Origin of the sequence: Muribacter muris (assembly GCF_001038205.1) — a bacterium.
GTDB lineage: Bacteria > Pseudomonadota > Gammaproteobacteria > Enterobacterales > Pasteurellaceae > Muribacter > Muribacter muris.
Genome location: NZ_JWIZ01000008.1, coordinates 1 through 57,671, shown reverse-complemented (window position 1 = coordinate 57,671; position 57,671 = coordinate 1). Strand labels below are relative to the sequence as shown.

Here is a 57,671-nt window from a genome sequence, read left to right as displayed (position 1 = left end):
AAGCCAGCGAGGTACTGGGCTACGATTTATGGGATTTAGTCCAAAACGGCACAGCGGAAGCGCTAGGGCAAACGGAACGCACACAACCGGCATTATTGGCGGCATCAGTTGCGTTGTTCCGCATTTGGCAGCAAAAATTCCCGGCTCAGCAACCGTCCGTAATGGCGGGGCATAGTTTAGGCGAATATTCCGCCTTGGTTTGTGCTGGCGTGTTGGATTTTCAGCAGGCGATCAAATTGGTCGAACTGCGAGGGCAGTTGATGCAACAAGCCGTGCCGGCGGGAACAGGGGCAATGTATGCGATTATCGGCTTGGATAATCAGCCGATTATTGATGCCTGTGCCAACGCAGCGGCGGAAACGGGCGAAGTAGTATCGGCAGTAAACTTCAACTCACCGGGGCAAGTGGTGATTGCCGGTACAAAAAACGCGGCGGAACGTGCGGCGGCATTGTGTAAAGAAGCCGGGGCAAAACGGGCATTACCGCTGGCGGTGAGTGTGCCGTCTCACTGTGCGTTGATGAAACCGGCGGCAGAAAAACTTGCTGCCGTGTTGCAAAAAATCAGCCTCAACCCACCGCTTGTCAATGTGATCAACAATGTTGACGTGGCGGTTGAAAAGGATCTGGAAGCGATCCGTGATGCGTTGGTGCGTCAGCTTTATAGCCCGGTTCGTTGGACGGAAACGGTGGAAAAAATGGCTGAACAAGGTATCACAATGTTATATGAAATCGGGCCGAATAAAGTGCTGACGGGCTTAACCAAACGCATTGTGGCGGATTTATCCGCTCAAGCGGTCAATGATGTGCCGTCTTTTGAAGCCGTTTCATTCTAATTTCAAAATTAAGGAGAAAAAATGCAAAAAATCGCACTGGTTACGGGCGCAACCCGTGGCATTGGTAAAGCTATCGCACAAGAGCTGGTTGAAAAAGGCGTTTTCGTGATCGGAACAGCCACTTCGGAAAAAGGCGCAGAGGCAATCAGCGCTTATTTAGGCGAAAAGGGCAAAGGGTTGGTGTTGAACGTTACTGATGCCGATTCCATTGATGCCACCCTTGCCCAAATCAAAGCGGAAGTGGGTGAAATTGATATTTTGGTGAACAATGCCGGCATTACCCGTGATAATTTGTTAATGCGAATGAAAGATGAGGAGTGGTTCGACATTATGCAAACCAACCTCACGTCCGTTTACCGTCTATCCAAAGCAATGCTGCGCGCAATGATGAAAAAACGCTTCGGGCGGATCATCACTATCGGGTCAGTGGTCGGTTCAATGGGTAATCCGGGGCAGACTAACTATTGTGCGGCAAAAGCGGGGGTAATCGGTTTTTCCAAATCGTTGGCAAAAGAAGTGGCGTCCCGTGGCATTACCGTGAACGTGGTCGCACCGGGCTTTATTGCAACGGATATGACCGACGAATTATCGGACGAACAAAAACAAGCGATTTTAAGCCAAATTCCGGCGGGGCAGTTAGGGCAGCCGAAAGACATTGCCAAAGCAGTTGCATTCTTAGCCTCCGACGATGCCGCTTACATTAACGGCGAAACCTTGCACGTCAACGGTGGCTTATATATGCAATAATCTCAACAAAAGTTTGTTGGCGACCGAATTTTACTCGTGTAGAATTCGGTTTTTTCTTTCTCGGTTTTTTGCCAAATCGTATTATTTGGCTATTGACGATTTTTTAATGGATAGTGTTCTTCTCTTAGAAGAATAAATGTTTAACTTACCTTTAGGAATGTGTATGAATAAAAATACGCTTGTTATCGGCTTTATGCTCTTTGCCATCTTTTTTGGCGCAGGTAACCTGATTTTCCCACCGAAGCTCGGCTTGGAAAGCGGGTTGGATTTTTGGTCTTCCATCAGCGGTTTTGTAATTACCGGTGTCGGTTTGCCTCTATTGGGTATTATTGTCAGTGCCTTTTATGAAGGCGGCTATAAAGCCGTGCTGAACAAAGTTCACCCACTGTTTTCTCTGTTATTTTTAATGGCGATTTACTTGGCGATCGGTCCATTCTTTGCTATTCCCCGCACTGCCGCCACTTCCTATGAATTTGCGGTATTACCCTTTGTGAGTGAAGGCAGCTCAACTTACCTGTTTGTTTTCACCGTGATTTACTTCGCCATTGCGCTTTGGTTGAGCCTTAACCCGTCTAAAATGGTCGAACGTATCGGGGCGATCTTAACACCTGCCTTACTACTTTCTATCTTCGCCTTGATTATTGTGTCCGTTTTCGCTTACGCCAACAATACGCCGTTAGCGGTTGATAAAGATAGCAGCGAAGCGCTATTCGGCGGAATGGTTGAAGGGTATCAAACAATGGACGCTCTCGCTTCCGTTGCCTTTGCCGTTATTGTTCTCTCGGCAATCAAAGCGAAAGGCGTTTCCGGCAAAGCGATGATCAGCCAAACCATTATGGCGGGCTTAATTGCTTCCGTAGCACTCGGCATTATCTATATCGCATTAGGCTGGATCGGTAACCACATTGCCATCGACCAAAGTACCTTAACCCAACTTGCCACAGAAGGTAAAAACATCGGCGCATTTATTTTAAACAAAGCGGCATCTGATAATTTCGGCATCTTCGGCAGTGCGCTACTCGGTTTAATCGTAACACTGGCGTGTTTAACTACCACGATCGGTTTGATCGTGTCCGTATCTGAATATTTCTACGAAGTATTCCCGAAAATCAGCTATAAAATTTATGCAATTTTATTTACCCTAATCGGTTTTATCATTGCTAACCAAGGCTTAAATGTAGTAATCAGCAAATCCGTACCGGTACTGCTCGTGCTTTACCCAATCACAATGACGGTGATTTTATTACTGTTAGTGAATATTTTCGTCAAGATCCCGCTGCTTGCCCAACGTATCTCCCTTGGCTTAGTCACGATTACCTCCATTTTATCTGTTGCAGGGGTAGAATTTATCAGCCAACTGCCGCTGAAAAACTACTCAATGGAATGGCTACTACCGGCAGTCATCGGTTGTGTTGCAGGTTATCTGCTTAACCCTGTGATTGGCGAAAAAGCCTAATCGCCAAGCGGTCGGTTATCCTTCACATTTTGCAAAAAAAGCAAGTAAACTGACCGCTTACCGTTCAATTTAAGGATTTAAAATGCCGGAATTACCTGAAGTTGAAACCAGCCTGAGAGGGATTGAACCCTATCTGCACGGCGAAACGATCAAACAGATTATCTCCCGCACGGAACGACTGCGCTGGGCGATTTCACCGCAACTGGCGCAAATGCAAGGGGCAAAAATCCAGCGTCTTTCACGTCGTGCCAAATACCTGATTATTCACACCGACCGAGGCGATATTCTCGTTCATCTTGGAATGTCCGGCTCGCTCGGTATTCTGTCCGAGCAACAGCCGAAAGCTATCGGCAAACACGATCACGTGGATTTAATCACTGAAAGCGGCACGATTTTACGTTATAACGACCCACGCAAATTCGGTGCGTGGCTATGGGTAGAAAAGGCAGAAAATGCCGAATTGCTGGCAAAATTAGGCCCTGAACCGCTCTCTGATGCTTTTACAAGCGGTTACTTATACGAGAAAAGCCGCAAAAAAACCGTCGCAGTGAAAAATTTCATTATGAATAATGAGGTGGTGGTGGGCGTGGGCAATATCTACGCCTGTGAATCACTGTTTATGGCGGGTATTCACCCCGACATCGCCGCCCAAAATTTAAGCCAAGCCCAATGCGAAAAATTGACTGACGTAATCAAATCGGTATTGCGTAAGGCGATCATTCAAGGCGGCACAACCCTCAAGGATTTTATTCAACCGGACGGCAAACCCGGCTACTTTGCTCAAGTTCTGCAAGTGTACGGTCGCAAAGGCGAAGAGTGCAACGACTGCGGCAATATTATCCAAGCGAAAGTTATCGGCCAACGCAACAGCTACTTCTGCCCGCATTGCCAGCCGTTACCGAAATGATTTTTTATTGATGAAAATGAACATTTGGCAATCTCGCTCGCTGATTACTTGGCTACTCTCGCCGTTTTCGTTGCTGTTTTGGTTGGTTAGCCAACTTCGGCGGCAGCTTTATCGTAAAAAAATCCTGCCAACCTACCGCTCGCCTGTGCCGGTGCTGGTGGTCGGTAATCTTTCTGTCGGCGGAAACGGCAAAACGCCGGTGGTGGTGTGGCTGGTGGAACAATTACAGCAACGCGGGCTGAAAGTCGGCGTGATTTCACGGGGCTATGGCGGGGAAAATCGTGTATTTCCCCAGTTAGTGAGAGCGGACAGTTCACCGCAGCAAATGGGCGATGAGCCGGTGTTGATCGCCCAGCGTACCCAAGCTCCCGTGGCAATTTCTCCCGACCGCCGACAAAGCATTGAATTACTGTTAAGCCGATATAACTTGGACATCATCATCACCGATGACGGCTTGCAACATTATCGTTTAGAACGAGATATCGAATGGGTGGTGGTGGACGGCGAACGCCGCTTCGGCAACGGTTTTGTGCTACCCGCCGGCAGTTTGCGTGAGCTGCCGAGCCGTTTGGCAGCGGTACAAGCGGTGATTTGCAACGGCAAATCTGCAAAAGCCGGAGAACATCAAATGACCCTTACCCCAAGCTATGCCGTCAATCTTAAAACGGGTGAAAAACGCACGCTTACGGCATTTCGGCAAATGCCTTGTGTCGCAATGGCGGGCATCGGCTATCCGCCCCGTTTTTTTACGATGTTAAGTCATTTAGGTATTTCGCTGCAAGCCTGCCACGCCTTTGCCGATCATCAAGCCTACTTACCTGAACAACTTTCTGCATTGGCAACAAGCGCAATACCGCTATTGATGACGGAAAAAGATGCGGTAAAATGCCAAGCGTTTGCGGAAGATCATTGGTGGTATGTGCCGGTTTCTGCCACATTTAGCCCCGAATCGACCGCTTGTCTGATTGATCCGATTTTAACGTTAGTGAGAACACGAAATGAACGAAAAACTGCTTGATACCTTGGCTTGCCCGATTTCCCATCAAAAATTAGAGTGGGATAAAGCCAATAATCGCCTGATAAGCCCTGCCGCCCAAGTTGCCTATCCGATTGAAAACGGCATTCCGGTACTGCTGCCGGAAAAAGCGGAAGCACTATAAAACAATGAGGGACGCCAATGCGTCCCTCTTGTGTTCTACGGCAGATTATCTTGCACGGAAAATAATGCGACCTTTGCTTAAATCGTACGGGGTCATTTCAACGGTTACTTTATCACCGGTTAAAATGCGAATGTAGTTTTTACGCATTTTTCCTGAAATGTGAGCGGTTACAACGTGTCCGTTTTCTAATTCCACACGGAACATTGTGTTCGGTAAGGTTTCTAAAATTGTACCTTGCATTTCAATGCAATCTTCTTTAGCCATTTATTCCTCTTTGTCTGATGAATGTCATTTATTACAGCCGTTTTCGGCAAAACGGGAGATATTATACTCTCACACGGGCGAATTTCAATCATTTACGGCGAAAAGCGCGTCGGCGAGAGTGAAAACGCTGGCTTGGCGGGCGATTTTCCGTTGAAACCGCTTTTAACGGTAAATGTGCAGCCAAATGCGATTTGCGTTTAAACAGGTAAAAGCAACTGACAAACAGCCCGCCGGCTAAAAATAAGATAATCAACTCACCGTAGAGCAGGTGAAATAATTCATTGACTTTACTTTGCGTGGTTTGTCCGTATTGCATATCGAAGGTAACTCGCAAAAAACCGACCAAATTTTGCTGGGCGAAAATCGGCTCGACTATTTGCTGGGTGGACTGGTTAGGGCTATCGAATGTGGCTTGCGGCACAAACGGGCGGGCATTTTCACTTTGGGCAATCAACTGACCGTTTGCCGAGTAGAGATTGGCATCAATCACAAAATCTTCTTTGGCAAAGGTGTCTAAGGCTTCCGTCAATTCATCATTCTTGGCTTTTCTCACCAGCAGTAACGAAAATAATTTGGCTTGCTGACGAACCAGTAAATGCGAAAGGTTAGAGACTTGGTTAATGCCGGCAAGTTGTGAGCTGAGTTTAAATTGCCCGATGCCGTTTAAGATCAGCCCGACAATTGCCACGCAGACTACCAAAATCACCGCCATTAAGTTGCTTTTTATCGCTTTTTCACGGGTTATATACATAAATTTCCTCTCTTTTAGGCGATGAATTTTAGCCTGTAAATGCGTTGGAGTATAGCCCCGCTTTTTTGGCGACAATCTAGACAGTCGCAGATTATTTTTTTATTATGCGTGCTTTGATTTTTTAACCGATAACGACTATGCCTCAGCCTTTTTTTATCTACGCCAAAACCTTATCCGATGACCAAATTCACGCCTTTGCTACTCAAATTGAGCGGGCTTGTTTAGGCACAACCGCCTATTTGGATTATCGTCTTGCTTTTTTTGAGGGTGAACTGACCGCTTGCATTCGCCAAGCCGCCCACGCCATTGCCGCTGATGTGAGTAAATTAGCCCTTACCCCGCAATTAGACCAAGCGGGATTGCTGGTAATGGATATGGACTCCACCGCTATTAAAATCGAATGTATTGATGAGATTGCCAAACTTGCCGGCACGGGTGAGTTGGTGTCCGCCATTACCGCCAGTGCAATGCGTGGTGAGTTGGATTTCGAGCAAAGCCTGCGTAAACGGGTCAGTACCCTTGAGAATGCCCCCGCCGCCATTTTGCAACAAGTGCGGGCAGCACTGCCGTTAATGGACGGCTTTGAACAACTGGTCGCGATGCTCAAACAACACGGTTGGAAAGTGGCGATCGCCTCCGGCGGTTTTGATTATTTTGCCGATTATTTGAAAGAAAAATACGGTTTAGATGCCGCAGTCGCCAATCAGTTAGAAATCCAAGACGGCAAACTCACCGGTGCCGTGCTAGGCAAGGTGGTTGATGCGCAACATAAAGCCGACACTTTACAAGCCTTAGCCGCCGAGTTCAACATTGCACCAACGCAGTGGGTGGCAGTGGGAGACGGCGCAAACGATTTGCCGATGCTCAAAACGGCACGTTTAGGCGTGGCACTGCACGCCAAACCGGCGGTGCAGGCGCAAGCCAACACGGTGGTTAATTTCGGTGATCTCACCGCTTTACTGGTACTGCTGAATGCGGCAGCACTGTTTCAAGCGATGAAAAGCACGGCGCTTGATAATTAGGTATTCCTACCCCGCTATCATACCTAATTGATTTTTTCAGGGATGATTTAGTCCCAAGCCTTTTAGGAATAATAACGGTTAATATGATTTTTAAATTGGAGCAAATTGATGTTAAGTTCTCAACAATTTCAAACCTTATTTGATGCAACACTCAACCGCTATTGCGAAGCACGTTTTTTAACCCCTTCGCAGCTATCGGATACCCAATGGTATCAATTCCTCGCCACCCTTTCTCACCAAACGGTTTTGCAACATTTTCCCGCTAACGCCCCGCTTGCGAATACCCGCAAGGTCAATTATTTATCAATGGAATTTTTGATCGGGCGTTTATTGGGCAATAATTTGTTGAGCCTAGGTTTATACGATGAAACCAATCAACAATTAGCCAAATACGGTAAAAATCTGGTCGATATTTTAGAACAAGAGCGTGATCCGTCATTGGGTAACGGCGGGTTAGGACGGCTGGCTGCTTGTTATTTAGACTCAATGGCAAGCCTCTCCCAACCGGCGATTGGCTACGGCTTGCACTATCAATACGGCTTATTCAAGCAAGCCTTTGGTGATGAAGGTCAGCAACTGGAATCCGGCGACGGCTGGGAGCGTGATTTTTATCCGCAACAATATCATCGGGCGGATTTCCGCCAAACAGTCGGCTTCGGCGGTAAAGTGAGTCTTATCAGCGGCGATAAATATGCGTGGCAGCCGGAATGGACAATCTTCGGCGAAGCCTTTGATTTGCCGGTGGTCGGCTACAAAGGCGTGCAACAACCGCTCCGCTTGTGGCAGGGCTACAGCGAATCCGCCTTTGATTTGGCAACATTTAACGACGGCGACTACCTTGATGCCGAAAGCCGTGTGGTCGATGCCGCCAAGCTCACCAAAGTATTGTACCCGAACGACAATCACGCCGAAGGTAAAGCCTTACGCCTAATGCAGCAGTATTTCCACTGTGCCTGCTCGGTGGCGGATATTCTGAAAAATCATCTAGCGCAAGGCAGAACCCTTGAGCAACTGCCTGAATTTGAGGTAATTCAGCTCAACGACACTCACCCAGCGATTGCGATTCCGGAATTACTCCGCCTGTTACTCGACCAATACGATCTCAGTTGGGAACAAGCGTGGGCAATTGCAAGCAAAACCTTTGCTTACACCAACCACACCTTATTGCCGGAAGCCTTAGAGCAGTGGGATCAAAAATTACTCACCCAACTATTACCACGTCATATTTTAATCATCGAACGGATTAACGATCAACTGCGTCAGCAAGTAGAAGCGGCGTTCGACAAAGCGGAATTTGATGCGGCGTGGCAAGAAACCGCTGTCTTGTTCGATCAACGTGTGCGTATGGCAAACTTATGTGTGGTCGGCTCGTTTGCGGTAAACGGCGTGGCGCAAATTCACTCGGATTTAGTCGTCAGCGATCTCTTCCCTGCCTATGCCCGCTTATTTGAAGGACGCTTCCACAATGTTACCAACGGCATTACCCCTCGCCGTTGGATTCGCCAAGCCAACCCGAAATTAAGCGCCTTATTGGATCAACATATTCAAGGCGACTGGACGCAGGATCTCTCGCTTCTCAACCAAATTGAACCGCTTGCAAAAAATCCGGCATTTCAGACCGCTTACCGTGCGATCAAACAGCAAAATAAACAGGCATTGGCGGCGGAAATCGAGCAAACCCTCGGCTTAAAGGTGAACTGTGAGGCGATTTTTGACGTGCAGATCAAACGTTTCCACGAATATAAACGTCAGCATCTCAATTTGCTCAATATTATTGCGACTTACCAATCGCTCAAAGCGAACCCGCAGCAAGATTTCGTGCCGCGTGTGTTTATCTTTGCCGGCAAAGCTGCACCGGGCTATTTTATGGCGAAGCAAATTATCCAAGCCATCAACGGCGTGGCGAACGTGATTAACCAAGATCCGGATATGCAGGGCAAATTGCAAGTGGCATTCCTGCCGGATTATCGTGTCAGTTTAGCGGAAAAAATTATTCCGGCGGCAGATGTTTCCGAGCAAATTTCCCTTGCCGGTAAAGAAGCGTCCGGCACAGGCAATATGAAATTAGCGTTAAACGGGGCGATTACCCTCGGTACGCTAGACGGTGCGAACGTCGAAATTGCCGAGTTTGCCGGTAATGAAAATGTGGTGATCTTTGGGCATACGGTGGACTCCGTGCGGGAATTACGGGAGCAAGGCTATGTTTCCAAAACCTACTATGAGCAAGATGCAGTATTAAAACAGGCGATTGATACCTTGGCAGACGGCACCTTCTCAAACGGCGATACCGAACGTTTTGAAGCACTGGTAAACGATATGCTTAACCACGATTACTTCTGTGTGCTTGCCGATTTCGCCAGCTACCGTGAGGCGCAGGACATCGTTGCAAAACGTTATCAGGATCAGACCGCTTGGGTGGAATCCACCATTCTGAATACCGCCCGTTTAGGCGCATTCAGCTCCGACCGCTCAATACGTGATTACCAAACCCGTATTTGGAAAAAATAATCCGAGGATTGACAATAAAAAGGGACGCTAATGCGTCCCTTTTTAGTTAATGTTAGTGATACCCCATCATTCTTAACAGACTTCTGGTATATTCAATCGCTTCGGCACGGTTAGATACCCCGATCTTTTGGTAAATATTCCGAATATGCGTTTTGATTGTCGTCATCGCCACGAATAATTCTTGGCAGATCTGCTCGTTGCTGTAACCGGAATAGATTAACCCAAGAACCTGCCATTCCCGTTGCGTAAGCGGGCTGATTTTCAGCATTTCCGGAATGTGCGGATTTTTCAATAAATTTGCGACAAATTCTTCGTCAAAATGAGCAGTTTTGTGGCGGTTGTGCTGGTTAATGCTGCGTAAAATAAATTGCGCTTTGTGAACCGTCAGTTCTTCCAATACATTCAGTTGTAATAATTGGCGGATCTGCTGGGCGATTAAATCGCCCTCAATCACGAAAGCACTGATAAAATTGGTTTGGCGGCTGAGGTTGAGGGCTTGGATCAGATCCCGCTGTGCTAAATCCGGTCGGTTTTGCAACGTATAAACCCGATTGCGTAAAATCAGCGCGCGTTGGCTGTCGCTCACCAAATTAAACACGCCGCTGGTACGCAGTAAGCTATTCAGAATGTTTAACGCTTGATCGTAATCTTGCTGTAACAAATAGCAGCGGGCGATATTCCGCCATTGTCGTTGCGTAAAATGATTATGCTCTTGCGCCGGAAAATTGGCTTGTGCCAACCAGCTTTCCGACTGTTCGGTCTGATTACACATTTGCCAGTAAATCAGTTGAACTTCGTCCACAGCGGTAACCCAATCCTTATGGGGTGAACAACGGGAGAGCAGCTGGCGGCACTGTTCAATTAACCGTTCGGCATTGTTGAGATCACCTTTCGTGAGCGAGATTTTTGCCAACAAAGTCAAACATTGAATATGTTCTTCTTCGTTTTCCAACACCTCAATCCCTGCATTTGCCATTGCTTCGGCTTGATCAAGATGATGCCACTCCCATAAAATTTGCCCCTTGAGACGTAACAGAAATTCATTCATCGGAATTTGATGAAATTCGGTGGTTTGTTGGGTGGTTTCTTTCAACAGATCGTAGGCGGATTGCCAAAAACCTTGGGCGGATAGGATCTCCGATTGTTGTAGTTTCGACCAGAGCCAGTGGTGATAGGCACGGCGACCGGTCGCCATTTTCTCCACTTGCTGCATCAAGGCAAGGGCTTCTTTCAAATAGCCTCGGCAGTGCTGCGCCTCGCCGATAACGGAGGTCGCCACAATTTGAGCGTAACCAAATTCGGACGATAAATTACTCAATGCTTGGCTGGCAATTAGATAGGCTTGTTCTTCATTGCCCGCATTGATTTCCACCTGTGCCCGCAGTGCATCAAAACGCCCTTGTAGGCTGGCGGTAAGCGGTGCTTTCGGCTGGCATTTTTGCAAAATGCCAGACACCTCTTGATGCCGGTGCTGGCTTTGCGCTAGCCACGCTTTCAGCAATACCAGATTTTCATCTTGCCAAAGTTGCTCTGTTGGCAAGCGGTTAAGGCAGTCCTCCAGTAATTTGAGCTGCCCCTGATGAAACAGCGCCCAGCCGTGCTGCCGTAAAATTTGGTAGAGTGTATCGGGGTCATCAAGCATTTGGGCGTGATAAAGGGCTTCAGAGCTGTAACCGAGTTTTATCCACATCAGCGCGGCGGTTCGATGGAGTGATTGCCATTCGTTCGGCAGCTCTACCCGACAACTTTGGGCGAGATAAGACGCTAAAATAGGGTGAAATTTCCACCAAACTTCCCCGTTATCATTGTTGATACGGGTGAGAAATAAGCCGAGTTTTTCAAGCTCGTCCAAGGTTTTAATGCCGTTTTCGTCTTGAGTGAGGGCAACGATCAGCTTTTCGTTCATTGAACGTAAAATCGCACAACGCTGCATAAACCGCTTCATTGTCGGATCGACATAGTAAAACACTTCTTCGTTCAAATAATCGGCAATATGCTGCTGGTTTAATTTATGCAGTAATTTTTCGGGGAAATGGACTAATTCCGCATTTTGTTTGAGAGCAAACACCATCAGTTGCAACGCTGTCGCCCAGCCCTCGACCCGCTCGCACAGGGTAAAAATCTCACTATCCGTTAAGGCGGTATGCAGCTTCAACTCAAAGAATTGACGGGCTTCCGTAGGGCTGAATGCCAGTTGGTGTACATCAATTTCCAAGACTTTTTCCCGAATCCGCAAATTCGTAATACTCAGCGGCGGGGTTAAACGGGAGATTAAAATCAGGCTCATCGCATCGGGCTGATGTTTGAGCCAAAAACGCAACGCATCGTGAATTTCACTGTTTTCAATCAAGTGATAATCGTCAAGGATCACATAAAAAGGCTTGGACACTTCGGCAAGCTGCACCAATAACTGCCCGAAATAATCGATCAGGTTATTCTGATAGTTAATACCTTGCAAAGAAATATCGGTAATACTGGCAAGGGCGGCGGCAAAATAGTGGGAAAATTGCTCGGCTTTATTGTCGCTTTCGTCCAATGCAAACCACACAACCGATTGATTTTGTTTAAGTAATTGTGTTTTCCATTGTGAAACCAACGTGGTTTTGCCATAGCCTGCCGGTGCAGTTACCAACGTCAGCGGATAGGATTTTGCCGCTGCTAAACGAACTAAAAGTTCACTACGTTCAACGCTCTGTTCAATTTTGTGCATTGGGGCAGATTTGCCAGCGATTAGCTTAGTCGGAATCAATTTTGTGGTTTGCATTGCGATCCTTTGTTATTTTTATGAAGCGCCTTAGAGGGAGTCTATTCTAGCAAAATTTCACTCGAAATAGAGGGCGTGAGATCAACAAGCGGTCGGTTTTAGTAAAATGTTTGATCCGATATTGCGGTTGCACAACATTACATTTTGGCTTATTGGTAAACCATTGTAGTGTTCCGAGTTTACCCTACCATATTGCAAAAATAGTTCCAAAACGCACCGCTTGTCCCTTACATCTTGAAAAAATAAAAAGTTCCCCCATTTTATTTCGCACTATTTTCAACAGAGTGGCTAAGATGACACATCACAATCCCGATAATGACGGGGTACGCTTAGATAAATGGCTGTGGGCAGCACGCTTTTATAAAACCCGTAGTATCGCTAAAGCGATGATTGAAGGCGGCAAAGTCCATTATAACGGGCAACGGGCGAAAACCAGCAAGCTGGTGGAAATCGGAGCATTGATTAAACTTCGCCAAGGCAATGAGGAAAAAGAAGTGGCGGTGCTGGCGTTAAGCGATCAACGCCGTGGCGCACCGGAGGCACAACGGCTTTATCAAGAGACCGAGCAGAGCCTTGAAACGCGGGAGAAACTTGCCTTTGCCCGCAAAGCAAATGCCCTGTCAATGCCGCATCCAGATCGGCGACCCAATAAAAAGGAACGCCGTGATCTGATCAAATTTAAACATATCAACTCGGATACACTATGACTTATACACAAGACAACGACAAACTTTACCGTTTTTTATTTCAAAACCGTGCCGTCAGGGGCGAATGGGTGCGTTTAAACAGCACGTTTACGGAAACCCTTAATACGCATCAATACCCGAAAGCCGTCCAAAATTTACTCGGTGAAATGTTAGTGGCAACCAGTTTGCTGACGGCAACCTTGAAATTTGAAGGGACGATCACCGTCCAAATTCAAGGGGACGGTGCATTAAAATTGGCGGTGGTTAATGGCAATCAGCATCAACAACTGCGGGCATTAGCACGGGTAGAAGGCGAGATTGCCGATAACGCCACATTAACGGAGATGATCGGTAACGGGGTATTGGTGATTTCCATTATTCCGGAAAAAGGAGAACGCTATCAAGGGGTAATCAGCCTCGATAAGCCGACCGTCAGCGAATGTTTGGAGGCGTATTTCGCCCGTTCCGAACAGTTAGCGACACAACTGGTGATTAGAGTCGGCGAGTTTGACGGTAAAGCCGTTGCCGGCGGAACGCTCTTACAAATTGTGCCGGACGGTACAGGCACGCCGCAGGATTTTGAGCATTTAGCCACGCTGGCTTCAACAATTAAAGACGAGGAATTATTTGGTTTAACCGCCGAAGCATTGCTCTATCGTTTATTCCACGAGGAAACCGTGGAAGTGTATCCGCCACAGGCTACCGAATTTAAGTGCGGCTGCTCACGGGAACGTTCCGGCGCAGCAATTATGCTTCTGCCTGAAGAGGAAATTAGCGAAATGCTGGCAGAAAAACAAGGCGTGATTGATATGCAATGTGAATGCTGCGGCACGCAATATTTCTTTGATAAGAATGCGATTGATGAACTGAAAGCACAGGCTTAACCTTCTAATATAAAAAGGGTTGGCATACGCCAACCTTTTTTATCGCTAATAATCCAATTCGTGTTTGTAAAGTTGATAGTCGGCTTTAAGCGCTTCAATTAGCTCGACAAAATCTTCAGGCAACGGTGCGTGCCATTCCATTAGTTCATTAGTAATCGGGTGATGCAACCTTAACATTGCGGCGTGCAACGCTTGGCGTTTGAAATTTCTCAACACCTCTAAAAATTCCGCACTTGCACCTTTAGGCGGGCGAGGTCGTCCACCGTAAAGTTGATCGCCCAGTAACGGGTGGGCAATATGTGCCATATGCACCCGAATTTGATGGGTTCTGCCGGTTTCAAGGCGTAAACGTAACCGAGTATAGTTACGGAAACGCTCCATAATGCGATAGTGAGTAACCGCCGGTTTTCCCATCGGGTGAACCGCCATTGCCGTCCGTTTGGTCGGGTGGCGTGCCATCGGCTCGTCCACCTTGCCCCCTTGGGTCATAATACCGCTCGCCACCGCTTCATACTCGCGGGTAATTTCCCGTTTTTGCAGTGCCGTTACCAAGTGAGTTTGTGCCGGCACGGTTTTTGCCACGACCATTAAACCGGTGGTGTCTTTATCCAGCCGATGCACAATCCCCGCTCTCGGTACTTCGGCAATTTGCGGATAGTGATGTAACAAGGCATTTAAAACCGTACCGTCCGGATTGCCCGCACCGGGGTGAACCACCAACTCTTTCGGTTTGTTGATCACTAAAATATCATCGTCTTCATATACAATATTGAGCGGGATCGCTTGCGGCTCAAAGCGGATTTCCTCTTCCAACTCGGCTTGAATTTCAATTTGTTCGCCCCCAAAAACTTTTTCTCTCGCTTTATTGACGATCGCTCCGTTTACTTTGACCCGATCGTCTTCAATCCATACTTTTAAGCGGGAGCGGGAGTAGTCGGGAAAGAGCTGCGCTAAAGCCTGATCCAGCCTCGCGCCTAATAAATCTGCACTGACCTCGGCAGATAAGATAATTTGCTGCGACATTGATAATAAAATTCCAAATTCTGATTTGCTTATTGAGTGTTGTCCTATAAAATAGTGCCGTTTTTCCGTCTGAACTTTACGAAAGACGGCAAGTCAAACGGCATTGTACATTAAACTTTTCCCGCAAGCACTTTTTATAGGTAGAAATCATTATGCGTAAATTCAGCTCTTTTGTTTCCATTATTCTTGCCGGTCTGGTAATGGCAGGTTGCTCAAATTCAAACAAGAACGAATTTGACGGTGTACCGGCTCAGGATCTTTACAACAAAGGTCAAACCTACTTACAAGACGGCGATTATAACAATGCTATCCGCCACTTAGAAGCGGTCGATTTACGAGCACACGGCGGGGCTTACGGGGAACAAACCCAGCTCAGCATTATCTACGCGCAATACAAAGTCGGCGAATATTATAAAGCACTGGATGCGGCAGAACGTTTTGCCCGCAGTTATCCTAACAGCGCCAGTATGGATTATGTGTACTATCTCGCCGGTTTAAGCAATGCCCGTTTAGGCGATAACTGGATTCAGGATTTCTTCGGCGTAAACCGCTCTTCCCGCTCTATTGAAAATATCCGCAATGCCTACGGCAATTTCCAAATGATCGTGAAACAATATCCGAACAGCCAATATGCGCAAGATGCTCAACGCTGGATGGCATATTTGCTTAACCGTTTAGCCGAACACGAGTTAAAAATTGCACAATACTATATGAAACGGGATGCTTATGTGGCGGTGGCAAACCGAGTGGAAGAAATGATGCGTTTTTATCCGGACAGCAAACCGACAGCAGATGCACTCCCGCTGCTGCAAAAATCCTTTGAAGCAATGGGCATTAACGACTCCGCTCAAAAAGTAGCGGCGTTAATCGAAGCGAATAAGGCGAAAACCTTTCCGGATACTACCAAGCCAGAATATGCCGCCCAATTCTGACAAGCGGTCGTTTTCAAACGAAAATATGCAAAAATCTCAAGGGGCGGCTTCGCCCCTTTCCCATTTTAACCTGAGTAGAACCAATGAAAATTTTAGGCATTGAAACCTCCTGTGATGAAACGGGAGTGGCAATTTACGATGACGAAAAAGGGCTGATCGCCAATCAACTTTACAGCCAAATTGAGATGCACGCCGATTACGGCGGCGTTGTACCGGAGCTTGCCTCACGGGATCATATCCGCAAAACGCTCCCGCTGATTCAGGCGGCATTAAAAGAGGCAAATCTCACCGCTTGCGAGATTGACGGCGTGGCTTATACGGCAGGACCAGGGCTGGTCGGGGCATTATTAGTCGGTTCAACCATTGCTCGCTCGCTCGCTTATGCGTGGCGAGTGCCGGCGTTGGGCGTACATCATATGGAAGGGCATCTGCTCGCCCCAATGCTAGAAGAAAACGCCCCTGACTTTCCGTTTGTCGCTCTATTGGTATCCGGCGGGCATACCCAGTTAGTCGATGTCAAAAATGTCGGCGAATATGAGCTTTTGGGCGAATCCATTGATGATGCCGCCGGCGAAGCCTTCGACAAAACTGCCAAACTGCTCGGTTTAGATTACCCCGGTGGTGCAGCCTTGGCAAAATTAGCCGAAAAAGGTACGCCAAACCGTTTTCAATTCCCACGTCCGATGACGGACAGACCGGGGCTGGATTTTAGCTTTTCCGGCTTAAAAACCTTTGCCGCCAATACCATTCATACCCATTTAGATGCACAAGGCAAACTGGACGAACAAACCCGCTGCGATATTGCCCACGCCTTTCAGCAGGCGGTGATTGACACGCTAATCATTAAAGTTCGCCGAGCCTTACAACAAACCGGGCGTAAACGGTTGGTGATTGCCGGCGGTGTGAGTGCTAACCAGCAATTACGCCGTGATCTTGCCGATACAATGGCACAACTGGGCGGCGAAGTGTTCTACCCCCGCCCCGCTTTCTGCACCGATAACGGTGCAATGATTGCCTATGCCGGCTATCTGCGTTTAAAACACGGCGAACAAACGGATTTAGCCGTGAGTGTCAAACCCCGCTGGGCGATGACCGAGCTGGCAAAACTTACCTAACCCAAACAAGCGGTCGGTTATGCCGATTTTATTGCAAATATTCAATGGTGCAAAAACTCAAAACGGACGCGGTTGCGTCCGTTTTTTAATCGGTTAATGTAGCTTCATTGACGGGCGGATAAAGCGGTTAATGCGTCCGACTAACAAAATCAAGCCCGTTTTAAAGCAACCGTGCAACGCCATTTGGTGCATCCGGTAGAGGGAAAGGTAAGCAAGGCGGGCGATTTTGCCCTCAATAAACATTGATCCTTGGGTTAAATTCCCCATTAGGCTGCCGATCGTGCCGAAACGGGAGAACGAGACTAACGATCCTTTATCGTTGAATACAAAGGCTTTAAGCGGTTTATGTTCCAGTTGCGCCACAATGTTTTTACCGCATACCGTTGCCATTTGATGCGCCGCCTGCGCCCGTGGCGGAACAGGTTTGCCGTCCGCTTGCAATAAAAAGGCACAATCGCCGATCACATACACATCGTCATCGCCGACTGCTTGCAGCGTATCTCTAATGGCAATTTGGTTTAAGCGATTGATCTCAAAACCGAATTGTTGCGTAATTTCCGGCGCTTTCACACCCGCTGCCCAGACCATTAAATCCGCTTCGATTTTATCGCCCGCCTTTGTGATCAGCCCGTCTGCCTGCGCTTCGGTTACCGCAGTATTGAGCAGGACATTCACCCCCAACTCTTTCAACTCTTTTAAAGCCGATGCCGATACCCGCTCCGGCAAGGCAGGCAGCAATCTTTCGCCCGCTTCCAATAAGGTAACTTTCAGGCTGGTATTATCCAACTTACCAAAGCCGTAAGAGTTGAGGTGCTTCACTGTGTTATAAAGTTCGGCGGACAACTCAATGCCCGTTGCGCCACCGCCGACAACCGCAATATGCACCTCTTTGTCGTTATTATTGGAAAATTTGAGAAACAGCTCCATCATTCGCTGATGAAAACGCTTTGCCTGCTCCGAGCTATCCAAGAAAATGCAGTGCTCCGCCACCCCCAGTGTGCCGAAATCGTTTGAACGGCTACCAATCGCCAGCACTAATTTATCGTAATGCAGCGTGCGTTGTGCCACCAATAACTCGTTGTTTTCATTGTAAATCGGTGCAAGGGTGATGTATTTCTCCGCCTTATTGACACTGGTGAGCTTACCTTGCTGAAATTGGAAAGCGTGATTTTTGGCGTGTGCCCGATAGCTCAACGCATCTGTCCCGTCATCTAACGCCCCCGTTGCCACTTCGTGCAGCAACGGCTTCCATAAATGGCTGATATTTTTATCCACCAACACAACGTTCGCTTTCTGCTTTTTACCTAATTTATTGCCTAAATAAGTGGCAAGTTCTAACCCGCCGGCACCGCCGCCGACCACAATAATTGTTTCCATCAGGATCTCCGAGTAAATGAAAATGATGTGAAATTTTAATGGCTTGCGTGTTAAAGTCTAGCGATTTTCTCGGGGATTTTTAATAAAAAAACGGCTAATCAAAATAAGTTTTACACAGGCTGATGTTGTCAAGTCAAAAAACCGTGAAAAAACTAAATTTTTTTGAAGTTGATCTCTAGCCAAAATGTAACTAATTGATTTTAAATAATAAGTTATTTTGTGGTCGATTAAGTGCAGTTGAGCCAAAGCCTATGAAATATCAAGGATTAAGGCATTTTGAAAAAAGTAATCCACAACGTTATCCACAGGCAGTGTGGATAGAAAATCCCTTAATTTTTGACTGATTTTATGAACAGTAACGGTGGGCGGTGGCGCAGATCTTTAAACTCGGCGTGCCAATTCGGTTGATCCGCCAACATTGGTTCTTCCACTTGCACAATACGAAAACCGGCTTGAATGAGCTGATTTATGATCGTTGCCATTGTACGATGATAGGTCTGAAAAGATTGCCGAAACCAATTGCGTTCCCGTAGCCCTTCTTCACGATAATGATTGAGCCGATACGCCGTCTGTTGCTTATGAGCATCTTTCTCCCAACGATCACCCTCACGGTGAGCGGTAACAATCGGGTGCTCTTGAGAAAAAATTAACTCGCCTTTCGGTTTTAATTTGGCGTGAATATGCCGTAGCAACGCCGAAAAATCTTCAACATAATGGAATGCAAAGGAACTGGTGATCAGGTCGAAATCCGTCTCCTCAATCTCGGCAAGCCGCTCCATCGGCAAACAGTAGAAACGGCAAGCGGTCTGATCCACCCCGTTTTTTGCAAGATCCTGCTGCGCCTGCATCAGCATTGCCGACGACAAATCCAGTCCGACCAACTGTACCGCCCCGCATTGCCAATAGTGTCGCAAATGCCCGCCTGCCCCGCAACCGAGATCCAGCACCCGCTTCCCCCTCAATTCTGGGAGCAGAGAAAACATTGTCGGCTTCTCCACCACTTCGTTCAAGCTGATCGGATTTTCCCGCAGTTTTAGATAACGCTCGAAAAAAAGCGGGCTGTCGTAAATACTCTGTTTCATTTGCACATTTTCCGCCAGAACCGACCGCTTGTTAGCGGCGGTAAATATCTTGCCCGTCCCGACGGGTTTTGAGCAGCCGCAAAATCCAAACATACTGCTCGGGCTGCTTGCTGACAAAGTATTCAATCACTCTGTTCATTTCCGCTGCAGACTGCTCCGGTGTGCCGTTAAATTCAATTTGCGGCAGGATTTCGATCTGATAACGCCCTTTTTCCGCATTGTAAATCGGGAACATCGGGATCACGACCGCATTAGCCACCCGTGCCATTTTATTCAAACCGGGCAGCGTCGCTTTTTCCGTCGCAAAAAACGGCGCATATACACTTAATGCTTCGCCGTAGTCTTCATCGGGCAGAAAATAGCCCAGTTCGCCTTTGTGGACATCCGCCAAGAAAGGTTTAATCCCGTTTTGGCGCGCGTGCATTTTACCGCCAAACCGTTCCCTCACCGCATTCCACAGCCAATCGACTAACGGGTTATGGTGCGGGTGATACATTGAGGTCATCGGCATTCCGTAGGTGTGCATCACAATGCCGGAGGCATCAATCGCCCAAGTATGCGGCACGAGCAAAATAACGTTTTTGCCGCTTTCACGGGCTTGGCGGACAATCTCCAACCCGCTAAATTCACTGCGTTGCTGAATATGGCGAACGGAACGCAGGGCGATTTCCCCAATACCGAACATTGTTTGCGCAACGGTAATAAACATTTTTTCGATCACCTCCGCCCGCTGCGCTGCCGACCAATCGGGGAAGCAGTAACGTAAATTAACATCGGCACGATGATGGGGCTTTTTGCCTTTCAGATATTTTGCCGCAAGTTTGCCGACAAACGCTGCCAGCCTATCCCGCCATTGATACGGCAGGTATGCCAATAAACCTAAGGCAAGCACCCCGAGCCAAACGCCCCAATATTTCGGGTGTAAAAAGGCTTTTTGGAAGCGGTGTTGATAGCCGATACGGTAGGTAAAACGTTCTTCACTCATTATTTCTTTATCCGATGATCAATGATATTTTTGAGCGCCAAAATGATGCCCAAGCCGATGAAAGCCCCCGGCGGTAAAATCGCAAGCAAAATGCCGGAATCAAGGTGTAACAGGTCGATTTTCAGGGCTTTCGCCCAATCACCCAGCAGCAAATCCAAGCCGTCAAACAAAGTGCCGTTACCGACAATTTCCCGCAGGCTGCCGAGCAAAACAAGGCTGAAGGTCATTCCCAACCCCATTGCAAAGCCGTCAAAGGCGGAATGCGCCAAGCTGTTTTTTGAGGCAAACGCCTCTGCCCGCCCAATTACGATACAGTTGGTTACAATCAGTGGGATAAAGATCCCCAACGATTGATAAACCGGATAAGCAAACGCATTCATCAGCAACTGAATCGTGGTAACGGCAGTGGCGATAATCATCACATAAATCGGAATGCGAATATCGTGCGGGATCGCCTTGCGAAACAGCGAAACTACCGAATTGGTGATGATCAATACCAGCAAGGTTGCCAGCCCCAATCCTAACGCATTAGTAACATTATTGGAGACGGCAAGCAACGGGCATAGCCCCAACAGTTGCACCAATGCGCCGTTGTTTGTCCATAACCCTTGCCTAAACAACGTTTTCCAGACGGACGGAGCTTTCGGTTGCTCGTCTATTTGCTGAACCGGAATAGATGTCTGTGCCATTTTTCCTCCCAAAAATCAACGGCATACGCCAAATTGTGCCAACCATTCAGGGTGGTGGTTAAGTTGAGTTACCACCCATTTTGCCGTTTGGCGGACATTATTCACCACTGCCCGTGGCGTAATGGTCGCCCCCGTAAATTGATCGAACTGCCCGCCGTCTTTTTTCACTGCCCACTGCGCTTCGCTTTCCACGCTGAAAGTCCGTTGGTTAAAGCTCAAAATCCAATCGGAAATGCGGGTTTCGATTTTATCGCCCAGCCCCGGTGTTTCCTTATGTTCTAAGGTACGCACGCCTAGCACCGTGCCGTCAGGCTGAATGCCAATCAGCAGGCGAATATCGCCGGAATAGCCATCTGGTGCGGTAGCTTGAATGGCGTAAGCGGTCAGATTCTCCCCTTTTTTTGCCACGTAAAGCTGATTTAAAAACGGCGCTTCGGGCAGTGTAATTTGGCGGCAGGTCGCCAAGACATCATTGTCAAAAGAGTGATGCGGGATAACTTCGCCTAATAATTGGCGTTGTTGCGTGGCAATCACATCGTCAATCCGCCCTTTTGTGAGCTGATACACTAAGGTTGAAACAGCACTACAAAGTAGTGCAATCAGCCCCAGCAATAACGCATAATGTGTTGTAATCACGGAGGTTTTCATTCTTTTTCCTTATCGTGTGCCGTATAAACGGGGCTGGGTGTAGTGGTCAATCAAGGGCACGCAAATATTTGCCAGTAACACGGCAAACGCTACGCCGTCAGGGTAGTTGCCGTAATAGCGGATTAAATAGACCAATAAGCCGATCAAGCCGCCAAAAATCAGTTTGCCTTTTGGGGTGATGGCGGCGGAAACGGGATCGGTCGCAATAAAAAATGCACCGAACATCATCGCCCCGCTCAACAGTTGGCTGGCAAGCCCTAAATGGCGTGCATTGTCCAGTAGTTCTGTCAGCCCGCTCAAGAGGCTGAACATTGCCAGCATTGCAAAGGGAATTTGCCAGTGAATAATTTTCTTATAGATCAACAACAGCCCGCCAACGAGGAAAGCCAAATTCACCTGCCACCAGCCCGTTGCAAAGTGTCCGCTGAAAATGACCGCTTGCAATACACCGTCTAAGCCTTGCTTGGCGATATTGGTTTTGGCACTGTCAAGCGGGGTGGCTTGGGTGATACCGTCAATGCCATGCAGTAACTGATGTACCCCGAAGCCGTCTGTCGTTACTCCTCGAAAGACTAATGAGAGGCTGTCTGCAAAGGTCGGCGGTTCATTTAAAAGAGAAATCGGCGGCAACCAAGCGGTCATTTCCAGCGGGAAAGAAACCAACAATAACGCATAGCCAATCATCGCCGGATTAAAAATATTCTGCCCCAACCCGCCGTAAACGTGCTTCGCCAGCAATAATGACGCCAGCACGCCAATGCTGATTAACCAATAAGGCGCGTAAGGCGGAATGGCAACCGCCAAAATGAAAGCGGTTAGTATCCCCGATAAATCGCTTAAATAGAACGTCAATAGTTTACGGCGCATCTTCGCCACCGTTAGCTCGATCACTATTGCCAAGCCCAACGCGATTGATACTTGGATCAACACGCCATAGCCGAAAAAATACCCCTGAACGCACAACGCCGGCAGCATTGCCGCAATCACCCATAACATCACGTTCGCCGTTAAACGCTGTGAATGGGTATGCGGGGAACTCATCATCTTAAACATTGCTCTTTCCTAAACTCAAATCTTCGGCAAATGCAGGTTAAATCGGATCGTCAGCATACGGATTGCAATCACGGTGCTGACCGTTGCCACATCGATCCAATTACTTTCAAAGCCTGCCTCACGAAATAAAATAAAGATAATACCGCCAACCAAACTGGCGGTAACATACACTTCCCTTTGCAAAATAATCGGCACTTCGTTACGCAAAATATCCCGAATTAACCCGCCAAAGCAGCCGGTTACGCCACCGAGGGCAATGGAAATAAGCGGGTGTAAGCCAAAATCCAGCCCTTTTTGTACCCCAATAACGGTAAACACGCCTAAACCAATTGCATCGAAGATCAGCAAGCCGGTTTTCCAGTAGGCTTTGTCGATCGCATTCTTCGCCAATGCCACAATCACCACTGCCACCGAAATCATCAGCACATAAATCGGCTGTTTCATCCAAAAGACCGGCGTACTGCCGATCATCACATCGCGCAATGTACCGCCGCCGACCCCGGTAACAAACGCCAGCACAAACATACCGAAAATATCCATTCGATGTTGGCGGGCGGCAATAGCGCCGGAAATGGCAAATACAACCGTGCCAATCAAGTCTTGTATAAACAGAAATGACCAAGGAAATTCAGGAATGAGGCTTGCGATCATTTTCTCTCCGTTCTCAAGTTATGGGTGAATTTGGTTTTGCATTCGCCGCTTGCTGTGCCGCTTTTTTCGCTTTGGCACGGGCAAGGGCGGCGGCAACGGCGGCTTTGCGGGGATCGGTATCTTGCACGCTCGTGTCCGCCGTTATGCTATTTTTCGGCATATCCGCCGCTGCGGGATTTTCCGCTGTCTCCGCCGATATTGCAGAATTTGGCACAGAACCCACCGCTTGCTGTGCCGCTTTTTTCGCTTTAGCTCGGGCCAGTGCGGCGGCTACGGCGGCTTTGCGGGGATCAGTGTCTTGCACTCTCGTGTCCGCCGTTACGCTATTTTTCGGCATATCCGCTGCTGCGGGATTTTCCGCTATCTCCGCCGATATGGCAGAATTTGACGCAGAACTCGCCGCTTGCTGTGCCGCTTTTTTCGCTTTCGCACGGGCAAGGGCGGCGGCAACAGCGGCTTTGCGGGGATCGGCATCTTGCACGTTCGTGTCCGCCGTTACGCTATTTTTCGGCATATCCGCCGTTACAGAATTTTCCTCTAACTCCGCCGATATTGCAGAATTTGGCGCAGAACTCACCGCTTGCTGTGCCGCTTTTTTCGCTTTAGCACGGGCAAGAGCGGCGGCAACGGCGGCTTTGCGGGGATCGGTATTTGGCACGCTCGTGTCCGCCGTTATGCTATTTTCCGTAATATCCGCAGCTGCGGGATTTTCCACTAACTCCGCCGATATTGCAGAATTTAGCGCAGAACTCACCGCTTGCTGTGCCGCTTTTTTCGCTTTCGCACGGGCAAGGGCGGCGGCAACGGCAGCTTTGCGGGGATCGGCATCTTGCACGCTCGTGTCAGCCGTTACGCTGTTTTTCGACATATCTGCTGCTACGGGATTTTCCGCTATCTCCGCCGATGTTGCAGAATTTGGCGCAGAACTCACCGCTTGCTGTGCAGTTTGTTCTGCCTGTTTTGCTAAACGTCTGGCTCGCCGCTGTGCCATTAAATCACGGTTATCCGGTTCGCCGTTTGCATTTGCTACGATTTTCGGCGTTTCGGTTTCGCCACTGTCGGCTTTTTTCGCTTTCAGGCGGGCAAGGGCGGCTTTGACCGGATCTTCACCTTGGCTGTTTGCCACTTCTTCCCGCCGTTTTTCCGCTGCTTGTTGAATACGGGCGGTGCGGGCTTCTTTTTCTTTATTGAGTCGTGCTTCACGGGCTTCAAAGCGTTGCTTGGCTTCTTCGGCTTTTTTCGCCTTTTCATCTATTTCAGCCAGTTTGGCTTTTTCTTGGCGGAAATATTGGATCAGCGGTATATAGCTTGGGCAAACGTAGGCACACACACCGCATTCAATGCAGGCATCAAGGTGATAAGCCTTTGATTTTTCGTGTTCTTCCGCACGGGCGAACCAGTAAAGCTGTTGAGGTAGCAAACCGACCGGACACGCATCGGAACAACTTGAGCAGCGGATACAGTTCCGCTCCGGCTGCGGCGGTGCATACTCGAAATGGTCGGGGGCAATAATGCAGTTAGCGGTTTTGGTTATCGGGGCTTGCAGAGATGGCAGGATAAAGCCCATCATCGGCCCTCCTAAAAAGACCAGAAAACGCTCGTCCGCTTGGTAATCCACCTGTTCCAAAAGGTGAATAATCGGCGTGCCGAGCCTTGCCCACACATTGCCTTTATTACGGATTTTGTCGCCCGTGAGGGTAACAACCCGTTCAATTAAGGGTTCATCGTCAATTACCGCTCGTTTCACGGCAACCGCAGTGCCGACATTATGCATTACAATGCCCATTTCAATGCTGCGTTTACCGTAGGGGATCTCTAGTCCGGTTAAAATTTGGACTAATTGGTCGCTCGCACCGGACGGATATTTGGTTGGAATAACCCTCAGGATAATGTCATTTGCACCTTTCAGCGCTTTTCTGACCGCTTGTATCGCTTTCGGCTTATTATCTTCAATCGCAATCACCACTGCTTCGGGGCGTAGCACATAACGCAAAATGCGGATCCCCTCAATCAGCTCGGCGGCGTGCTCTTGCATTAGCCGATCATCGCAAGTGATGTAAGGCTCACACTCGGCGCCGTTGATGATGAGCAGTTGGCAGCGTTTATCGGCATAGTGTAATTTGCTGGAGGTCGGGAATACCGCACCGCCCAAGCCGGCAATCCCAGCTTGGTAAACTTTTTCGATGATCTGATCGCTTGTCAGATGTAAAAAATCATCAATCGGCTGACGGGCGAACCACTCGTCTTTGCCGTCCGTTTCGATCACTACGGTTAATTCCGACAAGCCGGACGGGTGGCACGATACATAAGGCTGAATTGCAATCACCGTGCCGGAGGTCGGGCTATGCACAGGGAGCTGGCGATAGTGATCGCCCCGTGTGAGCGGCTGCCCCTTTAGCACTTTCTGCCCTTGGCTGACGATAAGCTCGCCCGCACTGCCGGCGTGCTGTACCAGCGGTACATAAAAATATTTCGGTAAATGTAGGGTGCGGATCGGCTTTTGATTTGATTGTTTTTTCATTTCCGGCGGGTGAATGCCACCGGGGAATGACCAAGTTCTCCCTTGACGGATACGGTCTAGCACCTCATTTGGATTGCTCACGCGTGCCTCCCTCAATACGTTTATGCTGTAATTCGGTGGTATTGACGATTGGAATGACTAAATTCGGGTCAAATTGCCAATTCCACGTTTGCGGTGTAGGTTTCACTTTGATCATCTCAATGCAGTCTGTCGGGCAAGGGGCAACGCACAGCTCGCAACCCGTACAAAGATCGGCGATAACCGTGTGCATCGCTTTATTTGTGCCGATGATGGCATCCACAGGGCAAGCCTGAATACATTTGGTGCAGCCGATACACATTGCTTCGTCAATTAAGGCGACTTTGGTTTCCGGCGTTTCGCCCTCCATTTCCGGCACGTCCACGCCCATTAAATCGGCAATTTTGACCACCAGTGGCGGCCCGCCCGGCACGCATTTGGTGATTTGATCGCCATTGGCAATCGCCTCGGCGTAAGGTTTGCAGCCGGGGTAGCCGCACTGACCGCATTGGCTTTGCGGCAGTAACGCATCAATTTGTTCGACAATTGGATCGGCTTCCACTTTTAATTTAATGGAAGAATAGCCCAAAATTGCCCCGAAAATCAGGGCTATCAGGGCGATAATCGCCATAATCAGATAGAGAATTGATTGATCTAACATTAAACTTTGACTAAACCGGTAAAGCCCATAAAGGCGAGGGACATTAAACCTGCGGTGATTAACGCAATGGACGCACCTTGAAAGGCGTGTGGCACATCGGCGGCGACCAAACGCTCACGCAAAGCGGAAAACAGGATCAGTACGAGGGAAAAACCAGCGGCAGCGCCGAACCCGTACAGTACCGATTCGACCAAATTATTGGCTAAATTCACGTTCAGTAACGCCACGCCCAATACGGCGCAATTGGTGGTAATCAGCGGTAAATAAATGCCGAGTAAACGGTAAAGGGTCGGGCTGGTTTTGTGTACGATCATTTCCGTTAATTGAACGATCACGGCAATCACTAAAATAAATACAAGCGTGCGTAAAAATTGGGCATCTAACGGCATCAGTAAATACCGTTCGACTAAATAGGCTGCCAATGAAGCCACCGTCAGCACAAAGGTGGTCGCTAGCCCCATTCCGATAGCGGTTTCCACTTTTTTGGATACCCCCATAAACGGGCATAGCCCTAAAAATTTCACCAGCACAAAATTGTTAATTAACGCCGTGCCGATAATCAATAACAGATATTCCACGCCTTTTCCCACAAAATCATTGCAAAAATGGCGGATATTATCCGTTTTTTCACGCCAATGAACAACACCCTTTGCCAAACATTACGCAGCAAGCGCCTCGATCCGAAGAGAAATGAGCAATTTTTTGGCTTGAATAGCTAAAATTGCGATCTCGTTCACATTTCTGATTAAAATTTAACGTTTTTCTTACAAATTGATTGTTGTCGTTCATCTTTACTGCTAATTTGTCTATACAAATTTCACGCATATGACAGGAGCAAACGATGACAACCTTTACCCGTACCGATCCAAACCGCAGTATTTCAGCCCCAACCGGCACGCAGTTAAATTGTAAAAGCTGGCTGACGGAAGCACCGTTTAGAATGATTCAAAATAATCTGCACCCGGATGTGGCAGAAAACCCGCAAAGCCTTGTGGTATATGGCGGTATTGGGCGTGCGGCACGCAATTGGGAATGCTACGATCAGATTTTAGCCAGTTTAAAAGCCTTAAATGACGATCAGACGCTGATTGTGCAATCGGGCAAGCCCGTTGGGATTTTTCAAACTCACGCGGACGCACCGAGGGTGCTGATTGCCAATTCCAACCTCGTACCGCGTTGGGCAACTTGGGAGCATTTCAATCAGCTCGATCAACAAGATCTGTTTATGTACGGGCAGATGACGGCGGGCAGTTGGATCTACATTGGCACACAAGGCATTGTACAGGGGACATACGAAACCTTTGCGGAGGCGGGTCGCCAACATTACCAAGGCAGTTGGCAGGGGCGTTGGATTTTAACCGCAGGCTTGGGCGGAATGGGCGGTGCGCAACCGCTGGCGGCAACCTTTGCTGGTGCAGTATCGTTGAATATTGAGTGCCAACAATCCAGTATTGATTTCCGCTTACGCACGGGCTATGTCGATAAACAGGCGAATGATCTGGATCACGCCTATCAGTTAATCAAGGAGCATACCGCTAAAGGCGAGGCGGTATCAATCGCCCTACTGGGCAATGCGGCAGAGATTTTGCCGGAGATCGTCAAGCGGGCGAAAAACGGCGAGATTAAACCGGATTTTGTTACCGACCAAACCTCCGCTCACGATCTGATCCACGGCTATTTGCCAATCGGGTGGACGGTTGAAGCGTGGAAAGCCGCCCAAACCGATCCCGCCAAACACGCCGAGCTAAAAACCGCAGCGGCAAAATCGTGTGCCGTTCACGTTCAAGCGATATTGGATTTACAGACAATGGGCGTGCCGGCGACCGATTACGGCAATAATATCCGCCAAGTCGCTTTTGATGAAGGGGTGAAAGAGGCGTTTAACTTCCCCGGTTTCGTGCCGGCGTATATCCGCCCGCTATTTTGTCAGGGTAAAGGCCCGTTCCGCTGGGTCGCGCTTTCCGGCGATCCGGAAGATATTTATAAAACCGATCAAAAAATCAAGGAACTGTTTCCCGATAATCACCACGTCCACCGTTGGCTGGATATGGCTCAGGATCGTATTCATTTTCAAGGCTTACCTGCCCGTATTTGCTGGCTAGGCTTAGGCGAACGGGATAAAGCGGGCTTAGCATTTAATGAAATGGTGAAAAACGGTGAATTAAAAGCACCGATTGTTATCGGGCGTGATCATCTGGATACCGGCTCGGTCGCTAGCCCAAATCGTGAAACGGAAAGTATGAAAGACGGTACGGACGCTGTGTCCGACTGGGCATTGTTGAACGGAATGCTCAACGTTGCAGGCGGGGCGACTTGGGTTTCGCTACACCACGGTGGCGGTGTGGGTATGGGCTACTCTCAACATTCGGGAATGGTGATTGTGGCAGACGGCACAGAGGCGGCGGCAAAACGGCTGGCACGTGTGTTGGTTAATGACTGCGGCAGCGGCGTAATGCGCCACGCCGATGCGGGCTACGAGCTTGCCATTCAAACGGCGAAACAGTACGGGCTGAATTTACCGATGCTGAAATAATCCGTTATTTTGCATAAATACAGGCTGAACCGACCGCTTGTATTTATGCCAATCCCCTTTTATCGCGATTTCAACACAACAATGATTAAATAAGGAGTTGAAGTATGACCTTTCCTTCAGATACAACATCACCACCGCTAAAGCCCCGTGCGATTGCGTTATTACAAATGATTGTGTTCAGCACAATCGGCATTTTAATGTTTTTTATTCCGTTTGAATTATCGGGCAAAAATACGATTTTGTTCGACCATATTGCCAGTTATTTAGTCCATCAACAACGAGGAATTGCGCTGATCCTGCTGGTTCTGCTGATCTTATACGGCGTGTTTAAACCGTTTTTTGATCACAGTTGGCGGAAAAACCTCACCCACAAAATCCTCACGCTCTTTAAAATTATCGGGCTGGTGATTGCCGCACTTTACTTAACGGATAACGCACCAGCACTGCTAATGAGCAAAGATATGCTGCCTTTTCTGTTTGAAAAACTGGCATTACCGGTGGGAATGATTGTGCCGATCGGGGCGTTAATTTTAGCCTTTTTGATTGGCTTTGGTTTATTGGAAATGATGGGCGTACTAATGCAGCCGATTATGCGCCCGATTTGGCGTACGCCGGGCGCATCGGCGATCGATGCGGTCGCCTCGTTTGTCGGCAGCTACTCCGTAGCACTGCTGATTACCAATCGGGTCTATTTACAAGGGCAATATTCGGCACGGGAAGCGGTGATTATTGCAACCGGATTTTCAACGGTTTCAACTGCATTTATGGTGATTATTGCGAAAACCTTAAATCTTATGCCGTTTTGGATGCTCTATTTTTGGTCGGCAATGATTGTAACCTTTGCGGTTACGGCAATTACCGCCCGCCTGCCACCGATTAGCCGCATAGATAATCAAAATAGCCGCCCTGAACAACCTCTCTACTGGACGGCACGTTTTCGGGTGGCAGTTGAAACGGGCATTCACACTGCGCAATCCACAGGCAGTCTTTGGCGGGTATTGTGGCTGAATTTGCGGGACGGCATTGAAATGGCAGCCGCTATTGTGCCTTCCATTCTCGCTATCGGCTTGGTCGGTTTACTCCTTGCCAAATATACGCCAACCTTCGATCTATTAGGGCTGATTCTCTCGCCGTTTACGTGGTTGGCAGGGCTTGCCGAGCCAATGACTGCGGCTAAAGGGATTTCTGCCGGTCTCGCCGAAATGTTTTTACCCGCACTAATGCTGGCGGAAAGCGATACATTGACCCGCTTTGTTGTGGCGATTGTGTCCGTCAGCAGTATTCTCTTTTTCTCAGCGATGATCCCTTGCTTACTGGCAACCCAAATTCCGCTTTCGCTGCCGAAAATGTTGATAATTTGGTTTCAACGTACCGCCCTTAGCATTGTTCTGGCAGGGGCTATCGGGCGACTTGCCGCCACTTTCGGCTGGCTTTACTAAGGGGGAAATATGTCTGTGAAATACACTGCTTTCGAGCAGGCTGTCTATACCGGTCGCCAAGAACCCTATGAAAATACGCTGGCACAGTATTGGTATCAACATATCCACGCTTTTGAGCAGCAACCTATCGCTTTGCTCGGTTTTGCCTGCGATCAGGGGGTAAACCGCAATCAAGGGCGGATCGGGGCGAAATATGCCCCACGCATTATTAAATCAGCCCTCGCCAAATTGCCTATCAGTTGGGCGTTACAGCAACGATATGCCGAGCAACTCTCCGCTTTAGTGGGCGATGCGGGGGAAATCCACTGTCAAGATGAGGATCGCATTATCCCTGAACTATTAGAGCAAGCGCAGCACCAATACGCTGATAGCATTGCTGCTATTGTGATGCAAAATCGGCTTGCCATCGGGATTGGCGGCGGGCACGAAATAGCGTGGGGGAGCTTTTTAGGGCTGCATCAAGGGTTGTCCGCACAGCATTTTGCGCTGAACATCGGCGTGATCAACCTTGATGCCCACCTCGATCTTCGGCAGGATCAATACGCGACTTCCGGCACGCCATTTCGCCAAATTGCCGAATACCTTGCTGCAAGCAGTCAGATCTTGCCCTATTTTTGCATTGGCGTGAGTGAATTTGCTAATACAGCGGCACTGTTTGAGCGGGCAAAAGCACTGAAAGTGAAAATGCTCTCTGATAACGATTGCTACCGTCTCACTTGGCAAGCCATTGAATCGCAAATTTTAGCCTTTATCGCACCGCTTGATCGTCTCTACCTCACCATTGATCTGGATTGCTTGAACGCAGGCACAATGCCGGCAGTGAGTGCCGTGGCGGCTAAAGGGCTGCCGTTAGATTTTGCCGAACGCTGTATTTCAACCATTATCCAAAGCGGTAAAGTCAGCGTAATCGACATTGCCGAATATAACCCACACTACGATATTGACGGGCGTGGCGCAAAAGTGGCGGCAAGGCTGCTCGCCTTAATCTTAGAACAGCAATTATTAAACGGAGAATAGCAAATGCACGCAGAGCTTTTAATTACTCATACACATCTTGCCACAATGAATGAAGCATTTGGTTTTGATTTATACCGAAAGGATAGTGAACCTTACGGGCAAGTAACAGACGGTGCATTAGCCATTTCACAAGGTAAAATTATTTGGCTGGGCAAAATGCAAGATCTGCCGCCGATTAAAGCGGAGCAGGTATGGAATGCGAAAGGAAAATGGCTTACCCCTGCTTTGATTGATTGCCATACCCACCTTGTGTATGCCGGCAATCGCAGTAATGAATTTGAAGCACGGCTGAACGGCACAAGCTACGAAGCGATTGCTAAACAGGGCGGCGGTATTCTGGCAACAGTCAATGCCACCCGTCAGGCAAGTTTTGACACATTATGCCAATCGGCAGAAAAACGGCTTCGAGACTTGATGGCGCAGGGGGTGGCAACGGTAGAAATCAAATCGGGCTATGGACTGGATTTGGCAACGGAGCGGAAAATGCTGAAAGTCGCTCGCCATTTAGCCGATAAGTACGGCATCATGGTAAAAACCACTTATTTAGCAGCACACGCCACCCCGCAAGAGTATCAAGGGCGAGAAGCTGCGTATATCGAGCAAGTTTGCGAGTGGCTGGTGATCTTAGCTCAAGAAGGGCTGATCGATGCCGTTGATGCCTTTTGTGAACATATTGCGTTTACCCCTGCGCAAGTCAAACGCCTGTTTGAGCAAGCCAAGCAGCTTGGACTGCCGGTTAAATTACACGCCGAGCAGCTTTCCGACTCCGGCGGTGGCGGGTTAGTCGCAGAATTTGGCGGCTTATCCGCCGACCATATCGAATATTTAAGCGAAGAAAGCATTGCAAAAATGACACAAGCGGGAACGGTCGGCGTGCTTTTACCCACTGCTTTTTATCTGTTAAGGGAAACACAACACCCACCGATTACGGCAATGCGGCAAGCCGGGCTGAAAATGGCGGTTTCGACCGATTGCAACCCCGGCACTTCGCCCTCTACTTCATTGCTACTGGCGATGAATATGGCGTGTACTTTATTTAGGCTCACACCGGAGGAAGCCCTAGCCGGCACGACTTACCACGCCGCTTGCGCATTGGGCATACAACATCACAAAGGGAAATTAGCCGTCGGTTATGATGCGGATATCTGCTTGTGGGATATTGATCGCCCCGCCGATTTGAGTTACCTCATCGGGCAAAATCGGTTGGCAGCCCTTTATATCGGCGGCAAAGCCGTGGCATTTCAGCCTCAAAGCTGACCGCTGAATTGGAAACGTTCGCCGGCGTGCCACATATTGACATAAGTTACCACCTGCCCTTGTGAGCAAGTGCTACGGCTCAAACGTAGCACTGCTGAAGGTCTTGATAAATTTAAGGCGGCAGCGACATTGTCGGTAGCTAAAACGGCACTAATGGCGTATTGCCCGCTTTCAAGCGGCACAAGGGCAATTAAATAGTCGCTGGTATTCACCACACTGAAATCCTGCTCTAAAAATGCAGGGACAAAGCGGCTATCCACCCAGCGCTCTTCATATTGTAACGGCTCATTATCTGCGTAATGCACAATCTCAACGGAGAATATCGGCGTGTTTTCCGGCATATTTGGCTTTTCACTGTTCAGAAAAGCGGTTTTTACCGCAGGCGGCAGGGCATTAAAGAGCTGACTGGTAAGTGCCAAAACTTCGGCACGGTATTGCCGCTTTGCCTGTTTAATATCTTTGGCAATGTTACGCACTTCAATAAACGTATGGTTGAACTGCTGTTGGGCGACCATTGTTCCCGACCCCTGACGACGTACCAACACCCGCTCCGCCGTCAGCTCTTTAAGCGCACGATTGACCGTCATTCGAGACACGCCAAATTCTTGGCTTAACGCCATTTCTGTTGGAATGGTGCTACCCGCTTTCCAACGCCCCTTGTGAATGCGGGATAAAATCGTGTTTTTAATCTGCAAATAAACCGGTAAAGGCTTATTGCCGGAAGCCGTTGTGTGCATTGTGCCGGAAATCTCAATCATAAAAAGGCTATTATCGGCTTTTTCAGCTTAGGTGCAACCGCCTTTCGAGAAAAATCCAATATTATTAGCAGTTGCACAAAGTTGTTTTTCATTCGCTTGTAGGGACACACTGAGTGTGTCCGGATTTTAACCTATTGAAATAATTTGATTTTTATAAAAGGACACACGCAGTGTGTCCCTACATTCTGTTAAAATGTCTATTTTTGTGCATTTGCTACATAATACGGGAAAAATCGGCAACAAACGGTCAGATAAGGTGAAAAATAGGCAAAAACGGTTTGGCTAATTGCAACAATTTGTAAGCCTTGCACGAATAAGAATAATTCTTATTGACAGCATTTTACGAACCTTTTAGAATTTTGCCGTTTTTATCGACATAATAAAGCCCTATGGAGGAAAACCAATGAAAAAATCCCTTTCAACCCTTGCGTTATCCCTGTCTGCTTTAGCGTCCACTTCCGCCTTTGCCGCTAACGAAGTGAATGTCTATTCTTACCGTCAGCCTTATTTAATTGAGCCGATGCTGAAAGAATTTGAAAAAGAGAGCGGGATTAAGGTGAATGTGATCTTTGCCGATAAAGGTTTGGTTGAGCGTGTGAAGCAAGAAGGCGAGCTAAGCCCGGCGGACGTGCTATTAACGGTGGATATTTCCCGTGTGATGCAAATTGTCAATGAAGGCTTAGCCCAACCGTTTAGCACCAAAACATTACAAGAGAATATTCCGGCGCAGTTCCGTGATTCCGAAGGTAAATGGTACGGTTTAACCACACGGGCGCGTGTGATCTACTCTTCCAAAGATCGTGTCGGTAAACTGCCGGCGGATTTCGGCTACCTTGATTTAGCCAAACCGGAATACAAAGGCAAAGTCTGCGTACGTTCAGGTAAAAGCGCTTACAACGTATCATTATTTGCTTCAATGATTGAACATTACGGCGAAGCGAAAACGAAAGCGTTCCTAGAAGGCTTAAAAGCAAATCTTGCACGCAAACCGCAAGGCGGCGACCGTGATCAAGTCAAAGCGATCAAAGAAGGTATCTGCGACTACTCTTTAGGCAACAGCTACTACTACGGTAAGATGCTTGATGACGAAAAACAAAGATCGTGGGCGGAAGCAGCGGTGATTAACTTCCCGGCAGGCAAATACGGCACACACGTTAATATCAGCGGCGTGGCATTAGCAAAATATGCACCGAACAAGGCCAATGCGGTAAAATTAGTCGAGTATTTAAGCGGTGAAAATGCGCAAAAATTATATGCGACATTAAACCACGAATATCCGGTTAAAGCCGGCGTTGAACCGTCCGATTTAGTCAAAGGTTGGGGTTCGTTCACAGCGGATACCCTTAAACTTGAAACAATCGCTAAAAACTATGAAAAAGCATTAAAATTGGTTGATGAAGTCAAATTTGATGAATTTTAATCATTAAAGTGCGTTTTAATTGATTGACGAGCTTTAACAAGCGGTGAGATCTTCACTAAAATTTGTTAAAGCTCGTTTTGGCATTTAAAATAAGCCCCTTAATTTATCATTCACAGAAAAATGAACCTCCGTTACCTCCCTTGGAAATTCTCGGCAATTCTAACCGCCCTGTTTATTTTATTGCCGTTACTGGCGATCGGCTATCACGCCCTCAGCGGTGAAATGGATAACCTCCGCCATTTATGGCAAACAATGTTGGGCAGCTATGTGATCAACTCGGCATTATTGGTGATTGGCACGGTCGGGCTGGCATTGCTGTTTGCGCTGCCGTCTGCGTGGTTGGTGGCTAATTATCAATTTTGGGGGCAACGCTCACTACAATGGCTATTGTGCCTACCGCTGGCAATGCCCGCTTACCTGATTGCCTATCTTTATACGGATCTGCTTGATTATTCCGGTGCATTTCAGGGATTACTACGGGAAATTTTTGGCTGGCAACGCCCAAGCGACTATTGGTTTCCCCAAATCCGCACCCTGTACGGTGCGTGCTTTGTGCTGGCATTGGTACTTTACCCCTATATTTTCCTGCTGGTAAGAGTGGCATTTTTGGAGCAATCGGAAAATTTACTCCACAGTGCCAAAATAATGGGCGCTTCGCCGAGCCAAATTTTCCGCCGTATTACCTTTTCGATGATCAGACCGGCAATCGCCGTGGGCATCGCTTTAGTTGCAATGGAAACCTTAGGCGATTTCGGCACGGTCGCCTATTTCGCCGTGCCGACATTAACCACAGCGATTTACGACTCGTGGTTGAGTTTTCACGATTTAGGCACAGCAAGCCGCATTGCGATTTTTATGCTGCTGATGATTTTCCTGTTTATCTGTTTGGAACAATACAGCCGCCGCCAACAAAAAAATTATCAGCGGGGCTATGAGAAAAAAACCGCCTTTAAAACCTTATCCCGCTGGCAAACTGTCTTGGCACTGGCGTGGTGCTGGGGGCTTCTAGGTCTGGCATTTTTTATTCCGTTCGGACGGTTGATTTTTTGGTCTTTTCACTATTTCGAACAATCGTGGAACTTAGATTTCGTCAAATTTGCGTTAAATAGCCTCAAAGTGTCTGCAATTGCAGCGATTTGCACGGTTTCGGTTGCGTTATTGCTCCATTTAGCGCACCGCCTTTCAAAAGAGAGCAAATTTTTTGCCCGAACCACCCGCTTGTCGTTGGGGCTGTCCAGTTTTGGCTACGCCATTCCCGGCACGGTACTGGCAATCGGCTTACTCTCACCGCTCACCTTCGCCGATCACCAGTTACACAGTTTGCTAAAATCAATGGGATTATCGCCGGTAGGGCTGATTTTTTCCGGCTCACTGTTCGCCTTAGTGCTGGCTTATACGATTCGCTTTTTGGCAATGGCGATCGGCAGTCTTGATGCGTGCTTGGGGCGTGTTTCGCCTTCGTTGGATATGGCAAGTCAAACAATGGGGCAAAGCGGCTTACCGATGTTTAAGCGGATACATATCCCATTGATTTATAAGGGGTTAATTACCGCAACCTTGATGGTATTTATTGAGAGTATGAAAGAGCTGAATGCTTCACTATTGCTACGCCCTTTCAATTTCGATACTCTCGCTACTTACGTTTTTACCTTTACTTCCGATGAACAATTAGAACGTGCCGCCCTGCCTGCCATTGTGCTGGTGTTGGTCGGGCTGATTCCGGTCATTTGGCTGACACGTTCCCTGATCTCCCAATCACAAAAAGGGCGTTAGAATGACATTATTAGCAATTCAAAATTTAAGTTGCCAATTCGGGCAAAATCACATTTTACAATCATTGGATTTAGAAGTGGGTGAAAACGAAATTGTCTGTTTGCTGGGAGCAAGCGGCTGCGGTAAAACCACGCTACTTAAAGCGATTGCCGGCTTACTGCCAACCAGCAGCGGCACCGTAACGTTGGCAGGAAAAGCCGTTCACTGCTGCCGTGTGGAAGATCGCAAAATCGGGCTGATTTTTCAGGATTATGCGCTCTTTCCGCACTTGAATGTGGCGGATAATATACAATTCGGCTTAACCAAGCTGGACAAAACCGAGCGTCAGGCGATAATGAGCAAAATGCTCAATGTCGTAAAATTAGCCGGCTTTGAAAAACGCTTCCCCCACGAACTTTCCGGTGGGCAGCAGCAGCGGGTGGCAATCGCTAGAGCCTTAGCCTGTAAACCGGAATTACTGCTGCTGGACGAGCCGTTTTCGAATATCGACAGCCAAACCCGCTATGCGATGATCCAAGAAATCAAACAGATCTTGAAAAGCCAAAATGTGCCGGCAATTTTCGTTACGCACAGTAAAGAGGAAGCCTTTGCGTTTGCGGACAAAATTGCGGTAATGGATCGGGGCAAAATCGTCCAGCTCGGCACACCCACTGCCTTGTATCATAACCCGATCAACCGCTTTGTTGCCGATTTTTTAGGCGGAACAAACTATTTAGACTGCGAAATTTATGCCGATCACAGCCTGCAAAGCCCGATCGGTCGCTATCATCTTTTCCCTGAGATGCACTATGCACCGGGCAAGTATCAATGGATGCTCCGTCCAGAACAAATCTTGCTTAAACAAGATGAGAACGGGCAAGGCACGGTGGCTGAAAAATTGTTCTTAGGGCAGTATTACCGCTACCAAATTGCAATAAACGGTATCTATCTAACCGCTTACCAAATGGCAGATTTCCCCTTACACGCTAACGTGAGCGTAGGCTTTCAGTGTCGGGAACTGATCTTTTTCAACTAAAAAATCCCGCAAATGCGGGATTTTTTTATTTTATGGCTTGCTCAATCACTCCGCCGCCAAGGCACACTTCCCCTTGGTAGAAAACAGCAGATTGACCAGGGGTAACCGCAATTTGTGGCTCATCGAAAATAACCCTAATACTGTCATCATCAATCGGTTGGATTTCGCACACAATATCCGCTTGGCGATAGCGGGTTTTCACCGTACAGCGCAGATTTTGACGAATTGGTTGGCGATCGACCCAATGCAATTGTGCGGCGATTAGCCCTTTTGAGAGCAGGGCGGAATTATCCTGCCCCTGTGCCACAATCAATACATTATTTTCCACATCTTTTTCGACAACATACCACGCATTTTCTGCCGCCCCTTTGACCCCGCCAATACCTAAGCCCTTGCGTTGCCCTAGAGTATGGTACATCAAACCGTCGTGGCGACCAATAACCTGACCGTCCAGCGTCTTAATCTCGCCGGATTGTGCCGGCAAATAGCGGGCTAAGAAATCCTTGAATTTACGCTCACCAATAAAGCAGATACCGGTTGAATCCTTTTTCTTCGCCGTTGCCAGACCTAAGTCGTCGGCAATCGCCCGTACAATCGGTTTTTCTAATTCACCGACGGGAAACAAACTTTGCGCAACTTGCTGTTCGCTCAACGTATAGAGGAAATAACTTTGATCTTTATTACTATCCAGCCCCCGTAATAATTGAGGCTGTTGAGCGTGCGGAGAACGACGGACATAATGACCGGTAGCAATATAATCCGCCCCTAAATCTTCTGCAGCATATTCCAAAAAGGCTTTGAATTTAATCTCTTTATTACACAGAATATCCGGGTTTGGTGTGCGTCCTGCCTTGTATTCCGCTAAAAAATGTTCGAAAACATTATCCCAATATTCTGCGGCAAAATTGATTTTGTGTAATTTTATCCCTAACTTATCGCAAACCGCCTGCGCATCGGCAAGATCGGCAGCGGCAGTGCAGTAGTCCGTATCGTCATCTTCTTCCCAATTCTTCATAAATAGGCCTTCTACTTGATAGCCCTGCTGTTGAAGAATGAAAGCAGATACGGAAGAGTCCACTCCGCCGGACATTCCGCAAATCACTTTCTTTTTACGGTTTTCGGCAAGTTGCTCTGCGGTTAATACGGGGAAGTTTTTATCGTATGTTTTTGATTTCATTATTATATTATTTAATAGGAAATTAAATTATGTTTAAGGCAAAGATCTAATTTAAATGTTTTTTCAACAAAACGAGAAAATGCAATCGTAATATTCCCTTTCTCCAATTTAATCACAGTCCCTTCACCAAATATCTTATGAGTAACCCTTCTTACCGAGTGAAATATGTTCAATAACTCTTTTATCATAATACACTTTTTCGTCATCTCTATCCTTAAAAGAAGATTTGACCGTATTTTTTTCTTGAGTTTCTCTACTTTCTTTGTAAAAGATACAATGAGAAGAACTAAAACAACGCCTACATAATAAGGTACAATCTGGCTTAGAATAATGAATGCAACGCGATTGGTGTCTTCTAAGATCATTGGTTACTAGGTACTCCGTATGCCAAGATGTCCCTTGCAATCGACTTACTCCCATATTTCTCCCCATATTTACACGATAAATAATCAGTTAATTCTTTATTTCTATGTTTTTCCGTCTTTCTACCACCGTTTTACCGCCGATACCCCAATTTTCCATTGGAATTTCGTCAATCACCACAACGGTAGTTTCAGGGTTTTTATTCAGCACACGGGCAAGTAATGCTGTTACGCCTTGAATTAATTCGGCTTTTTGCTCTGCGGTGGGAGCTTCTGCACCGCCGGTAACTTTGATATTGACATAAGGCATTGCATTTTCCTCGCTCATTTTTGTGTTAGGTGATCGCTTGTATCGGGTATAAGATTTTATCCCCTCATAATGACTCAGCTTTATTTCACTTCATAAAATTGCGGCGTTTTTGTGAAGCGGGCAACTTCGTCGGGGTCGGCTGTTCCGTCTGCGATTTTCGATTTCAAATTATCGCAAGGCTCTTCGCAATCGCACACTTTTTTTATGCCGAGTGCCGAAATACCGCCGCAGCTGCCTTTAATCGTTTTGCCTTTGATGATAAATCCGATTGACATTGCAAAAATAACGGCGACAAAAAAAGCAAAAGTGAGTAAAAAAATGTCCATTTGGGTGTTCCTAAAGTTGTGAGCAAGCGGTCGGATATGCGCTATTTTTTGCAAAAATAGGGCTAAACGCCACCGCTTGTTAAAAATTAACGTTGTTCGAGTAATGCGGCAAATCTGCTCGACATTTGGGTTTCATAGCCGTTTGCCGTTTTGAGAATCAAGAAGACAGCAAGCTGTTCACGTTCGGCAACGGCAAGGGCTTTTTCCGTACCGAGAACGAAAAGCCCTGTAGATAAACCGTCCGCCGTCATTGCGCTAGGGTGTAGCACGGTAATTGAAGCAAGGTTATGCTCAATCGGGCGGTGCGTTTTGCCGTCAATAATGTGTGAAAGGCGTTTGCCCTGCTCGTCCTCAAAATAGTTGCGGTAGTTACCAGAGGTTGCCATCGCCAAATTATTGAGCGGCAACGTAATTTGGCTGCTACTGGCTTGAGCAAATTCCGGTTTTTCAATGGCAATATTCCACGATTTTCCGAGCAAATTTTGCCCTTTTCCACGGATTTCACCGCCAATTTCTACCAAATAGTGTTCAATGCCTAAACTTTCAAGATGCTCCGCCAATTTATCTACACCGAAGCCTTTCGCAATGGACGATAAATCCAAATATAGATTGGGTACTTTTTTAGTCAGCGTATTTTGTGCCGTATCTAATGCAAATTTTTCAATCCCGACCGACTGGCTTCGCTCATCAATTTGGGCTTGGGTCGGGACTTTATTTAACCGTTTATCCGGCCCAAATCCCCATAAATTGACCAGAGGCCCGACCGTAATATCTAATGCGCCGTCTGTTACCCGATTTAAGCGGATCGCTTCCGCAACGACTTTAGCAAAATCTGCGGAAATAACAAAAGGCTTGTCTACCTCTTTCATTTGGTTAAATTGGCTGATCTGCGAATCTTTTTTATAGGTGGACATTTCTTGATTGACAACGTCCAATAAGTGATCGAGCTGCTCTTTAATTAGTTCCGGCTTGGGTAATGTTTTTGTGCCGTTGTCTATATATTTGATATGGTAGGTTGTGCCCATCGTCTTACCTTCAAAGGTGATTTGTTGGGACTCTTTGTTACAAGCTGCCAAGCCAAACGCAAATAATAGCGTGGCGGTGCGAGCAAATAGTGATTTAAATTTCACAAAAACTCCTTTCATAATGCTAAAAATTGATAATGGGAAATCACCTGAACCAGCCGATTTTCCATTATCAATTAAACAAGCGGTCAGTTTTGCCAAAAAATACGCAAATCCGACCGCTTACAAGCTAGGTCAATTAACCGCCGAAATCATCGAGTAAGATGTTTTCGTCTTCAACCCCTAAATCTTTCAACATTTTAATGACAGAGGCGTTCATAATTGGTGGTCCGCACATATAGTATTCACAGTCTTCCGGTGCTTCGTGATCTTTAAGATAGTTTTCATAAAGCACGTTATGGATAAAGCCGGTATAGCCGTCCCAGTTATCGCCCGGTTGCGGATCGGAAAGTGCCACGTGCCACACGAAGTTATCATTTTCAGCTTGTAGGCTGTCAAAGTCTTCGACATAGAACATTTCGCGTTTCGATCTTGCACCGTACCAAAAGCTCATTTTACGTTTTGATTTCAAACGTTTGAGCTGATCGAAAATGTGGGAACGCATCGGCGCCATACCCGCACCACCGCCGATAAAGACCATTTCCGCATCGGTATCTTTGGCAAAGAATTCACCGAACGGTCCGGAAATAGTTACTTTATCACCCGCTTTTAACGACCAAATATAAGAGGACATTTGACCCGGCGGTACATCAGGATTATTTGGCGGTGGCGTTGCGATACGCACGTTCAACATAATAATGCCTTTCTCTTCCGGATAAGATGCCATTGAGTAAGCACGAATAATTGGTTCATCTACTTTAGACACATAACGCCATAAATTGAACTTATTCCAGTCTTCGTGGTATTCTTCGTCGATTAACGGTTTGTAATCTTCGTATCTCACGGTGTGAGCCGGTGCTTCAATTTGAATATAACCGCCGGCACGGAACGGGACTTCTTCCCCTTCCGGAATCGCCAATTTAAGCTCTTTGATGAACGTGGCTTTGTTATCGTTAGAGATAACGGTACATTGCCATTTTTTCACACCAAAGATTTCTTCCGGCAACTCAACGTCCATATTGCCTTTCACATTCACTTGGCAAGCAAGACGATAGCCTTCTTTTGCTTCACGTTTGGTGATGTGAGAAAGCTCGGTCGGCAAAATTTCGCCGCCACCGCTTTTCACTTTCACCACGCATTGACCGCAAGAACCGCCGCCACCGCAAGCGGAAGACACGAAAATACCTTTACTTGCCAATGCACCTAGCAGTTTACCGCCGGCAGGCAGGGTAATTGCTTTGTTCGGATCTTCATTGATTGAGATGGTAATATCGCCTGAATCAACCAGTTTAGATTTCGCCACAAGGATAAATACCGCAAGCACTAATACAAGGGCGGTAAATACCACAATACCGAAAATAAAATTATCCATTCGATACGCTCCTTATAATTGAATGCCTGAGAATGACATAAAGCCAAGTGCCATTAAACCGGCAGTGATAAAGGTAATCCCTAAACCACGCAAGCCCGCAGGGACATCGGAATATTTCATTTTTTCCGTTAAACCGGCAAGGGCAACAATGGCTAACATCCAACCTGTCCCTGCCCCTACGCCGTAAACCACAGACTCGGCAAAGTTATATTCACGTTGTACCATAAAGGATACGCCACCGAAAATTGCACAGTTTACCGTGATAAGCGGTAGGAAGATCCCCAATGCACTGTAAAGTGCCGGGAAGAATTTATCTAAAATCATCTCTAGCACTTGCACCAATGCGGCAATCACACCGATAAAGGTGATGAAGTTGAGGAAGGTTAAATCAACGCCTTCAATCAATGCACCGTCTTTCAAAACGTGAGTATAAACCAATTGGTTAGCCGGCACGGCAATGCCAAGTACCACGATAACCGCAATACCTAAACCGAAAGCGGTTGAAACTTTCTTTGACACTGCAAGGAACGTACACATTCCGAGGAAGAAAGAAAGTGCCATATTTTCGATAAAGACAGATTTAACGAATAGGCTAATATAATGTTCCATAGACTATTTCTCCACCTGTTCCGGTTTCCAGGTTCTTAAGCCCCAAATGATGAAACCGATAATAAAGAATGCACTTGGTGCGAGTAGGAATAAGCCGTTTGCTTGATACCAACCGCCATCTTGAATCGTTTGGAAAATCGTCATACCAAAGAGTTTGCCCGAACCGATTAACTCACGGAAGAATGCCACCACCACTAAGATAGCTGCATAGCCTAAGCCGTTACCGATACCGTCCACAAAACTCTCAACCGGCGATGATTTCATTGCGAACGCTTCCGCACGCCCCATTACGATACAGTTGGTGATGATAAGACCAACGAATACGGAGAGCTGCTTGGATAAGCCATAAGCGTAAGCACGCAAGATTTGATCCACCAAAATTACCAATGACGCAATAATTGCCATTTGTACGATAATACGGATACTGTTTGGAATATAGTTGCGGATTAACGAGATAAAGAAGCTCGAAAATGCCGTAACAAAACTCACCGCAATCCCCATTACCACTGCGGTTTCAAGTTTGGTCGTTACCGCAAGGGCAGAACAGATCCCCAAAATTTGCAACGCAATCGGGTTATTGTCCACCACCGGCGAAAACAGTAGCTTTTTAAGTTTAGAGTCAGCCATTAGTTTGCCCCCGCTTTAAGTTTTGCAAGATAAGGACCGAAGCCGTTTGCACCGAACCAGTATTTGAATGTACCGTCCACACCGTTTGATGTTAGAGTCGCGCCGGATAACGCATCCACGCCGTGATCTTTATCTGCTGATGCACCTTTTCCGATGCGGATTGCCGGTTCGCCCTGTTCGTTCAGTAATTTTTTACCGACAAAGTTGGCTTGCCATCTTGGGTTTTCAATTTCACCGCCTAGCCCCGGTGTTTCACCGTGTTCGTAGTAGGTAATCCCTTTAATCGTATTGCCGTCCGGTTCAACGGAAACGAACCCGTACATTACCGACCATAATCCTGTTCCGTACATCGGTAACACGATTTGATTGACTTGACCTTGTTCATCTTTAACTAAATAAACTTCAGCAAGGTTTGCACGGGTGCGTAAGCCGGCTTTATCGGCTTCTGCCGGAATCGCCGTGCTTTGTGCCGGATCTTTAGCCGCATTTTTCGCATCAAAGTTTGCCGGGCACTGTACATAGTCGCCGGAATGTAGTTCAACACAACGGGCTTCAATACTTTTGGCAAAAATATCTTTGATCTGACCGCTTGCAGTATCTGCTTTGAGCAAACCTGCTACGCTTAAAATGTTACGTTGTTTGTCTAACGCTTTTTGTTCGTCTTGCGTATCTTTGAGCAGTACCGCAGAACCGGCAACAATGATTGCACAGATTAAACTGAGCAGAACAACGATAGAGATTGTTCCGCCAACGCTATCTTTATTAAACTTAGACATTGCGTACTCTCCTACGTTTGATATTGGCTCGAACCACAATGTGGTCAATCAGTGGGGCAAATAGGTTAGCAAATAAGATCGCTAACATCATACCTTCCGGATATGCCGGATTGACCACACGAATTAACACACACATAAAGCCGATGAGGATACCGTACCACCATTTCCCTTTATTGGTAAAGGAAGCGGAAACCGGATCAGTTGCCATAAAGAACATACCGATAGCAAAGCCGCCAAGCACTAAGTGCCAGTGCCAAGGCATTGCAAACATTGGGTTAGTGTCTGAACCGATAACGTTGAATAAGGTCGCTGTTGCCGCCATACCGATCATTACACCGGCAATAATGCGCCAAGAAGCAATACGGGCAAACACAATAATCGCCGCACCGATCAATAACGCGAGGGTCGATACTTCACCCATTGAACCCGGAATGTTACCTAAAAACGCATCCATCCAAGTGATCGTTTCGCCGGTCGCAACGTGTTTTAATGCCGCTTCGCCGCCCATACTCCATTGCGAAAGTGCTGTTGCGCCGGAGAAACCGTCCGCAGCTGTCCACACTAAATCGCCGGAAATCTGTGCCGGATAAGCGAAGAATAAAAACGCACGTCCCGCTAATGCCGGGTTCATAAAGTTTTTACCGACACCGCCGAACACTTCTTTCGCAACAACCACCCCAAAACTTGCCGCTAACGCCGCTTGCCACAATGGTAATGTTGGCGGCACGATTAACGCTAATAAGATAGAGGTAACGAAGAAACCTTCATTGATTTCGTGTTTACGCACCATTGCAAACAGCACTTCCCAGAAACCACCGACCGCAAAAATGGTCAAGTAAATTGGTAGGAAGAAAATCGCCCCAAGCAACATTTTCGCCAACACGCCGGCATCTTGAGATAACACACCAAAGCTATTCGCTAAGGCGAAATGCCAGTCTTTTGCGATGCTCGCAGTCACGTTTTGCGCAAAATCGCCTGCACCTAACGCCATAATAGACTGTGCCCCAACGTTATACATTCCGTAGAACATTGCCGGAAATAACGCGAGCCACACAATCAGCATCATACGTTTTGAATCGATCGCATCACGCACGTGCGCATCTTTTTGGGTAACCGCTCCGGACGTATAGACAATGGAATACACCGCTTCAAACAGGGTGTACCATTTTTCGTACTTTCCGCCTTTTTGGAAAGCCGGTTCCATTTTATGAAAAAGATCTTTTAAAGCCATTTGATTAACCTTCCTTCTCGATCTTATCTAACGCTTGACGCAATAGTGGGCCGTACTCGTTTTTGCCCGGACACACAAAGGTACACAGCGCCAAATCTTCTTCATCTAACTCTAAGCAACCTAATGCTTGAGCAGAATCGGTATCTCCCGCACAGAGATCACGCAACAATAATGTCGGCAGAATATCTAACGGCATCACACGCTCATACGCACCGATTGGCACCATTGCACGATGACCGCCGTTTACTGCGGTTGTAAAGTTAAACAGCTTCTTGCTGAATGCACCCAATACCGTGCGTGTAATGGAGAATTTGTGCGAGTACGGGGCAATCATTCCGAAGAGCTCTTGCTCACGCCCTTCCGCTAATACGGAAACTTGCAACGCATAGCGTCCCAAATAGTCGTGTGCGCCTGTTGCCGTCATACCGCTTAATACCGAGCCGGAAATCACGCGGTTTTCACCGGCATTTAATTCGTTGGCGACCAAGTCAGACAGCTTCGCGCCTAAACGGGTACGCACCAAACGCGGTTGTTTCACTTGCGGGCCGGCTAATGCGACAATTCTGTCGGTAAACAACTCACCGGTAGTAAATAATTTACCGATAGCAACCACATCTTGATAGTTCAAATACCAAACCTGTTTTGTCGCACTGACCGGATCGATAAAGTGAATATGCGTCCCGCTTAATCCCGCAGGGTGTGGACCGTCAAAGGTCGCCACTTTCACATTCGCAACCGCTGTGCCGATCTGTTCGCTCTTTGGCGATTGGCATAAATGAATGGTTTTCTTACCTTCAAATAAACGACCAAGTACGGTTAAACCATCCACAAAATCCTGTTTATGCTCGTTTAAAATCACATCAGGATTTGCCGCTAACGGATTGGTATCCATCGTATTGACGAAAATAGAAGACGGTTCGGCATCTAAGGCTGGCACTTTGCTGAACGGGCGGGTACGGAATGCCGTCCACAATCCCGATGCCACCAAGTTCGCTTTCACTTGCTCGCCGGTTAAAGAGGCAAGTTCAGTGGCAGCATAGCGACTAAAGGTAATTTGCTCATCACCCTCAACTTTAATCACGACTGACTGAAGAACACGTTTTTCACCGCGATTTATCGCCGTGATCACACCGCTTGCAGGGGCAGTGAAGACCACGCCTGCGTTCTTTTTATCTTCAAAAAGAACCTGACCTTTCTTCACCACATCGCCTTCACGCACTTTCATTGAAGGACGCATACCCACATATTCTTCGCCAAGCACAGCAACTTCAGTAACGGCATTGCCGTTATGGATTACTTGCTCAGGATTTCCCGTAATCGGAAGATCTAAGCCTTGTTTAATTGTAATCATATTGTTTGCACTACTTTTTGTTGGGTTAAAAATATGATTGCATACATTGCAATCGCTTCTATTGAGCCGTGGCGACATCAAAGATAAACGTTGAGTTCCCCCACTTACCTTTGCACACCACATTAAGTTCTCAAATTCGGTTTCTTATCTTTTCGGCAAGATAAAATAAATGCGTTATTCTACCCGAAAATCGCCATTTATTGCTAGTTTAACCACATTTTTTTAACATTTATCCCGAATAATTTGAACTAAATCAAATTTTATCTGTTACATTTTCGCCCGTTTTCCGCTTGAAAAGCCTTATTTTTATTTACAATCACTCATATTTTTTCACATTTTTGTAAATAATTTACACACTTATAACTTAAAAAAGCGGAATGGAATTTGATGCTAGTCAAAAAAATTCAATAAGGCTACAATAGCCACAATTTCAATTTGCAAACGGACACACAATGAATATTCAAATTTCAGCGGCGGCACAAGCCCATTTCCGCAAACTGCTCGATCAACAAGAAGAAGGCACAAATATCCGTATTTTCGTGGTGAATCCCGGTACGCCAAGCGCCGAGTGCGGCGTTTCTTACTGCCCGCCAAATGCGGTTGAAGAAACGGACACCGAAGTCAAATACACAGAATTTTCTGCCTTTATTGATGATGTCAGTCTGCCATTTTTAGATGAAGCGGAAATTGATTATGTTACCGATCCGATGGGGGCACAGCTTACGATGAAAGCGCCGAACGCTAAAATGCGTAAAGTTGCGGACGATGCGCCGTTTATTGAGCGTCTTGATTATGTTATTCAAACCCAAGTCAATCCGCAACTTGCCAATCACGGCGGACGAGTTACGCTGATTGAGATTACCGAAGATAAATATGCGATTTTGCAGTTTGGCGGCGGGTGTAACGGTTGCTCTATGGTGGACGTTACCTTGAAAGAGGGGATTGAAAAGCAGCTATTGGCTCTCTTCCCCGATGAATTAGTCGGTGTGAAAGATGCGACGGAGCATCAACACGGCGAACATTCATACTACTAATTTTGCCGATATTAGCTCACCGTTGCAAAACGTGGGCTTTGTTCATCGTGTAGGGTACTAAGCAGTGTCCCTACGCTCACATGGCGTAGCAATTTATACTGACTAGAGAATTGCACATTTTCCCGCTTAACTAACCGCTTGAAAAGACCAAAAAGATAAAAAATCCTATGCGACAAACTGATTACCGAGGGCGTTTTTCCGTTGCACCGATGCTGGATTGGACAACCCGCCATTGCCGTTATTTCCACCGCCAGTTTAGCCGATATGCCCTGCTTTACACCGAAATGATCACCGCACCGGCAATTTTACACGCCAAATATGACTTGTTGGCGTACGATCCGGCTGAAAATCCGGTCGCATTGCAACTGGGCGGCAGCGATCCGAACCAATTAGCCGAGTGTGCCAAATTAGTAGCACAGCGTGGTTATGCCGAAATCAATCTTAATGTCGGTTGCCCGTCCGATCGGGTGCAAAACGGTATGTTCGGGGCGTGTTTAATGGCAAATGCCGAGCTGGTCGCCCGTTGTGTCGAAGCGATGAAAGAAACGGTAGCAATCCCTGTTACCGTCAAACACCGTATCGGTATTGACGAGCTGGACAGCTATGAGTTTCTGCGCGATTTTATTGAAAAAATACAGCCTTATTGCACTGACTTTATCGTCCACGCCCGCAAAGCGTGGCTGACAGGGTTAAGCCCGAAAGAAAATCGGGAAATCCCGCCTCTTGATTATGAACGGGTTTACCAGCTTAAGCGGGATTTTCCGCACTTAAATATCAGCATCAACGGCGGCATAAAAACGATTGAGGAGATCAAACACCATCTGCAATATGTTGATGGCGTAATGGTCGGACGGGAAGCCTATCAAAACCCAAGCCTATTGGGGCAAATCGACCAAGCATTGTTTGATCCTAATGCGCCCATTATCACGCCAATGCAAGCGATTGAAAAAATGCTACCTTATATTGAGCAACAACTCGCCGAAGGGGTGTACCTCAACCACATTGCACGCCATCTGCTCGGTGCATTCCAAAATTGCAAAGGTGCAAGGCAGTGGCGGCGGCATTTAAGCGAGAATGCTTGTAAGACAGGTGCCGGCGTTGAAGTGATTGAACAGGCACTGCGGTTTGTCGAAAATCAACCCTAGCCGAAAACGCCCCAACAAGCGGGGCGTTTTGCTGACTTTTTTGCAATTTTATATGGCAAACGCATAAAAATAGATATTTCAACACTATTGCAGTGTCGCCACATTAACGCTCGTCATCACATCATACAGTCTCAAGATGTAGTTAAACGGACACAAGCATTGTGCCCCAGCCTATAAACAACTATTAACCGTGAGGCTAAACGCCGTACTGCTCACGATAGGCTTTCATCGCAGCTAAATAAGGCGCATATTTAGGCGATTGTTCAATAAATTGCAATAAATCGTCAAAATCAATAATTGAAAACACCTTGCACCCATAATCCCGCTCAACTTCCTGAATTGCCGACAGCTCGCCTTTGCCCTTTTCTTTACGGTTAAGCGCAATCAATACCCCGACTAAATTAGCCTGATTTGCCTGAATAATCGCCATTGACTCACGAATTGCCGTACCGGCGGTGATCACATCATCCACTAATAAAATATCACCTGCCAATGCACTGCCGATTAAATTACCGCCTTCCCCGTGATCCTTCGCTTCCTTACGGTTAAAGCAACAAGGTTTATCCAGATTAAATTGATTGGCAAGTGCAACCGCAACGGTCGTCGCAATCGGAATGCCTTTGTACGCCGGCCCGAATAGCACATCAAAATTCAACCCCGCAGACTGAATCGCTTGAGCATAAAACTCACCGAGCTTAGCTAAATCCCGCCCCGTATTAAACAGACCGGCATTAAAAAAATAAGGGCTAATTCTGCCGGATTTCAGAGTAAATTCACCAAATTTCAGCACCTCACGGCTAAGGGCAAATTCAATAAAATCACGTTTATATTGTTCCATTTTTGTATCCTTTTAAGTGAACAAGCGGTTGGTTTCCGTTTATTTTGCAACAATCGCTGCAAAATGAGTAGTTTTTCCTAACACTATCCCCTAAACCACTGTTCAACAAGGGAGGGAGTCGTTTCTTTATGTTGCCACATACTGCCTAATTCGATGTCGGGGAGCTTGGTGCGGTTATAGCCGATAAACGCTCTGAAATCGAAGACGGCGTGCGGGTATTCGTTGATCATTAAAAAGGCGGTATAGCCGTCTTCCGACCAGCAAATTTGTAAGCGGCGGGGTTCTTTTAGGGTGTGCTGTTCAATGTCGCTGACCCGATAGACAAATAGGCTGTCAACTACCGGTTGGGCGGTTTGGTGCAGATCCATTGCATAAAAGAAGCCCGTTTCGCCGTCATCTTCAAACATTACCACCAGATGTTCGTGCTGCGTGGAGTGTGCGCCGGTGCGGTAAGGGCTGCCAATATGGAGATGATCATCAATTACGGAATATAGCATTGTATGTCCTTTTTGTCGTGCAAAAAAGCCACCAAAGTTGGTGGCTTGATTTAATCGGTAAACGATTATGCTTGACCTTTCACTTCTTTTAAGCCGTTGAACGGTGCTTTATCGCCTAATGCTTCTTCAATGCGGATAAGTTGGTTGTATTTCGCAACACGGTCTGAACGGCTCATTGAACCGGTTTTGATTTGACCTGCTGCCGTACCTACTGCTAAATCAGCGATAGTCGCATCTTCGGTTTCGCCTGAACGGTGTGAAATAACAGCGGTGTAACCGGCATCTTTCGCCATTTTGATTGCCGCTAAGGTTTCAGTTAATGAACCGATTTGGTTGAACTTGATTAAGATGGAGTTGGCAATGCCTTTCTCAATCCCTTCTTTTAAGATTTTGGTGTTGGTAACGAATAAGTCGTCGCCGACTAATTGTACTTTATCGCCTAACACTTTAGTTTGGTAAGCAAAGCCTTCCCAATCGGACTCGTCTTGACCGTCTTCGATAGACACGATCGGATACTCTTTGCATAACCCTTCTAAGTAGTGGGTAAATTCTTGTGAAGTGAAGGTTTTGCCTTCGCCTTTCATTTCGTATTGACCGGTTTCTTTGTTGTAGAACTCGGAAGAAGCACAGTCCATTGCTAAGGTTACGTCTTTACCTAACACATAACCTGCTTTTTCAACAGCTTCTTTGATACAGGCTAACGCATCGGCATTAGAAGCAAGGTTTGGTGCGAAGCCGCCCTCATCACCTACTGCGGTATTTAAGCCTTTCGCTTTTAATACTTTCGCAAGGTTGTGGAATACTTCTGCACCAATGCGTAGCGCTTCTTTTAAGGTTTTTGCACCAACCGGTTGGATCATAAATTCTTGAATATCCACGTTGTTATCTGCGTGCTCGCCACCGTTGATGATGTTCATCATCGGTAATGGCATAGAGTACACGCCCGGTGTGCCGTTAAGTTCGGCAATGTGTGCATAAAGCGGTAAACCTTTTGATGCCGCTGCCGCTTTGGCATTCGCTAAAGAGACGGCTAAGATGGCATTTGCACCGAATTTTGATTTGTTATCTGTGCCGTCTAAGTCGATCATAATTTGGTCGATTTCTGCTTGGTTAGATGCATCTTTGCCTAAGATAGCTTGTGCAATGTCGTTGTTCACCGCAGCAACAGCTTTTAATACGCCTTTACCTAAGAAACGGGCTTTATCGCCGTCACGCAATTCTAATGCTTCACGAGAACCGGTTGATGCGCCGGACGGTGCAGCCGCCAAGCCGACAAAGCCGCCTTCAAGGTGAACTTCCGCTTCGACGGTTGGGTTACCACGAGAGTCAATGATCTCACGACCAATCACTTTAACGATTTTTGCCATTTTAATATCCTCTAATAAAGTTGAGATTTAATGTGAAAAAACGGCTATATACTAAAGGAATCGCGCGGTTTTGTCTTGCAAAAAAGTGATTTACTTCACAAAATTTAAAAGTAATTTGATCCGAAAGGGTTATTTTTGCAAAATAGCACGATAACCTTTTTTGAGACCAATTATGACCAAAACCGAATTGCTTCGCTGTGTGAATCTCAGCAAATCTTATCAAGAGGGCGAGAATGCTACTCAAATTCTAAAAAATGTTTCTTTTTCAATGAACTGTGGTGAGCTAGCGGCGATTGTCGGCAGCTCCGGTTCGGGAAAAAGTACCTTATTACATACCCTTGGCGGTTTAGATCAACCTTCTAGCGGCGAAGTGTTTATCCAAGGGCAGTCGCTACAACAGTTAAGCAGCAATGCGTTGGCAAAATTGCGAAATCAGCATTTGGGCTTTGTTTATCAATTTCATCATTTAATGGCGGATTTCAGTGCCTTAGAAAATGTGATGATGCCGATGCTGATTGGCAAGCAGAACAAAACCGAAGCAAAAGATCGGGCGGAAAAAATGTTGCAAGCGGTCGGATTATCTCATCGTATTGCACACCGCCCGTCAGCCCTATCGGGCGGCGAGCGGCAGCGGGTAGCGATTGCACGGGCGTTGGTTAATCAGCCGGCATTAGTGTTGGCGGATGAACCGACCGGTAATCTCGATCAAAAGACCACCGAAAGCATTTTTGAGCTGATTAGTCAGCTTAACCAAGAGCAACAGATTGCGTTTTTGTTGGTAACTCACGATCTTAATTTAGCCAATAAACTTAACCGCTGCCTACTGATGCAAGACGGTGTATTGCGTGAGGGCGTTTAATGAATACTCCCTTTTTTATTAGCTGGCGTTATCAACGCAGCCAGCAAAAAAACCGCTTGGTGTCGCTGATTTCACTGTTTTCCAGTGTCGGTATTGCCCTTGGCGTAGCCGTGCTAATTATCGGTTTAAGTGCAATGAACGGCTTTGAACGGGAGCTGAACCAGCGGGTACTTTCTGTTGTGCCGCACGCCGAGTTATTGAGTTACGACAATGGCGAGCCTCAGCCGATTTCGCACTATACCGAGTTAGCGCAGCGCCTTGCCGATAACTCAGATATTGTGGCAAGTTCGCCGTTTGTCAGCTTTACTGCGCTGATTGAAAACGGCGCTAAGCTCAAAATTGCCCAAGTCAAAGGGATTGAGCCGAGCAAACAGATGCAGGTTAGTCGGCTTAATCAATTTATTGAAGCGAGCCAATGGCAGCAGTTTCAACAACAAGGCGGGCTGATTTTGGGGGCAGGTATTGCACGGGCGTTGGAAATTGAGGTCGGCGATGATGTTACCTTACTGCTGCCACAGCCGAGTGATGACGGCAATTTAGCCCAGCCATTGCGTTTTACGCAAACAGTGAGCGGTATTTTGCGTTTGGACGGTCAGCTCGATCACAGCTACGCCTTATTACCGTTGCAAACGGCGCAAGAACTGCTTGAATATCAGCCGGATCAGGTGTCAGGGATTGAAATGGCGGTTAAAAAGCCGTTAGACATCAACCAACTCACTTTTCACGAATTGGCGGGGTATCCTCAGCCGCTCTATCTGCAAAAGTGGATCGAAAAATTTGGCTATATGTACAACGATATTCAGTTGATCCGCGCGGTAATGTATATCGCAATGGTGTTAGTCATCGGCGTTGCCTGCTTTAATATTATTTCAACACTCGTGATGGCGGTGAAAGATAAGCAGGGCGATATTGCCATTCAACGAACCCTTGGGGCGAATAATCGCTTTATTCGGCATATTTTCCTTTGGTACGGCTTGATTTCCGGAATGAAAGGGGCTGTATGCGGCATTGTGCTGGGGGTACTGACCGCACTTAATTTAACTGCCATCATTCAAGGGGTTGAACGCTTTTTTGAGGTGAAACTACTCTCTGACGGTATCTATTTTATTGATTTTCTGCCAAGTGAAATTTATTGGTTGGACATTGTATGGGTGCTGCTTGCCACGCTGGTGCTTAGCCTGCTTGCCAGCCTTTATCCTGCCGTCCGAGCGGCGAAACTGGAGCCGGCAAAAGTGTTAAGCGGGCATTAGCTCTTATACAAGCGACCAGTTATGCCGAGTTTTGTGAAAAAACGGTATTATGTTGCAAATGCACAAAAATAGAAATTTTAACGGAATGTAGGGACACACTGCGTGTGTCGTTTATAAAAATCAAATTATTCCAATAGGTTGAAATCCGGACACACGCAGTGTGTCCCTACAATTGAATAAAAAACAACTTTGTGCAACAGCTATATAGTATTGGAAAAAACGGCTAATCTCACCGCTTGTTTAAAAGGGTAAACCTATAAGCAAACGTTTGCATTTTCCGCCTAAAAAATTTATACTACGCCTCTAGTGCCATAGGGAACTAGTAATGAACCACAAACTAAATTTAACCTGTTTAATTTCTTTTTTAAAGCTAAACTTCGCATCATTACGAGGTTTAGCTCTTTTTTATTTCGACAAGATCTTGCGTAACGTGAGATCTTTTTTTTTGCCCAAAATTCAGATCATAGAGGATAAGCAATGAGCCAATTGATTCGTACATTAAAAAGCCATATTCGTGATGAAGTGATTAAAAAAGGCGGCTGGGTAAATTCTCACGCTCACGCAGACCGTGCCTTTACGATGACGCCGGAAAAAATCAAAATTTATCAAGAGGCAAATTTGCAACAGAAATGGGATTTAGTGGACGAGGTGAAACGTCAGTCGAGCGTAGAAGATTACTACCGCCGTTTTAGCCAAGCGATTGAGCTGATGATTTCCCAAGGGGTAACGGCGTTCGGCACATTTGTCGATATTGACCAAGTGTGCGAAGACCGTGCGATCATTGCGGCACACAAAGCCCGTGAAGTGTATAAAAACGATATTGTGCTGAAATTTGCCAATCAAACGCTCAAGGGGGTGATTGAACCGAATGCGCGTAAATGGTTTGATATCGGCTCGGAAATGGTGGATATGATTGGCGGTTTGCCTTACCGTGATGAATTGGACTACGGCAAAGGGCTGGAAGCGATGGATATTTTAATGGACACGGCGAAATCGCAGGGCAAAATGTTGCACGTTCACGTTGACCAATTCAATACCCAAAAAGAGAAAGAAACGGAGCAGTTGTGCGATAAATCAATGGAACACGGAATGCAAGGGCGGGTTGTGGCGATTCACGGGATTTCGATTGGCGCACACCCGAAAGAGTACCGCCAAATGCTGTATAAAAAAATGAAAGCCTGCGATATGATGATGATTGCCTGCCCGATGGCGTGGATTGACAGCCCTCGTAAAGACGAAGTGCTGCCGTTCCATAATGCCTTAACACCGGCGGATGAAATGATCCCCGAAGGCATTACCGTTGCGATTGGTACGGATAATATCTGCGACTATATGGTGCCGCTGTGTGAGGGCGATATGTGGCAGGAATTAAGCCTACTCTCTGCCGGTTGTCGCTTTACCAACCTAGATGAAATGGCAAATATCGCCAGCACCAATGGGCGTAAGGTGCTTGGTTTACTGTAAATGATAAATGAGCAAATACGGCGGAACTGGCTTCCGCCATTTTTGTTTTTATAAATACGATAGCAAGAAAAAAGCCTCTAGTGTAACTAGAGGCTTTTTCCTATTAACGTACTAAGGAGGTATATTATGACGTTTAAATTAGTTGGCGGAATGGACGGGACTCGAACCCGCGACCCCCTGCGTGACAGGCAGGTATTCTAACCAGCTGAACTACCACTCCGCAGCGAACGAGGCGTATAATAATGATTTCTCGGATCAGCGTCAAACACTTTTTTTCAAAAAAATATCAAACGGTTTTTTACTATACAGAATGCCGATTTTTTAATTGACTGCCGTTGATTCTGTCGCCAATTCCCGTGTCCAAAGGCAATTCCCTTTCGACTTCTTATTGATTAGCTCAAGATAGTCTTGATGAGCCGCCAACTCCTCTTCGGTCGGTTGTAGCACGACCAAATGACTGTGATCGACAACAATCGGCGTATAGTGAGCATCTTGTGCGTTTACGCTCATATCCGATTGCTCCTCCTCGCCGAGCAGGGCGATCTGCCCGCCGGTCATCATCAAAAAGACATCGGCAAGGATCTCCGCATCCAGCAACGCCCCGTGCAACACCCGCTTACTGTTATCAATATCTAAACGATCGCACAGCGCATCTAAATTATTACGTTTGCCGGGGTACATTTTGCGTGCCAGTTGCAAGCTATCGGTAACTTCGCACATCTCCGCCACCTTTGCCGGCGGATTAGGCAGAAACGAAAATTCGTGGTCGATAAAGCCCACATCGAAGGGCGCGTTATGAATTACTAATTCCGCCCCGTTGATAAACGCAATAAACTCATCGGCAATCTCGGCAAAGCTCGGCTTATCCACCAGCATCTCATTGGTGATACCGTGAACCTTAATCGCTTCCTCGTCCACCTCCCTCGGCGGTTTAATATACACGTGGAAGGTTCTGCCGGTTAAACGGCGATTTACCACTTCCACCGCCCCAATCTCAATAATATTATGCCCAATATGCGGTGCACCGTTAAAGTTCATACCGGTAGTTTCCGTATCTAGCACAACTTGGCGCAAAATCGGCTCTTTCATCTCATTTCTCCCTTAACAAGCGGTCGGTTTGGCAAGATTTTTTGCAGAATGTTCGCTTGCTTAACAAGCCGTTATTATAACCAAAGCCACACCCGTTGGCTTACTTTTCTTGCGGGCGAACGCTACCTTTAATCACCAGTTGCCATTGCCGATGTTTAAGCTGAACTTTTAACTGTAAATAAATGTAGCGAACAGGGCGCTTGTGGTAAGACATCTCGATAGTTATACGCATAACACCTCCTAAAAGCTCTATATTATGTAAAGAAATGCAAAAAAAAAAAAAGAAGTGTATTTCATTTATAATCGCTTAGCATTTTAGTTGCGACTAAAATCAACAATCTTTGTTTAATTTTCTTACCAATAAGGACTTTTCCTATGCAATCTCAATTATCAAAAACAGCCCTTGCTTTGTTAGTGTCTCTTGGCGTTGCTGCGTGTAGTAGTGGCGGTGGTGGTTCGAGTACCAGTAACAACGATAATGCAAAGCAAATCAAACAAATTCATCAATTAAAAGAACAAGTTAAAGCAGAACAAGCAGCGGCAAAAAATGCGATGGCAGCCAGTCAGAAAGCCAAAGAACAGGCGGAACAAAATTTAGCTGAGGCGAAAGCAAATCTTGCTACGGCGGAGAAAAAAATTGCCGAGTTACAGAAAAATGCTGAACAACCTAAAACAAATTCAACACTACAAAAAGAATTAGAAACAGCCCGTCAGCAATTAGCGGCAGCGCAGAAAAATGTTGCCGACAGTGCAAAACGTTTGGAAGCGGAAACGGCGAAAGTAAACAGTGAAGCCGCAGCGAAACAAGCGGCACAACGTGAGTTGGAAACTGCTCGCCAGCAATTAGCGGTAGCGCAGAAAAATGTGGCGGACAGTGCAAAACGCTTGGAAGCGGAAACGGCGAAAGTAAACAG

55 protein-coding genes, 1 tRNA gene and 1 pseudogene (1 of these 57 running past the window's edge) are annotated in these 57,671 nt (G+C 47.0%); 25 read left to right on the top strand and 32 right to left on the bottom strand.

What is annotated here, in order from left to right; all coding sequences use genetic code 11:
• The 6 genes from fabD to RO21_RS01625 all read left to right on the top strand — a co-directional run.
• On the top strand, positions 1-833 hold the 3' portion of the coding sequence (fabD, locus tag RO21_RS01650) for an ACP S-malonyltransferase (protein WP_047976060.1). The gene continues 103 nt to the left of window position 1, outside the view; the window shows 833 of its 936 coding nt (coding positions 104-936); the start codon falls outside the window, past its left edge; it ends in the stop codon at positions 831-833.
• A gap of 21 nt (positions 834-854) precedes the next feature.
• Positions 855-1,580 carry a 3-oxoacyl-ACP reductase FabG gene (gene fabG / locus RO21_RS01645; protein WP_047976059.1) on the top strand — a complete coding sequence of 242 codons (726 nt, stop codon included), beginning with the start codon at positions 855-857 and terminating at the stop codon, positions 1,578-1,580.
• 163 nt (positions 1,581-1,743) lie between these two features.
• Positions 1,744-3,036, top strand: a complete 1,293-nt coding sequence (gene brnQ / locus RO21_RS01640) for a branched-chain amino acid transport system II carrier protein (RefSeq protein WP_047976058.1) — start codon at positions 1,744-1,746, stop codon at positions 3,034-3,036.
• Positions 3,037-3,118: 82 nt separating this feature from the next.
• Positions 3,119-3,943 (top strand): bifunctional DNA-formamidopyrimidine glycosylase/DNA-(apurinic or apyrimidinic site) lyase, encoded by an 825-nt coding sequence (gene mutM, locus RO21_RS01635; protein WP_047976057.1) that lies wholly within the window; start codon positions 3,119-3,121, stop codon positions 3,941-3,943.
• A 16-nt stretch (positions 3,944-3,959) separates the two neighbouring features.
• Complete coding sequence (lpxK, locus tag RO21_RS01630; RefSeq protein WP_047976086.1) at positions 3,960-4,961, top strand: tetraacyldisaccharide 4'-kinase; 1,002 nt, start codon at positions 3,960-3,962, stop codon at positions 4,959-4,961.
• A complete protein-coding gene (locus RO21_RS01625) occupies positions 4,942-5,103 on the top strand; it encodes a Trm112 family protein (protein WP_047976056.1) in 162 nt (53 codons plus the stop codon). The genes lpxK and RO21_RS01625 overlap by 20 nt, the downstream gene beginning before the upstream one ends.
• A 45-nt stretch (positions 5,104-5,148) precedes the next feature.
• Here RO21_RS01625 and infA read toward each other — a convergent pair whose 3' ends face one another.
• Positions 5,149-5,367: a translation initiation factor IF-1 gene (infA, locus tag RO21_RS01620; RefSeq protein ID WP_005712424.1), complete on the bottom strand. Its 219-nt coding sequence runs from the start codon at positions 5,365-5,367 to the stop codon at positions 5,149-5,151.
• Between the two features lie 88 nt (positions 5,368-5,455).
• Complete coding sequence (locus RO21_RS01615) at positions 5,456-6,118, bottom strand: YtjB family periplasmic protein (protein ID WP_047976055.1); 663 nt, start codon at positions 6,116-6,118, stop codon at positions 5,456-5,458.
• Between the two features lie 137 nt (positions 6,119-6,255).
• Here RO21_RS01615 and serB point away from each other — a divergent pair, with 137 nt between their 5' ends.
• Positions 6,256-7,140, top strand: coding sequence for a phosphoserine phosphatase SerB (gene serB, locus RO21_RS01610; RefSeq protein ID WP_047976054.1), 885 nt, complete (start codon positions 6,256-6,258; stop codon positions 7,138-7,140).
• A 108-nt stretch (positions 7,141-7,248) separates the two neighbouring features.
• The gene (glgP, locus tag RO21_RS01605) at positions 7,249-9,648 is read left to right on the top strand and encodes a glycogen/starch/alpha-glucan family phosphorylase (RefSeq protein WP_047976053.1); all 2,400 of its coding nucleotides are present in this window, start codon (positions 7,249-7,251) and stop codon (positions 9,646-9,648) included.
• A gap of 52 nt (positions 9,649-9,700) precedes the next feature.
• Here the strand turns inward: glgP and malT are convergent, their stop codons facing one another.
• Entirely contained in the window at positions 9,701-12,412 is a 2,712-nt protein-coding gene (gene malT, locus RO21_RS01600) for an HTH-type transcriptional regulator MalT (protein WP_047976052.1), read from the bottom strand.
• 293 nt (positions 12,413-12,705) lie between these two features.
• Between malT and hslR the strand changes: the two genes are divergently transcribed.
• Both hslR and hslO read left to right on the top strand, forming a co-directional pair.
• Positions 12,706-13,119: a ribosome-associated heat shock protein Hsp15 gene (gene hslR / locus RO21_RS01595; protein WP_047976051.1), complete on the top strand. Its 414-nt coding sequence runs from the start codon at positions 12,706-12,708 to the stop codon at positions 13,117-13,119.
• On the top strand, positions 13,116-13,982 hold the full coding sequence (gene hslO / locus RO21_RS01590) for an Hsp33 family molecular chaperone HslO (RefSeq protein WP_047976050.1): 867 nt from the start codon (positions 13,116-13,118) through the stop codon (positions 13,980-13,982). The genes hslR and hslO overlap by 4 nt, the downstream gene beginning before the upstream one ends.
• A 45-nt stretch (positions 13,983-14,027) precedes the next feature.
• Here hslO and rluD read toward each other — a convergent pair whose 3' ends face one another.
• On the bottom strand, positions 14,028-15,005 hold the full coding sequence (rluD, locus tag RO21_RS01585) for a 23S rRNA pseudouridine(1911/1915/1917) synthase RluD (protein ID WP_047976049.1): 978 nt from the start codon (positions 15,003-15,005) through the stop codon (positions 14,028-14,030).
• Positions 15,006-15,157: 152 nt separating this feature from the next.
• Between rluD and RO21_RS01580 the strand changes: the two genes are divergently transcribed.
• Positions 15,158-15,937: an outer membrane protein assembly factor BamD gene (locus RO21_RS01580; RefSeq protein ID WP_047976048.1), complete on the top strand. Its 780-nt coding sequence runs from the start codon at positions 15,158-15,160 to the stop codon at positions 15,935-15,937.
• An 83-nt stretch (positions 15,938-16,020) separates the two neighbouring features.
• Entirely contained in the window at positions 16,021-17,052 is a 1,032-nt protein-coding gene (gene tsaD / locus RO21_RS01575; protein WP_047976047.1) for a tRNA (adenosine(37)-N6)-threonylcarbamoyltransferase complex transferase subunit TsaD, read from the top strand.
• Positions 17,053-17,145: 93 nt separating this feature from the next.
• Here tsaD and RO21_RS01570 read toward each other — a convergent pair whose 3' ends face one another.
• From RO21_RS01570 to rsxA, 10 genes are all read right to left on the bottom strand, one after another.
• The gene (locus RO21_RS01570) at positions 17,146-18,429 is read right to left on the bottom strand and encodes an NAD(P)/FAD-dependent oxidoreductase (RefSeq protein WP_047976046.1); all 1,284 of its coding nucleotides are present in this window, start codon (positions 18,427-18,429) and stop codon (positions 17,146-17,148) included.
• A gap of 329 nt (positions 18,430-18,758) precedes the next feature.
• The gene (locus RO21_RS01565; RefSeq protein WP_047976045.1) at positions 18,759-19,511 is read right to left on the bottom strand and encodes a class I SAM-dependent methyltransferase; all 753 of its coding nucleotides are present in this window, start codon (positions 19,509-19,511) and stop codon (positions 18,759-18,761) included.
• Positions 19,512-19,542: 31 nt separating this feature from the next.
• Positions 19,543-20,496 (bottom strand): lauroyl-Kdo(2)-lipid IV(A) myristoyltransferase, encoded by a 954-nt coding sequence (gene lpxM, locus RO21_RS01560; RefSeq protein WP_047976044.1) that lies wholly within the window; start codon positions 20,494-20,496, stop codon positions 19,543-19,545.
• Entirely contained in the window at positions 20,496-21,185 is a 690-nt protein-coding gene (locus RO21_RS01555; protein ID WP_047976043.1) for an electron transport complex subunit E, read from the bottom strand. Before RO21_RS01555 ends, lpxM begins: the two co-directional genes overlap by 1 nt.
• 15 nt (positions 21,186-21,200) lie before the next feature.
• The gene (rsxG, locus tag RO21_RS01550; protein WP_047976042.1) at positions 21,201-21,833 is read right to left on the bottom strand and encodes an electron transport complex subunit RsxG; all 633 of its coding nucleotides are present in this window, start codon (positions 21,831-21,833) and stop codon (positions 21,201-21,203) included.
• Positions 21,834-21,842: 9 nt separating this feature from the next.
• Complete coding sequence (gene rsxD / locus RO21_RS01545; RefSeq protein WP_047976041.1) at positions 21,843-22,886, bottom strand: electron transport complex subunit RsxD; 1,044 nt, start codon at positions 22,884-22,886, stop codon at positions 21,843-21,845.
• A 15-nt stretch (positions 22,887-22,901) separates the two neighbouring features.
• Entirely contained in the window at positions 22,902-23,537 is a 636-nt protein-coding gene (locus RO21_RS01540) for a trimeric intracellular cation channel family protein (RefSeq protein ID WP_047976040.1), read from the bottom strand.
• 13 nt (positions 23,538-23,550) lie between these two features.
• Positions 23,551-26,139 carry an electron transport complex subunit RsxC gene (rsxC, locus tag RO21_RS01535; protein WP_047976039.1) on the bottom strand — a complete coding sequence of 863 codons (2,589 nt, stop codon included), beginning with the start codon at positions 26,137-26,139 and terminating at the stop codon, positions 23,551-23,553.
• A complete protein-coding gene (gene rsxB, locus RO21_RS01530; RefSeq protein WP_047976038.1) occupies positions 26,123-26,737 on the bottom strand; it encodes an electron transport complex subunit RsxB in 615 nt (204 codons plus the stop codon). The genes rsxC and rsxB overlap by 17 nt, the downstream gene beginning before the upstream one ends.
• Positions 26,737-27,315 (bottom strand): electron transport complex subunit RsxA, encoded by a 579-nt coding sequence (gene rsxA, locus RO21_RS01525; RefSeq protein WP_047976085.1) that lies wholly within the window; start codon positions 27,313-27,315, stop codon positions 26,737-26,739. Before rsxA ends, rsxB begins: the two co-directional genes overlap by 1 nt.
• Before the next feature lie 263 nt (positions 27,316-27,578).
• On the opposite strand from rsxA, the gene hutU reads away from it, so the two are divergent.
• The 4 genes from hutU to hutI all read left to right on the top strand — a co-directional run bounded on the left by hutU (position 27,579) and on the right by hutI (position 32,983).
• Positions 27,579-29,270, top strand: coding sequence for a urocanate hydratase (gene hutU, locus RO21_RS01520; RefSeq protein WP_047976037.1), 1,692 nt, complete (start codon positions 27,579-27,581; stop codon positions 29,268-29,270).
• 104 nt (positions 29,271-29,374) lie between these two features.
• Positions 29,375-30,709 carry a YjiH family protein gene (locus RO21_RS01515; protein WP_047976036.1) on the top strand — a complete coding sequence of 445 codons (1,335 nt, stop codon included), beginning with the start codon at positions 29,375-29,377 and terminating at the stop codon, positions 30,707-30,709.
• 9 nt (positions 30,710-30,718) lie between these two features.
• The gene (hutG, locus tag RO21_RS12725; protein ID WP_047976035.1) at positions 30,719-31,726 is read left to right on the top strand and encodes a formimidoylglutamase; all 1,008 of its coding nucleotides are present in this window, start codon (positions 30,719-30,721) and stop codon (positions 31,724-31,726) included.
• A gap of 3 nt (positions 31,727-31,729) precedes the next feature.
• A complete protein-coding gene (gene hutI, locus RO21_RS12720; protein WP_047976034.1) occupies positions 31,730-32,983 on the top strand; it encodes an imidazolonepropionase in 1,254 nt (417 codons plus the stop codon).
• On the opposite strand, the gene RO21_RS01500 is transcribed toward hutI, so the two are convergent.
• Positions 32,974-33,741, bottom strand: a complete 768-nt coding sequence (locus tag RO21_RS01500; protein WP_206539763.1) for a UTRA domain-containing protein — start codon at positions 33,739-33,741, stop codon at positions 32,974-32,976. The genes hutI and RO21_RS01500 overlap by 10 nt on opposite strands.
• A gap of 403 nt (positions 33,742-34,144) precedes the next feature.
• Here RO21_RS01500 and RO21_RS01495 point away from each other — a divergent pair, with 403 nt between their 5' ends.
• The 3 genes from RO21_RS01495 to RO21_RS01485 all read left to right on the top strand — a co-directional run bounded on the left by RO21_RS01495 (position 34,145) and on the right by RO21_RS01485 (position 37,949).
• Entirely contained in the window at positions 34,145-35,161 is a 1,017-nt protein-coding gene (locus RO21_RS01495) for a Fe(3+) ABC transporter substrate-binding protein (protein ID WP_047976033.1), read from the top strand.
• A 120-nt stretch (positions 35,162-35,281) separates the two neighbouring features.
• Positions 35,282-36,934, top strand: a complete 1,653-nt coding sequence (locus tag RO21_RS01490; protein WP_047976032.1) for an ABC transporter permease — start codon at positions 35,282-35,284, stop codon at positions 36,932-36,934.
• Between the two features lies 1 nt (position 36,935).
• The gene (locus tag RO21_RS01485) at positions 36,936-37,949 is read left to right on the top strand and encodes an ABC transporter ATP-binding protein (RefSeq protein ID WP_047976031.1); all 1,014 of its coding nucleotides are present in this window, start codon (positions 36,936-36,938) and stop codon (positions 37,947-37,949) included.
• 25 nt (positions 37,950-37,974) lie between these two features.
• Here the strand turns inward: RO21_RS01485 and mnmA are convergent, their stop codons facing one another.
• The 11 genes from mnmA to RO21_RS01430 all read right to left on the bottom strand — a co-directional run bounded on the left by mnmA (position 37,975) and on the right by RO21_RS01430 (position 47,214).
• The gene (gene mnmA / locus RO21_RS01480; protein ID WP_047976030.1) at positions 37,975-39,126 is read right to left on the bottom strand and encodes a tRNA 2-thiouridine(34) synthase MnmA; all 1,152 of its coding nucleotides are present in this window, start codon (positions 39,124-39,126) and stop codon (positions 37,975-37,977) included.
• Between the two features lie 11 nt (positions 39,127-39,137).
• Positions 39,138-39,491: a hypothetical protein gene (locus RO21_RS13090; RefSeq protein ID WP_047976029.1), complete on the bottom strand. Its 354-nt coding sequence runs from the start codon at positions 39,489-39,491 to the stop codon at positions 39,138-39,140.
• An 88-nt stretch (positions 39,492-39,579) separates the two neighbouring features.
• Complete coding sequence (locus RO21_RS01470; RefSeq protein WP_047976028.1) at positions 39,580-39,798, bottom strand: tautomerase family protein; 219 nt, start codon at positions 39,796-39,798, stop codon at positions 39,580-39,582.
• Positions 39,799-39,878: 80 nt separating this feature from the next.
• Positions 39,879-40,124, bottom strand: a complete 246-nt coding sequence (gene nqrM, locus RO21_RS01465; protein ID WP_047976027.1) for a (Na+)-NQR maturation NqrM — start codon at positions 40,122-40,124, stop codon at positions 39,879-39,881.
• Positions 40,125-40,210: 86 nt separating this feature from the next.
• A complete protein-coding gene (locus RO21_RS01460; protein ID WP_047976026.1) occupies positions 40,211-41,254 on the bottom strand; it encodes an FAD:protein FMN transferase in 1,044 nt (347 codons plus the stop codon).
• Positions 41,255-41,387: 133 nt separating this feature from the next.
• Positions 41,388-42,620, bottom strand: a complete 1,233-nt coding sequence (nqrF, locus tag RO21_RS01455; protein ID WP_047976025.1) for an NADH:ubiquinone reductase (Na(+)-transporting) subunit F — start codon at positions 42,618-42,620, stop codon at positions 41,388-41,390.
• A 12-nt stretch (positions 42,621-42,632) separates the two neighbouring features.
• Entirely contained in the window at positions 42,633-43,229 is a 597-nt protein-coding gene (gene nqrE, locus RO21_RS01450) for an NADH:ubiquinone reductase (Na(+)-transporting) subunit E (protein ID WP_047976024.1), read from the bottom strand.
• A 3-nt stretch (positions 43,230-43,232) separates the two neighbouring features.
• A complete protein-coding gene (locus RO21_RS01445) occupies positions 43,233-43,856 on the bottom strand; it encodes an NADH:ubiquinone reductase (Na(+)-transporting) subunit D (protein ID WP_047976023.1) in 624 nt (207 codons plus the stop codon).
• Entirely contained in the window at positions 43,856-44,632 is a 777-nt protein-coding gene (locus RO21_RS01440; RefSeq protein WP_047976022.1) for a Na(+)-translocating NADH-quinone reductase subunit C, read from the bottom strand. Before RO21_RS01440 ends, RO21_RS01445 begins: the two co-directional genes overlap by 1 nt.
• A complete protein-coding gene (locus RO21_RS01435; RefSeq protein WP_047976021.1) occupies positions 44,625-45,863 on the bottom strand; it encodes an NADH:ubiquinone reductase (Na(+)-transporting) subunit B in 1,239 nt (412 codons plus the stop codon). Before RO21_RS01435 ends, RO21_RS01440 begins: the two co-directional genes overlap by 8 nt.
• A gap of 4 nt (positions 45,864-45,867) precedes the next feature.
• Positions 45,868-47,214: a Na(+)-translocating NADH-quinone reductase subunit A gene (locus tag RO21_RS01430; RefSeq protein ID WP_047976083.1), complete on the bottom strand. Its 1,347-nt coding sequence runs from the start codon at positions 47,212-47,214 to the stop codon at positions 45,868-45,870.
• A gap of 452 nt (positions 47,215-47,666) precedes the next feature.
• Here RO21_RS01430 and nfuA point away from each other — a divergent pair, with 452 nt between their 5' ends.
• Positions 47,667-48,248: a Fe-S biogenesis protein NfuA gene (gene nfuA, locus RO21_RS01425; RefSeq protein ID WP_047976020.1), complete on the top strand. Its 582-nt coding sequence runs from the start codon at positions 47,667-47,669 to the stop codon at positions 48,246-48,248.
• A gap of 167 nt (positions 48,249-48,415) precedes the next feature.
• Positions 48,416-49,393 (top strand): tRNA dihydrouridine(20/20a) synthase DusA, encoded by a 978-nt coding sequence (gene dusA, locus RO21_RS01420; RefSeq protein WP_047976019.1) that lies wholly within the window; start codon positions 48,416-48,418, stop codon positions 49,391-49,393.
• A gap of 196 nt (positions 49,394-49,589) precedes the next feature.
• Here the strand turns inward: dusA and pyrE are convergent, their stop codons facing one another.
• The 3 genes from pyrE to eno form a co-directional block, all read right to left on the bottom strand.
• Positions 49,590-50,231 (bottom strand): orotate phosphoribosyltransferase, encoded by a 642-nt coding sequence (pyrE, locus tag RO21_RS01415; RefSeq protein WP_047976018.1) that lies wholly within the window; start codon positions 50,229-50,231, stop codon positions 49,590-49,592.
• A gap of 83 nt (positions 50,232-50,314) precedes the next feature.
• Positions 50,315-50,728, bottom strand: coding sequence for a DUF2251 domain-containing protein (locus RO21_RS01410; protein ID WP_047976017.1), 414 nt, complete (start codon positions 50,726-50,728; stop codon positions 50,315-50,317).
• 65 nt (positions 50,729-50,793) lie between these two features.
• Positions 50,794-52,095 (bottom strand): phosphopyruvate hydratase, encoded by a 1,302-nt coding sequence (gene eno, locus RO21_RS01405; RefSeq protein ID WP_047976016.1) that lies wholly within the window; start codon positions 52,093-52,095, stop codon positions 50,794-50,796.
• 172 nt (positions 52,096-52,267) lie between these two features.
• Between eno and lolD the strand changes: the two genes are divergently transcribed.
• From lolD to RO21_RS01390, 3 genes are all read left to right on the top strand, one after another.
• Entirely contained in the window at positions 52,268-52,954 is a 687-nt protein-coding gene (gene lolD / locus RO21_RS01400) for a lipoprotein-releasing ABC transporter ATP-binding protein LolD (RefSeq protein ID WP_047976015.1), read from the top strand.
• Positions 52,954-54,204 (top strand): lipoprotein-releasing ABC transporter permease subunit LolE, encoded by a 1,251-nt coding sequence (gene lolE, locus RO21_RS01395; RefSeq protein ID WP_047976014.1) that lies wholly within the window; start codon positions 52,954-52,956, stop codon positions 54,202-54,204. The genes lolD and lolE overlap by 1 nt, the downstream gene beginning before the upstream one ends.
• A 477-nt stretch (positions 54,205-54,681) precedes the next feature.
• Positions 54,682-55,668, top strand: coding sequence for an amidohydrolase family protein (locus RO21_RS01390; protein WP_047976013.1), 987 nt, complete (start codon positions 54,682-54,684; stop codon positions 55,666-55,668).
• Positions 55,669-55,811: 143 nt separating this feature from the next.
• Here the strand turns inward: RO21_RS01390 and RO21_RS01385 are convergent.
• The 3 genes from RO21_RS01385 to RO21_RS13610 all read right to left on the bottom strand — a co-directional run bounded on the left by RO21_RS01385 (position 55,812) and on the right by RO21_RS13610 (position 56,989).
• Positions 55,812-55,888, bottom strand: a tRNA-Asp gene (locus tag RO21_RS01385).
• A 101-nt stretch (positions 55,889-55,989) separates the two neighbouring features.
• Positions 55,990-56,757, bottom strand: a complete 768-nt coding sequence (gene dnaQ, locus RO21_RS01380; RefSeq protein ID WP_047976012.1) for a DNA polymerase III subunit epsilon — start codon at positions 56,755-56,757, stop codon at positions 55,990-55,992.
• A 100-nt stretch (positions 56,758-56,857) separates the two neighbouring features.
• Positions 56,858-56,989 (bottom strand): hypothetical protein, encoded by a 132-nt coding sequence (locus RO21_RS13610; RefSeq protein ID WP_277619724.1) that lies wholly within the window; start codon positions 56,987-56,989, stop codon positions 56,858-56,860.
• A 143-nt stretch (positions 56,990-57,132) separates the two neighbouring features.
• On the opposite strand from RO21_RS13610, the pseudogene RO21_RS01375 reads away from it, so the two are divergent.
• A pseudogene (locus tag RO21_RS01375) lies at positions 57,133-57,671 on the top strand (hypothetical protein); the annotation flags it as partial.

What these genes read in the sequence shown, in the direction of transcription:
- RO21_RS01490 (WP_047976032.1), top strand. Translation starts at nt 35,282, where the DNA reads ATGAACCTCCGTTACCTCCCTTGGAAATTCTCGGCAATTCTAACCGCC.
- brnQ (WP_047976058.1), top strand. Translation starts at nt 1,744, where the DNA reads ATGAATAAAAATACGCTTGTTATCGGCTTTATGCTCTTTGCCATCTTT.
- eno (WP_047976016.1), bottom strand. Translation starts at nt 52,095, where the DNA reads ATGGCAAAAATCGTTAAAGTGATTGGTCGTGAGATCATTGACTCTCGT.
- rsxG (WP_047976042.1), bottom strand. Translation starts at nt 21,833, where the DNA reads ATGAAAACCTCCGTGATTACAACACATTATGCGTTATTGCTGGGGCTG.
- RO21_RS01625 (WP_047976056.1), top strand. Translation starts at nt 4,942, where the DNA reads ATGAACGAAAAACTGCTTGATACCTTGGCTTGCCCGATTTCCCATCAA.
- mutM (WP_047976057.1), top strand. Translation starts at nt 3,119, where the DNA reads ATGCCGGAATTACCTGAAGTTGAAACCAGCCTGAGAGGGATTGAACCC.
- hslR (WP_047976051.1), top strand. Translation starts at nt 12,706, where the DNA reads ATGACACATCACAATCCCGATAATGACGGGGTACGCTTAGATAAATGG.
- lpxM (WP_047976044.1), bottom strand. Translation starts at nt 20,496, where the DNA reads ATGAGTGAAGAACGTTTTACCTACCGTATCGGCTATCAACACCGCTTC.
- hutG (WP_047976035.1), top strand. Translation starts at nt 30,719, where the DNA reads ATGTCTGTGAAATACACTGCTTTCGAGCAGGCTGTCTATACCGGTCGC.
- RO21_RS01565 (WP_047976045.1), bottom strand. Translation starts at nt 19,511, where the DNA reads ATGAAACAGAGTATTTACGACAGCCCGCTTTTTTTCGAGCGTTATCTA.
- RO21_RS13610 (WP_277619724.1), bottom strand. Translation starts at nt 56,989, where the DNA reads ATGCGTATAACTATCGAGATGTCTTACCACAAGCGCCCTGTTCGCTAC.
- hutI (WP_047976034.1), top strand. Translation starts at nt 31,730, where the DNA reads ATGCACGCAGAGCTTTTAATTACTCATACACATCTTGCCACAATGAAT.
- nqrM (WP_047976027.1), bottom strand. Translation starts at nt 40,124, where the DNA reads ATGGACATTTTTTTACTCACTTTTGCTTTTTTTGTCGCCGTTATTTTT.
- infA (WP_005712424.1), bottom strand. Translation starts at nt 5,367, where the DNA reads ATGGCTAAAGAAGATTGCATTGAAATGCAAGGTACAATTTTAGAAACC.
- RO21_RS01485 (WP_047976031.1), top strand. Translation starts at nt 36,936, where the DNA reads ATGACATTATTAGCAATTCAAAATTTAAGTTGCCAATTCGGGCAAAAT.
- RO21_RS01495 (WP_047976033.1), top strand. Translation starts at nt 34,145, where the DNA reads ATGAAAAAATCCCTTTCAACCCTTGCGTTATCCCTGTCTGCTTTAGCG.
- RO21_RS01515 (WP_047976036.1), top strand. Translation starts at nt 29,375, where the DNA reads ATGACCTTTCCTTCAGATACAACATCACCACCGCTAAAGCCCCGTGCG.
- RO21_RS01580 (WP_047976048.1), top strand. Translation starts at nt 15,158, where the DNA reads ATGCGTAAATTCAGCTCTTTTGTTTCCATTATTCTTGCCGGTCTGGTA.
- RO21_RS13090 (WP_047976029.1), bottom strand. Translation starts at nt 39,491, where the DNA reads ATGATCTTAGAAGACACCAATCGCGTTGCATTCATTATTCTAAGCCAG.
- RO21_RS01440 (WP_047976022.1), bottom strand. Translation starts at nt 44,632, where the DNA reads ATGTCTAAGTTTAATAAAGATAGCGTTGGCGGAACAATCTCTATCGTT.
- lolE (WP_047976014.1), top strand. Translation starts at nt 52,954, where the DNA reads ATGAATACTCCCTTTTTTATTAGCTGGCGTTATCAACGCAGCCAGCAA.
- RO21_RS01430 (WP_047976083.1), bottom strand. Translation starts at nt 47,214, where the DNA reads ATGATTACAATTAAACAAGGCTTAGATCTTCCGATTACGGGAAATCCT.
- nqrE (WP_047976024.1), bottom strand. Translation starts at nt 43,229, where the DNA reads ATGGAACATTATATTAGCCTATTCGTTAAATCTGTCTTTATCGAAAAT.
- nfuA (WP_047976020.1), top strand. Translation starts at nt 47,667, where the DNA reads ATGAATATTCAAATTTCAGCGGCGGCACAAGCCCATTTCCGCAAACTG.
- nqrF (WP_047976025.1), bottom strand. Translation starts at nt 42,620, where the DNA reads ATGGATAATTTTATTTTCGGTATTGTGGTATTTACCGCCCTTGTATTA.
- malT (WP_047976052.1), bottom strand. Translation starts at nt 12,412, where the DNA reads ATGCAAACCACAAAATTGATTCCGACTAAGCTAATCGCTGGCAAATCT.
- serB (WP_047976054.1), top strand. Translation starts at nt 6,256, where the DNA reads ATGCCTCAGCCTTTTTTTATCTACGCCAAAACCTTATCCGATGACCAA.
- lolD (WP_047976015.1), top strand. Translation starts at nt 52,268, where the DNA reads ATGACCAAAACCGAATTGCTTCGCTGTGTGAATCTCAGCAAATCTTAT.
- hutU (WP_047976037.1), top strand. Translation starts at nt 27,579, where the DNA reads ATGACAACCTTTACCCGTACCGATCCAAACCGCAGTATTTCAGCCCCA.
- RO21_RS01500 (WP_206539763.1), bottom strand. Translation starts at nt 33,741, where the DNA reads ATGATTGAGATTTCCGGCACAATGCACACAACGGCTTCCGGCAATAAG.
- hslO (WP_047976050.1), top strand. Translation starts at nt 13,116, where the DNA reads ATGACTTATACACAAGACAACGACAAACTTTACCGTTTTTTATTTCAA.
- RO21_RS01435 (WP_047976021.1), bottom strand. Translation starts at nt 45,863, where the DNA reads ATGGCTTTAAAAGATCTTTTTCATAAAATGGAACCGGCTTTCCAAAAA.
- RO21_RS01410 (WP_047976017.1), bottom strand. Translation starts at nt 50,728, where the DNA reads ATGCTATATTCCGTAATTGATGATCATCTCCATATTGGCAGCCCTTAC.
- pyrE (WP_047976018.1), bottom strand. Translation starts at nt 50,231, where the DNA reads ATGGAACAATATAAACGTGATTTTATTGAATTTGCCCTTAGCCGTGAG.
- RO21_RS01555 (WP_047976043.1), bottom strand. Translation starts at nt 21,185, where the DNA reads ATGGCACAGACATCTATTCCGGTTCAGCAAATAGACGAGCAACCGAAA.
- dnaQ (WP_047976012.1), bottom strand. Translation starts at nt 56,757, where the DNA reads ATGAAAGAGCCGATTTTGCGCCAAGTTGTGCTAGATACGGAAACTACC.
- glgP (WP_047976053.1), top strand. Translation starts at nt 7,249, where the DNA reads ATGTTAAGTTCTCAACAATTTCAAACCTTATTTGATGCAACACTCAAC.
- lpxK (WP_047976086.1), top strand. Translation starts at nt 3,960, where the DNA reads ATGAACATTTGGCAATCTCGCTCGCTGATTACTTGGCTACTCTCGCCG.
- rluD (WP_047976049.1), bottom strand. Translation starts at nt 15,005, where the DNA reads ATGTCGCAGCAAATTATCTTATCTGCCGAGGTCAGTGCAGATTTATTA.
- RO21_RS01615 (WP_047976055.1), bottom strand. Translation starts at nt 6,118, where the DNA reads ATGTATATAACCCGTGAAAAAGCGATAAAAAGCAACTTAATGGCGGTG.
- RO21_RS01570 (WP_047976046.1), bottom strand. Translation starts at nt 18,429, where the DNA reads ATGGAAACAATTATTGTGGTCGGCGGCGGTGCCGGCGGGTTAGAACTT.
- RO21_RS01540 (WP_047976040.1), bottom strand. Translation starts at nt 23,537, where the DNA reads ATGATCGCAAGCCTCATTCCTGAATTTCCTTGGTCATTTCTGTTTATA.
- mnmA (WP_047976030.1), bottom strand. Translation starts at nt 39,126, where the DNA reads ATGAAATCAAAAACATACGATAAAAACTTCCCCGTATTAACCGCAGAG.
- tsaD (WP_047976047.1), top strand. Translation starts at nt 16,021, where the DNA reads ATGAAAATTTTAGGCATTGAAACCTCCTGTGATGAAACGGGAGTGGCA.
- rsxD (WP_047976041.1), bottom strand. Translation starts at nt 22,886, where the DNA reads ATGTTTAAGATGATGAGTTCCCCGCATACCCATTCACAGCGTTTAACG.
- RO21_RS01470 (WP_047976028.1), bottom strand. Translation starts at nt 39,798, where the DNA reads ATGCCTTATGTCAATATCAAAGTTACCGGCGGTGCAGAAGCTCCCACC.
- RO21_RS01390 (WP_047976013.1), top strand. Translation starts at nt 54,682, where the DNA reads ATGAGCCAATTGATTCGTACATTAAAAAGCCATATTCGTGATGAAGTG.
- fabG (WP_047976059.1), top strand. Translation starts at nt 855, where the DNA reads ATGCAAAAAATCGCACTGGTTACGGGCGCAACCCGTGGCATTGGTAAA.
- dusA (WP_047976019.1), top strand. Translation starts at nt 48,416, where the DNA reads ATGCGACAAACTGATTACCGAGGGCGTTTTTCCGTTGCACCGATGCTG.
- rsxB (WP_047976038.1), bottom strand. Translation starts at nt 26,737, where the DNA reads ATGTTAGATCAATCAATTCTCTATCTGATTATGGCGATTATCGCCCTG.
- RO21_RS01445 (WP_047976023.1), bottom strand. Translation starts at nt 43,856, where the DNA reads ATGGCTGACTCTAAACTTAAAAAGCTACTGTTTTCGCCGGTGGTGGAC.